This window comes from Rhizobium sp. C1, assembly GCF_021026335.1.
Classification (GTDB): Bacteria; Pseudomonadota; Alphaproteobacteria; order Rhizobiales; family Rhizobiaceae; genus Ensifer_A.
On the sequence record NZ_JAJNCY010000004.1, the window covers coordinates 1 to 57,671 of the forward strand.

Annotated in this window: 44 protein-coding genes and 1 pseudogene (1 of these 45 running past the window's edge); 20 read left to right on the forward strand and 25 right to left on the reverse strand. The window is 59.5% G+C overall.

Features of this window, described 5'->3' with window-relative positions:
- Positions 1–93: IS3 family transposase (locus LQK83_RS21755; protein WP_330166269.1), on the forward strand; the 93-nt coding region annotated here is incomplete at its 5' end.
- Between the two features lie 35 nt (positions 94–128).
- Here LQK83_RS21755 and LQK83_RS10280 read toward each other — a convergent pair.
- Positions 129–2,447: an FdhF/YdeP family oxidoreductase gene (locus LQK83_RS10280; protein ID WP_230837325.1), complete on the reverse strand. Its 2,319-nt coding sequence runs from the start codon at positions 2,445–2,447 to the stop codon at positions 129–131.
- Positions 2,448–2,758: 311 nt separating this feature from the next.
- Between LQK83_RS10280 and LQK83_RS10285 the strand changes: the two genes are divergently transcribed.
- Positions 2,759–3,673: a formate/nitrite transporter family protein gene (locus LQK83_RS10285; protein ID WP_230837326.1), complete on the forward strand. Its 915-nt coding sequence runs from the start codon at positions 2,759–2,761 to the stop codon at positions 3,671–3,673.
- A 335-nt stretch (positions 3,674–4,008) separates the two neighbouring features.
- On the opposite strand, the gene LQK83_RS10290 is transcribed toward LQK83_RS10285, so the two are convergent.
- A complete protein-coding gene (locus tag LQK83_RS10290; RefSeq protein WP_230837327.1) occupies positions 4,009–5,247 on the reverse strand; it encodes a type II toxin-antitoxin system HipA family toxin in 1,239 nt (412 codons plus the stop codon).
- Entirely contained in the window at positions 5,244–5,516 is a 273-nt protein-coding gene (locus LQK83_RS10295) for a helix-turn-helix transcriptional regulator (RefSeq protein ID WP_230837328.1), read from the reverse strand. Before LQK83_RS10295 ends, LQK83_RS10290 begins: the two co-directional genes overlap by 4 nt.
- A gap of 821 nt (positions 5,517–6,337) precedes the next feature.
- On the opposite strand from LQK83_RS10295, the gene LQK83_RS10300 reads away from it, so the two are divergent.
- On the forward strand, positions 6,338–7,690 hold the full coding sequence (locus tag LQK83_RS10300; protein WP_230837329.1) for a hypothetical protein: 1,353 nt from the start codon (positions 6,338–6,340) through the stop codon (positions 7,688–7,690).
- A gap of 184 nt (positions 7,691–7,874) precedes the next feature.
- On the opposite strand, the gene LQK83_RS10305 is transcribed toward LQK83_RS10300, so the two are convergent.
- The 5 genes and pseudogenes from LQK83_RS10305 to LQK83_RS21850 all read right to left on the reverse strand — a co-directional run.
- Positions 7,875–8,795 (reverse strand): hypothetical protein, encoded by a 921-nt coding sequence (locus LQK83_RS10305; protein ID WP_230837330.1) that lies wholly within the window; start codon positions 8,793–8,795, stop codon positions 7,875–7,877.
- 92 nt (positions 8,796–8,887) lie between these two features.
- Positions 8,888–10,918 (reverse strand): ORC-CDC6 family AAA ATPase, encoded by a 2,031-nt coding sequence (locus LQK83_RS10310; RefSeq protein WP_230837331.1) that lies wholly within the window; start codon positions 10,916–10,918, stop codon positions 8,888–8,890.
- Positions 10,918–11,928 carry a phosphoribosyltransferase-like protein gene (locus LQK83_RS10315; RefSeq protein WP_230837332.1) on the reverse strand — a complete coding sequence of 337 codons (1,011 nt, stop codon included), beginning with the start codon at positions 11,926–11,928 and terminating at the stop codon, positions 10,918–10,920. Before LQK83_RS10315 ends, LQK83_RS10310 begins: the two co-directional genes overlap by 1 nt.
- Entirely contained in the window at positions 11,925–13,112 is a 1,188-nt protein-coding gene (locus LQK83_RS10320; RefSeq protein ID WP_230837333.1) for a DNA cytosine methyltransferase, read from the reverse strand. The genes LQK83_RS10315 and LQK83_RS10320 overlap by 4 nt, the downstream gene beginning before the upstream one ends.
- A 352-nt stretch (positions 13,113–13,464) precedes the next feature.
- Positions 13,465–14,046: pseudogene (locus tag LQK83_RS21850) on the reverse strand (type I restriction endonuclease); the annotation flags it as partial.
- A gap of 139 nt (positions 14,047–14,185) precedes the next feature.
- On the opposite strand from LQK83_RS21850, the gene LQK83_RS10330 reads away from it, so the two are divergent.
- On the forward strand, positions 14,186–14,677 hold the full coding sequence (locus tag LQK83_RS10330) for a hypothetical protein (RefSeq protein ID WP_230837334.1): 492 nt from the start codon (positions 14,186–14,188) through the stop codon (positions 14,675–14,677).
- A 362-nt stretch (positions 14,678–15,039) separates the two neighbouring features.
- Here the strand turns inward: LQK83_RS10330 and LQK83_RS10335 are convergent, their stop codons facing one another.
- The 7 genes from LQK83_RS10335 to LQK83_RS10365 all read right to left on the reverse strand — a co-directional run bounded on the left by LQK83_RS10335 (position 15,040) and on the right by LQK83_RS10365 (position 23,549).
- Positions 15,040–15,363, reverse strand: a complete 324-nt coding sequence (locus LQK83_RS10335; protein WP_230837335.1) for a hypothetical protein — start codon at positions 15,361–15,363, stop codon at positions 15,040–15,042.
- A gap of 708 nt (positions 15,364–16,071) precedes the next feature.
- A complete protein-coding gene (locus LQK83_RS10340) occupies positions 16,072–16,830 on the reverse strand; it encodes a hypothetical protein (RefSeq protein ID WP_230837336.1) in 759 nt (252 codons plus the stop codon).
- Positions 16,827–18,929: an AAA family ATPase gene (locus LQK83_RS10345; RefSeq protein WP_230837337.1), complete on the reverse strand. Its 2,103-nt coding sequence runs from the start codon at positions 18,927–18,929 to the stop codon at positions 16,827–16,829. Before LQK83_RS10345 ends, LQK83_RS10340 begins: the two co-directional genes overlap by 4 nt.
- 528 nt (positions 18,930–19,457) lie before the next feature.
- Entirely contained in the window at positions 19,458–20,438 is a 981-nt protein-coding gene (locus LQK83_RS10350; protein WP_230837338.1) for a hypothetical protein, read from the reverse strand.
- 187 nt (positions 20,439–20,625) lie between these two features.
- On the reverse strand, positions 20,626–20,808 hold the full coding sequence (locus tag LQK83_RS10355; protein WP_230837339.1) for a hypothetical protein: 183 nt from the start codon (positions 20,806–20,808) through the stop codon (positions 20,626–20,628).
- Positions 20,809–21,072: 264 nt separating this feature from the next.
- Complete coding sequence (locus LQK83_RS10360; protein WP_230837340.1) at positions 21,073–22,197, reverse strand: hypothetical protein; 1,125 nt, start codon at positions 22,195–22,197, stop codon at positions 21,073–21,075.
- 521 nt (positions 22,198–22,718) lie between these two features.
- Positions 22,719–23,549 (reverse strand): DUF3883 domain-containing protein, encoded by an 831-nt coding sequence (locus LQK83_RS10365; RefSeq protein WP_230837341.1) that lies wholly within the window; start codon positions 23,547–23,549, stop codon positions 22,719–22,721.
- 425 nt (positions 23,550–23,974) lie between these two features.
- Here LQK83_RS10365 and LQK83_RS10370 point away from each other — a divergent pair, with 425 nt between their 5' ends.
- Positions 23,975–24,316, forward strand: coding sequence for a hypothetical protein (locus LQK83_RS10370; RefSeq protein ID WP_230837342.1), 342 nt, complete (start codon positions 23,975–23,977; stop codon positions 24,314–24,316).
- A gap of 379 nt (positions 24,317–24,695) precedes the next feature.
- Here LQK83_RS10370 and LQK83_RS10375 read toward each other — a convergent pair whose 3' ends face one another.
- Together LQK83_RS10375 and LQK83_RS10380 are read right to left on the reverse strand one after the other, a co-directional pair.
- Entirely contained in the window at positions 24,696–27,770 is a 3,075-nt protein-coding gene (locus LQK83_RS10375) for an AAA family ATPase (protein ID WP_230837343.1), read from the reverse strand.
- On the reverse strand, positions 27,767–28,909 hold the full coding sequence (locus LQK83_RS10380; protein ID WP_230837344.1) for an exonuclease SbcCD subunit D: 1,143 nt from the start codon (positions 28,907–28,909) through the stop codon (positions 27,767–27,769). Before LQK83_RS10380 ends, LQK83_RS10375 begins: the two co-directional genes overlap by 4 nt.
- Positions 28,910–29,152: 243 nt before the next feature.
- Here LQK83_RS10380 and LQK83_RS10385 point away from each other — a divergent pair, with 243 nt between their 5' ends.
- Positions 29,153–29,638 (forward strand): MarR family winged helix-turn-helix transcriptional regulator, encoded by a 486-nt coding sequence (locus LQK83_RS10385; protein ID WP_230837345.1) that lies wholly within the window; start codon positions 29,153–29,155, stop codon positions 29,636–29,638.
- Positions 29,635–31,041 (forward strand): chloride channel protein, encoded by a 1,407-nt coding sequence (locus LQK83_RS10390; RefSeq protein WP_230837346.1) that lies wholly within the window; start codon positions 29,635–29,637, stop codon positions 31,039–31,041. Before LQK83_RS10385 ends, LQK83_RS10390 begins: the two co-directional genes overlap by 4 nt.
- A 17-nt stretch (positions 31,042–31,058) precedes the next feature.
- Here LQK83_RS10390 and LQK83_RS10395 read toward each other — a convergent pair whose 3' ends face one another.
- The 3 genes from LQK83_RS10395 to LQK83_RS10405 form a co-directional block, all read right to left on the reverse strand.
- Positions 31,059–32,219, reverse strand: coding sequence for a UDP-galactopyranose/dTDP-fucopyranose mutase family protein (locus tag LQK83_RS10395; RefSeq protein WP_230837347.1), 1,161 nt, complete (start codon positions 32,217–32,219; stop codon positions 31,059–31,061).
- Positions 32,216–34,267: an O-linked N-acetylglucosamine transferase, SPINDLY family protein gene (locus LQK83_RS10400; RefSeq protein WP_230837348.1), complete on the reverse strand. Its 2,052-nt coding sequence runs from the start codon at positions 34,265–34,267 to the stop codon at positions 32,216–32,218. The genes LQK83_RS10395 and LQK83_RS10400 overlap by 4 nt, the downstream gene beginning before the upstream one ends.
- 257 nt (positions 34,268–34,524) lie before the next feature.
- Positions 34,525–34,917 carry a BA14K family protein gene (locus LQK83_RS10405; RefSeq protein ID WP_230837349.1) on the reverse strand — a complete coding sequence of 131 codons (393 nt, stop codon included), beginning with the start codon at positions 34,915–34,917 and terminating at the stop codon, positions 34,525–34,527.
- 232 nt (positions 34,918–35,149) lie between these two features.
- Here LQK83_RS10405 and LQK83_RS10410 point away from each other — a divergent pair, with 232 nt between their 5' ends.
- The 13 genes from LQK83_RS10410 (at position 35,150) to LQK83_RS10470 (ending at position 52,932) form a co-directional block, all read left to right on the forward strand.
- Entirely contained in the window at positions 35,150–36,772 is a 1,623-nt protein-coding gene (locus LQK83_RS10410; RefSeq protein ID WP_230837350.1) for an ABC-F family ATP-binding cassette domain-containing protein, read from the forward strand.
- A 79-nt stretch (positions 36,773–36,851) separates the two neighbouring features.
- Positions 36,852–37,106: a hypothetical protein gene (locus LQK83_RS10415; protein ID WP_230837351.1), complete on the forward strand. Its 255-nt coding sequence runs from the start codon at positions 36,852–36,854 to the stop codon at positions 37,104–37,106.
- Positions 37,103–37,531, forward strand: coding sequence for a hypothetical protein (locus LQK83_RS10420; RefSeq protein WP_230837352.1), 429 nt, complete (start codon positions 37,103–37,105; stop codon positions 37,529–37,531). The genes LQK83_RS10415 and LQK83_RS10420 overlap by 4 nt, the downstream gene beginning before the upstream one ends.
- A 234-nt stretch (positions 37,532–37,765) precedes the next feature.
- Positions 37,766–39,598: an ABC transporter ATP-binding protein gene (locus LQK83_RS10425; RefSeq protein WP_230837353.1), complete on the forward strand. Its 1,833-nt coding sequence runs from the start codon at positions 37,766–37,768 to the stop codon at positions 39,596–39,598.
- Between the two features lie 244 nt (positions 39,599–39,842).
- The gene (locus LQK83_RS10430) at positions 39,843–44,558 is read left to right on the forward strand and encodes a DUF3320 domain-containing protein (RefSeq protein ID WP_230837354.1); all 4,716 of its coding nucleotides are present in this window, start codon (positions 39,843–39,845) and stop codon (positions 44,556–44,558) included.
- 145 nt (positions 44,559–44,703) lie between these two features.
- Complete coding sequence (locus LQK83_RS10435; RefSeq protein WP_230837355.1) at positions 44,704–46,323, forward strand: ABC-F family ATP-binding cassette domain-containing protein; 1,620 nt, start codon at positions 44,704–44,706, stop codon at positions 46,321–46,323.
- Positions 46,324–46,468: 145 nt separating this feature from the next.
- The gene (gene rsfS / locus LQK83_RS10440; protein WP_230837635.1) at positions 46,469–46,882 is read left to right on the forward strand and encodes a ribosome silencing factor; all 414 of its coding nucleotides are present in this window, start codon (positions 46,469–46,471) and stop codon (positions 46,880–46,882) included.
- A 57-nt stretch (positions 46,883–46,939) separates the two neighbouring features.
- A complete protein-coding gene (rlmH, locus tag LQK83_RS10445; protein ID WP_230837356.1) occupies positions 46,940–47,422 on the forward strand; it encodes a 23S rRNA (pseudouridine(1915)-N(3))-methyltransferase RlmH in 483 nt (160 codons plus the stop codon).
- Positions 47,423–47,610: 188 nt separating this feature from the next.
- Positions 47,611–48,936 carry a murein hydrolase activator EnvC family protein gene (locus tag LQK83_RS10450; RefSeq protein ID WP_442966741.1) on the forward strand — a complete coding sequence of 442 codons (1,326 nt, stop codon included), beginning with the start codon at positions 47,611–47,613 and terminating at the stop codon, positions 48,934–48,936.
- Positions 48,926–50,248, forward strand: a complete 1,323-nt coding sequence (locus LQK83_RS10455) for a S41 family peptidase (RefSeq protein ID WP_230837358.1) — start codon at positions 48,926–48,928, stop codon at positions 50,246–50,248. Before LQK83_RS10450 ends, LQK83_RS10455 begins: the two co-directional genes overlap by 11 nt.
- A 69-nt stretch (positions 50,249–50,317) precedes the next feature.
- Positions 50,318–51,511 (forward strand): divergent polysaccharide deacetylase family protein, encoded by a 1,194-nt coding sequence (locus tag LQK83_RS10460; RefSeq protein WP_230837359.1) that lies wholly within the window; start codon positions 50,318–50,320, stop codon positions 51,509–51,511.
- Positions 51,512–51,520: 9 nt separating this feature from the next.
- The gene (locus LQK83_RS10465; RefSeq protein ID WP_230837360.1) at positions 51,521–52,039 is read left to right on the forward strand and encodes an RNA pyrophosphohydrolase; all 519 of its coding nucleotides are present in this window, start codon (positions 51,521–51,523) and stop codon (positions 52,037–52,039) included.
- A 68-nt stretch (positions 52,040–52,107) separates the two neighbouring features.
- Entirely contained in the window at positions 52,108–52,932 is an 825-nt protein-coding gene (locus LQK83_RS10470) for an alpha/beta fold hydrolase (RefSeq protein WP_230837361.1), read from the forward strand.
- Positions 52,933–52,948: 16 nt separating this feature from the next.
- Here the strand turns inward: LQK83_RS10470 and bfr are convergent, their stop codons facing one another.
- From bfr to LQK83_RS10495, 5 genes are all read right to left on the reverse strand, one after another.
- Positions 52,949–53,434, reverse strand: coding sequence for a bacterioferritin (gene bfr, locus LQK83_RS10475; protein ID WP_230837362.1), 486 nt, complete (start codon positions 53,432–53,434; stop codon positions 52,949–52,951).
- A 99-nt stretch (positions 53,435–53,533) separates the two neighbouring features.
- A complete protein-coding gene (locus LQK83_RS10480) occupies positions 53,534–53,839 on the reverse strand; it encodes a (2Fe-2S)-binding protein (RefSeq protein WP_230837363.1) in 306 nt (101 codons plus the stop codon).
- Positions 53,840–53,985: 146 nt separating this feature from the next.
- Complete coding sequence (gene pncB, locus LQK83_RS10485; protein WP_230837364.1) at positions 53,986–55,290, reverse strand: nicotinate phosphoribosyltransferase; 1,305 nt, start codon at positions 55,288–55,290, stop codon at positions 53,986–53,988.
- A gap of 19 nt (positions 55,291–55,309) precedes the next feature.
- Complete coding sequence (gene pncA, locus LQK83_RS10490) at positions 55,310–55,909, reverse strand: bifunctional nicotinamidase/pyrazinamidase (protein WP_230837365.1); 600 nt, start codon at positions 55,907–55,909, stop codon at positions 55,310–55,312.
- Positions 55,910–56,026: 117 nt separating this feature from the next.
- Positions 56,027–57,671, reverse strand: the 3' end of a protein-coding gene (locus LQK83_RS10495) for an error-prone DNA polymerase (RefSeq protein ID WP_230837366.1). Its footprint extends 1,751 nt past the window's final position; only the last 1,645 of its 3,396 coding nucleotides appear in the window; the start codon falls outside the window, past its right edge; the stop codon is at positions 56,027–56,029.

Here is a 57,671-nt window from a genome sequence, read left to right on the forward strand (position 1 = left end):
TACATCGAGCGCTTCTACAATCCGAAGCGACGCCATTCGACACTGGGCTATCTCAGCCCGATAGAATTTGAAAACAAGGTCGGATTAGCTTAACTCGGTGTCCGATAAACTGGCAGCAGGCCACGCCACTATCCCGTAACAATGCGCACAGGCGTGCCTTTATAAGCGGGCGTCTTGGAATGCTTTTCGTGATAGGAAAGCGGAACGAGCGGATTGAGTTCAGGATAGTATCCCGCAACGCAGCCTGCAGGGAGGTCGTAGGCGGTCACTTTCAGACCGGATACCATACGCTCTATGCCATCCTTGATATCGCAGGTCAGCGAAACGATCTGATCTTCCTCCAAGCCTAGCCGTCTCATTTCATCGCGGTTGATGAGTACCACGTCGCGGCTTCCCTCAAGACCGCGCAGGCGGTCGGAATAGCCGTAAATCGTCGTGTTGAACTGATCGTTGGAGCGGAGCGTGATCAGCGTCATGCGGGCGGGGTCTGGGCCCGTCACACCCGCGTCCTCGCCGAGGCTGGTAATCGTGGTGGGCGCGGTGAACTCCGCCTTCCCGCTCTTGGTTTCCCACTTTCGCTCTCGCGCCGTGTTGCCACGATAGAAACCACCGGGCTGATGAAGCCGCGCGTTGAAATCATGAAACTGGTCGGGATAGGTTTCGGCAATCAGATCGCGGATCCGGTCGTAATTTGCGGTCCAGTCATCCCATCGCAGTCTGGGGTTCTCTGGAAGCGTCGCCTTGGCAATTCCACAGACGATGGCAACTTCCGAAAGGAGTGCCTCACTTGGCGGCTCGGCATTGCCGATAGAGCCGTAGATGTGGCTGAGCGAATCCTCCATGGAGACCGCCTGGCGGCCGCTCGCCTGTTCGTCGATATCCGTTCTGCCGAGGCAGGGCAGCACGTAGGACACAGCGCCCGGCGTGAGGTGCGACCTGTTGAGCTTGGTGGCGATGCTCACGGTCAACCGCATCCGCGGCCAAGCTTCTTCCACCCTCGCCCTGTCAGGCAGCGCGCGAACCAGATTGCCGCCAAGCGAGACGAGGGCCTTGACCGATCCGTCGAGAATGCCTTCGCAGGTTTCGACGGCGTTGCGTCCGTCCTCTCGCGGAGCGGTGAAGTTGAACATGGCTTCAAGCTTGTCGAGTGGGATGCTTGCCGTCTTCTCGCCGATCCCGACGGTGCGCTGGCCCTGGACATTGGAATGTCCGCGGACCGGCGAAACACCGGCACCTGGTCGCCCGATATGCCCGCGAAGAAGCAGGAGGTTGACCAGCATGCCGAGGTTCAGCCAGCCGTTGACATGCTGAGTCAGCCCCATCCCGTAGATGCCGATCACCTTCGGGGAGGAAAGGTAGATGTCGGCGGCTTCTGCGATCATCTCCTGGTCGAGGCCGGAATGCGCCTCGATGTCGGACCATTGCATCGCCTGAACCGCGGCCTTCATGGCCTCGAAGCCAGTGGTTTCAGTCTCTATGAACTTCCTGTCGAGAACCGTTCCCGGCATCGCCTCTTCGGCGGCAAAAACGCACTTCATCATGCCGGCGAGGACCGCAATGTCGCCGCCCGGACGGACCTGATAGTAGCGGCTGGAGATCTTCGTCGCCTTTCCAACCGTCATTTGCACGATATTCTGCGGGTCCACGAACTCGATCAACCCGCGTTCACGCAATGGATTGAAGGTCACGATCCTGCAGCCCCGCTCGACGGCTGCCTTCAACTGGCTCAGGAAGCGCGGGCTGTTCGTGCCGGTGTTCTGGCCGAAGAAGAAGATCGCGTCGCACTGTTCGAAGTCTTCCAGCGTGCAGGTCCCGACCGGCGTGCCGATGAAGGTCTTCAGGTTCACGGATGTCGTCTCATGGCACATGTTGGACGACTGCGGCAGGTTGTTGTTGCCGTAAACGCGGGCGAGAAGCGCGTAGAGATAGGAAGCTTCAAGTCCCGCATGGCCCGATGCGTAGAAGACCGCTTCCTTGGGGTCAAGCGCCCTGAGTTCCGCTCCGATCTCGCGAAAGGCTTCGCTCCAATCTACCGAAACATAGCGGTCAGACGCTTTATCATAGCGCATGGGATGCGTCAGACGTCCCGCATGTTCGAGATCGTGATCCCGCCACGTTCTCAACTCCGCCACGGTGTGGTCGGAAAAAAACTCCGGTGTCACACGTTTCGGAGTGATCTCCCAGAGCGTGGCCTTCGCGCCGTTTTCGCAGAACTCGAAGGTTTTTGTTTTCGCCGGCTTGGCCCAGGCGCAGGAGGAGCACATCACTCCCTTGGGCTTGTTGAGTTTCGCCAGGACCTTGAGGGCCATGGGAGAGCTGTGTTCCGCGCCATAAATTTTGGCGACGCCCTCCAGCGAACCCCAGCCGCCGGTGGCGTGATCAAACTCGGGCGTATCCGGATCATGTTCGACCGGGCTGTGAGATGAGCCTTCGTTGAACTGGTTCATTGCCGCTTGCTCCTCATGCGCCGACCGCGCCGAAACCAAATCTCAAAATCTCTTTAGACAGCTAAAGCCCGATAAAATCGGTTTCGACTTCAAACAACGGCGTGCGGTTTCTGGAGTTCCATCTTGAGAAGGACCAGCCGCTAATTTCCTCGAAGGCGCATGAATGTACCCAGCGTCCAGGTCTTCCCGGCGGGCCGAGGGAACCGATCGGGCGCGTAACTGTTCCTGCAGGGACGAAACGCGCAATCTAGAGATCCGGTACTAAACGTCACCGGAACGCTCGCACTAGCACTCCTCGACAGGGAACAGACATGGCCGCGAAATCCAGACCCGAAGAAGAGGCTTACGACAAATCGCCTGCGGATCGTGATAACAAGCATTTGAGTCGGAAAGAAAAGCGGGAAGTTGATGATCGCCTCCAGCTGAGGCCCGTCGCTGTTTACGAGGTTGTGAAGAAAGAGGGCGAGTCGGAACTCGCCAGGCCGACGAGCAGCCTTCTATGGTCAGGATTGGCAGCGGGGCTGTCGATCGGATTTTCCGTCTTAACCCAGGCAACGCTGCGCCACTATCTACCCGATGCTGACTGGCGGCCTCTGGTGGAGTGCTGGGGTTACGCCGTTGGCTTCCTGATCGTCATTCTCGCGCGTCAGCAGCTCTTCACCGAGATCACGCTCACCGCCATGCTGCCCTTTCTGGCCAAACCCAGTGGCAAGGGCATTTGGGCCATTGCTAGGCTTTGGGCGCTCGTGTTCGCCGCGAATCTTGCCGGCACCTTGATTTTCGGAGCGGCAGTTGCGTTCGATATCCTTCATATGCCTGAAATTCGTGCTGCAGCGCTGGAGATCGCGCGTGAAGCCATGGAGCCTTCGCGCGGCATCATGTTCCTGCGCGCTATCGCGGCGGGGTGGTTGATCGCGACAGTCGTGTGGTTGTTGCCGTCAGCGCAAAGCGCCCGCTTTCCGGTCATTGCCTTGCTGACCTATCTGATCGCCCTGTTTCACCTCTCGCACATTGTCGCCGGTTCGGTGGAAGCCGGTGCGCTCATCTTTTCCGGTGAGCTTCAGCTCGGCCACGCCATCACACATTTCTATCTTCCCACCCTTTTGGGCAATGTGGTTGGCGGCAGCGCGCTTTTCGCGCTCATCAGCTATGCACAGATTGCCGAAGAGCTCGAAGTGGAGGCCGAAGAAAAATCCGAACCGAGGACGGTCAAGAATTCCGGCTGAACTCTAACGGAAGCCATCCTGCCTTTTCTACTATACTGTTGCCAGTTCTTGTGTGGAGAAATCAAGAAGGCCTCATGGGGCCCTGATTTGAACCGACCGCAATTCGAGTGACTCTGTTCAATCCGCCGGTTCACCATCAACGATCCATTATATTCCATGCCTTCCGACGGCTTCACCATCGCGGTTGAAGACCGCAAGAACCTTGCCTTGACGAAGGTCTGCTATTCAGCATGCAAGTGAACTCCCCTATGACTGAGAAGAAGGCGCGAAGCAGTCGTTGCTCGGTCTTAGCTGATTTCCTTTTCGTATGAACTCCCGGAAATTATTTCCGCCAATCACGCTGAAAGCTGCTGCCGAATTCGGCGGCACCGCTTTTCGATTTCATGCGTGATCCGTTCCAGGACCCTGCTTGGATCTCCCACAATTTCCGAGACGCCGGCCGCGATATCATCGCAAGCGCTTTCAACCCGTTCGGCAAGTTCCTTCACCCTCCTGACCGTCGATGCCCCACTGAGACCAATCTCCTCGGCAAATGCCTTCCAGTCGGCCGCATGGAGTTCAGCGGCAACAAACTTGCCCCCGATGCTTTGGGCGAGGCTCTGATCGACCTGGGGATATACAGCCGCACACATCAGATCGTAGAGCGGTGCGATCTTCGCAGACCCGCCAGCACCGATGAGGACGGAATAGTTCTTGGCGTGCGAATCCGAATTGCAGATCAGCACATTGAATATGACACCATCCAACAGTGCCGTGCGCTCCGCAGGCGATACGTAGCTTGCCACCGCATCGAACATCAGTTTCAGCGTCACGCCACGTCCGTCCGTGGAGCGCTCATATTTCTGGGACGGGAAGCGCGCGGTGAGCTGGCAGAGGTCTTCCTGATGGAGTCTGCGGATTTCTCCATCTCCATCCTTGAAGCGATCATATCGCTTGACGAGCAGATAGCGGCGGCGACCAGCCTGGCCGATTGTTGCCTCGGCCGCCTCCAACCCCCAGGCCCGCGCGAGCGCCAGACAGAAAGCCTCGTTTTCGACACTCCCGGTAAGGCGGTCCGTATCCGGCTTGAGGATATGCGTCGAGGGCGTGCCATCGACGGGAATGGAAATTTTCCCCGCCTCATCGACGAAGACGGGCAGCTTTTCTTGAACACCCGCCAGCGACATCGAAACGCCGCGCTCGCCAACCAGAAACGGTTTTGCCGGAAGCTGGTTCAGGATGCGCTCGATCGCGGCTTCGTCGGGAACGGGTTGCAGGTGAACGCCGGACTTGCGAGGCTCGCCGATCGACAGCGCACCCGCCGTGTCGCGCCCGATGTGACCGAGCAACCCGACGATGTCCTGCGGCGATACCTTGAGGCGTCGACCGATCACGGCCAGATGCGTTTCGGGAAGCAAATTGGCAAGCCAAGGGAGCAATCGGTCGGCATCTATCGTGCCCGAACGAAGGGGCATGGTCAGCGAGATCGGAAATGCCGAGCGGCGTGCCTCCCAGGACGGATCATAATCGAGCCGCCATTGATCCGTGAAGGTGAGTCGCGCAACGGGGAAATTTTCGTAGAAGATGGAGGTCATCGCCTGTCACCGAAGGTCGGCAGGAAATCGAGATCGTCCACCCCTTCCGGAAGCGATGGCGCAGCGGCTTTCACGTCGCCGATCTCGAGGCCCACCGTGCGGGCAACGATCAGCGCTTTTTCGAGCTGGCAACTTGGTTTGCCGGATTCGAGATCGACGATGAAGCGCTCGCCAGTACCCGAGCGACTTGCAAGCTCGGTCTGGGTCCAGCCGAGGCCCTTGCGCCTTTCCCTGACCAAAGCGCCGAAATCACGCGCCGTACGTATCATCTTAGCCTCCTACAGCAGAGCTTACCGTACAGGAAGGTTTTAATAGAAACAAGCCATACCTTACCGAGCGGGAAGTAAGACCACCATTCTGCATACATCATCCCGATCGGGAAATTTCTACCGTAAGCGACGCGAGGTAATTCTCTCATCGAGCAATGTTTCTATCGCCGAAGGTCGTGATCAAAATGTTCGCGATCGCGATATCCGTCTTCAGGCAGGTTACGACGCCGAGTAAGACGAGCATTCCAAATATGGTTACAAGGAGATCGCCGCAAAGTCGGCGCATAAAATTGCCAATCTGCCGCTCAATCCGGATATTGACTTCTCCATGTTCAAGGGGTTGGACTTCGACGCCGTGTGGAAGAAGCCGCGGACGGTGGTTCGAGCGAAAGGACCAAGAAGGTGCAAAATCCGCGAGGACACCGGAGTGAGACCGCGCGGTACTCGCGAAGCGGAAATAATTTCTGCTTTGAGGCCACATCCAGACTGTGAACCTTTGGCTTTCGAGCTTGCATCAGTCAACATTCGACTAACGACGCGTTAGTCACCGGCAGCATAGCCGACTCTTCTGGCTTCAATGCACTTCCTTGGTAGTCTCAAGATGTAGCAGCGCTCCTCTCAAAATGCAGGTCATGATGAGCCCAAAAACACAATCTCGATTGCCTCTTATGCGTGTAACAATTTAACGTGGTCGACGACTGTAAACGGTGGAGAATGCAATGGGCGAGGCTAAGAGGCGAGCAAGGGAACGGGCAGAGAATGAGAAGCTAATCAGTCCGATGAGTGCTGCTAGATTCCATCTACTTTCCATCGGAGTCAGAATGGCAGTCAGTCGGTTGTACTCAGGTGAAATTTCGTACTGGTCGGACCAGGAAGAGCGTATCCTGGGCTTAATAAGCCTCGACTACACTGATCAAGATTTCGCTTGGATGATCCTCGCCAGGGATCGCATTGGGCGTTTTCGATGCTGCAAACTTGATACCAGCATCAGTAGCGAGCCTCGAGCAACTGAAATCCTGCTCCGAGAGATGGCAAAGCTGGTCAGGGACGGCATCCCTGCAGATTTTGGCTGGCAAGGCGACGAACCTAATGCACCCTTCGATCTTTTGAGCGTTACACATGGAGAGAAGCTGCACCCCTATTTCGAGGCTCTCAGTGATGATGGCCATATGCCAGCTCGTGTCGCACTGAAAGAAATCGGACCTTGGCTCGCGCCCTCTGATCCGCATTTCGTAAGAGAATTCCAGACCACCGCGTTCGATCAAAGGATTTGGGAGCTCTACCTTTGGGCGGCCTTTAGGGAATTGGGTCTTGACGTCACTCAGCCAGAAGCGCCGGACTTTTCATGCCGCGCGCCGGGGATTGCTTTCACCGTGGAGGCTACTGCTGTCTCTCCCTCCACTTCCGGCCCCTTGGCGGTTCACCCAGAGCCTAAGACGCCAGAACAACAGGCCGAATTCTTGAAGCACTACATGCCGATGAAATTTGGCTCTAGCCTGACTAGCAAGCTGAACAAAAAGAATGCCGCTGGAGAGCCATACTGGGATCGCCCGGAGACCAGGGGGAAACCCTTCATCATCGCCATCGCGGACTTTCACAAACCCGGTGATCTCCAGAATTTCGGCTCTATGACATACAGCCATTCAGCTTTGTGGCCTTACCTGTACGGCAGGCGTGTGGTGTTCGAGACCACGGAAGGAGGCGGCGGATATTGGCGAATGGTGAGGGGTGACGAGCACATCTATGCTGGCAAGTCGATCCCGACGGGATTTTTCGACCTTCCAGGCGCAGAGAACGTTTCCGCGGTACTCTTCTCGAACGCTGGGACATTGCCGAAGTTCAACAGGATGGGACTTCGGGCCGGCTTTGTGCCCAAGAATCACATGTATTATCGCCAAGGCTATCGTTATGACCCGTCGCCAGATGCCTACGTCGGCATCCCATTCCAAGAAGATGTTTTGTCGCCAAAGTATGAAGAGTACTGGTCCGATGAGCTGCAGCTCTTCCACAATCCACACGCGCGTAATCCGATCTCTCCAGAGGCGTTTGGTGGCATTACTCAGTACTTCTTCAAAGACGGTGACCTTCATTCCATAATGCCGGAGAACGCGGTAATCGCGTCCTTTACAGCGGTGATTAGACTCGTTGGCAACGAGGACGGTAAGGTCGCTTGAGGCGAGGATCACCGTTAGGTGTCGAAAGTTACGGTAACAGCAACTGTTAGATGCCAAAGCAGCCGGACGCGTTTGTTGGACGAGATCGACCCTTTCGTAGGCTTTCTTGAATCTCAACCTCACCGATATTAATGAGGTATATAATTTGCAATATCAACCTGCGATAGAGGGATGGTTAGTAAAATTAATATAGATTCGCGCCGCCGATGCGAACGGCATAGGCATTTATGAGCGGAGTGCCGGCCTGCATTTTAATTCCAGATGAGTAGTCAGGATTATAAACTGTGGGCTGAGTGTAACTTACATTGCAGTGCTCCCCGCTGGGATGCTGCTTGCTGGCATACAGAGCCATAGCCAACGATATTGGCTTCGGGCCAAAAGGGGCCAACATCGCAAATCGATCTCCGAAGTCAGTCAAACTCCCTATCGCGTCGAATACTTCCGGGACGTTGATGCCGTCCACACGCTTGATGTTAACCGCGCTAATGTCGATGTTGGGAAAGAGATTCCGAGCAAATTTCCAGTTCTTGGCAACCCGCTCTGGGGAAGAGGGAAAGGGAAATAGCAATGCGACTTGTGCAGAAGCGAACTCGCCTGACAGAACCAGATCAGGGAGACCAAGAGGTTCATATCCCAATGCTATAATCAAATTCCGATCGCTCGGTACCCTGCGTGGTCCGGCAAAGCCTGGCAATGCAGCCCAGCGCTGCGGGTTTTCAGCAAGAGGCTCCTCTGAATACTTCTCTGGCTCCGCGTACGTGACGATGATGTTGTCGAATGTAGAGCTGAGAAGCCTCTTAATGATAAAGAAAAAAAGGCGCTTAGGCATTGAGCTAATATCGACTAATACGTTACGCTGACCGACAGTCTCTAAGTAAGCTTCTATAGCAATCGAGTACGAGCTGAAGGGCTCTATAAGTTTTCTGCGGCAGATGGATGCAGAGGGCAATCCTGACCGCAAGAAAATGCTTTCATTTGTGTCGGTCCTTCGTTCCACCTCTTGGTAGAACCGCGATGGTTCATCCTCGATCCTGAACACCAGCGAATTAGCGATGGTTCCGAGCGTTCTGAGAGTGGTGTACGTTGCATGGCTTCTCTCCTCCATTGAAGCGCAGCCAATGAAGGACCAAGACTGAGCTGTGAAATTTCGGGTCAGAAGTTGCAGAGAGCCCCAAGGTCTGAACTGGCCGTTTCTAATCACTCGTCGTCCCCAAAAAGAAAGGACAGCTGCGACTTTGACCGCAACTGTTCTTGGCGCGTAAGATCCGAAGTCGTACGCATTCCATTAGCAGCATCCATCCATCGTCGGACGTCTTTGGACTTTGCGTAGAACGGCTCTTTAGTATGGGGGGTGGGAAGCTGAAAGTAGGGGGTCAGGATGGGGGTCAGATACCACTTGCGGCTTTGACCGCGGCTATCACTCTTAGGAGTATGTTTGTAAGATTCGAGTACCCCGTAAGCCACACAGAGGTCCAGAAAGCGAGCGACGTCGGGCGTCTTCTCCAGCTCCGCCTCGCCGAGAGAAAAGCCGTTAGCGCCGGGATAGGACATCTTCCTGTCCTCGCGTAGGGCGCTGCGAAGTGAGCTTCCAAGAACGTTGACGAACCTGTGCCGATCGTCACCGCCGTGGGGGTCAGCTTTGATCTTTCTAAACCAATAGGCGCTTGCCTCCTGTATTCCCATATCTTGGACAAGCGGATCGATCCCGTCGGATAGCTTCTCAATGTCGGCCTCATCAGTGCGCAACAACTCCGACCATATGAACTGGCAGAGGGTGAGGAAGACCAAAATGTTACGACCTGAAAGGGAGACGACATCGTCTGCACCAGCCCAGATCATGCGTTGCTTTTTCGACGCTGAAATTTGCAGCAGTGCTTGTTGGACTCTTTCTTTCCACCACCATTGCCGGGACGCGGCCTCCCAAGGTCTACCGTCGAGTTCTCCTAACTCAACATCACGTCGAGAAAGTTGCTGAAGTAGCCACGCTTCTCCCAGTTTGGCCGACAGAGGGTCAACCCGAGCGAGATCGGTCAGAAAGGAAGCTGCTCCAGTGGGCTCAGTAATTCCTCGGAAGGTCAGGCTGTCATCGCCCTTTATGTAGTGTCTCGCCTTCCATCGAGGTGGCACCTTAGGACCAAAGACACGTTTCAAAACCTCTGACTTGGAAGCGCCTTGCAGTAACTCCGACTCATCAAGTCGACGACGGAAGACGTCGCTACAGAACTTGGGAAACAGGCTGCGCCGCGCCTCCTTCCCGCGCAACAGGTCGCCGATATCTACAATCTTGAAATTGCGAAGCTCCTCTGCTGCAGCGTTTGTCCCAAACATTTTGAAGTCTGGATAAAAAGAGTATGGACGCGCTCCAACTCGGTAGGAAACACGGTTGTCCCGGGTCCCGAGCATTTTCATTACAACACTTCGAAAGCTCGCCAACGAAGACAATTGATGTTTCGACTCAAGCCCAATTAGGTCTTCGAACTGGTCGATCCTCACGAAGACAGGAACATCAGCACCTAAAATCTTGAACTGCTTCAGGGTCTCGGCGCACACACCAATAGGCTCTCCAGCGCTAGATTTCGTGCGCGATATCTCGTCGGAGAGCTCGCTGTTGAAGTTAAGGAAGCTTCGGTACTCCGCGATGCGGTGGTCGATGACTTTCCGTAAGGCGGGGTAAGTTCGGACGCCCTCCATTGCTCCAAACCAGCAAGGCTTTGCTGCAAGAGCCCGTGCGAAGTCATCAAGCCTCGAAGGAACAAGGCTGAGGGCGAGGTCACTGATGAGAGAGGACACTTGTGAGGCCCAAATGGTCTCTAGTCCAGAGAGAAGATCATCCACAATCCAGTAGTTAAGAAAGTCGCCGAATAATAGCGAAACTACTACATCGTCTTCGGCTCCATAGTGTTGTCCTACGAGTGGTCTTTGACCGAAGTCCATCGCGCTACTTTTCTGGAGGTTGATTCCAGCAGCGACATATCTTGAGCAATGCGGAGGTAGTGGCCACTGTCGGCTTGATCTAGCATAAGCTATCTGAACCTCTGGCTTCAGTAAATTTAGAAGCGCAGTCTTGCCCGCACCTTGTAGGCCAGTAAGCATTACATTGCCAGGCTGGAAGAGCGCATGAGTCTCTGACTCTTCAACCAACACTGGGGAGAAGATGCTGACGAAGCGATCAGCCGAGATGTTCTCGGTAACATAAAGCTCCACAAATGGATTGCGTTGACGTGCCATCAAATTGGTTCCCGCGAATTGCGATAGAATAAGGGTGACCAACCCAGGTCCGATTGCCTATGCAGCGCTGGTACGGAGTTATCTGGACAGTTGTCGTATTTTACAAATATTGCTCCAGTGTCGCGATAACCGAACGCGGACGTCTGCTGAAGCCAAGAGCCAGGCGTGCCCTTCACTTTACCATGAATTGCCTTCAGTGTCTGCCGGATCGCATCATACTCGGGACGTTCGTCGGCCACATATTCGGGCGAGATAAAGTGCTCCTGCGGTATTTCCAGAACAGGACTGTAGGTTAGGCATGGATAAATTCTTTGAAGATCAATCGCCATAGCCTTCCCTTTGGGGCAAATGATCAGTGGACAAAATAGAACTTTTAATTCTGGAATGTAATTATTAATTTCGCAGCACAAACGGATTGCATTTTCAACCTGAGATCCGCTTCCGACAAAATCTTCAAGTAATACTATTCTGTCCTTATTGCCTTTATCCATGACAGAGAAAATAAAATCAGAAATTGACCAATTTTCTAGGTGCTGTTCCCATGTGTATCTGACATTTCCGCCGTGAACGTTATTCCATCTCAGGAAATTTCCCAGTCCAAAGCTGTCGGTTAGCTCTGTAAAGGCAATTTGGTTGTAGCTCTGCTCCAGCCGAGATCGAGCCCCTGGATCAAAAATCGAGATGTCGGACGTACTTAATAGCCAGTGAGCGGTGTTTTTACTATACGCAGTAAGAGAGGCGGCCTTCATCTCGTCACGGCCGACAAAGATGAGATAGCGAAGCATTAAGAAGAGATTCTGTTGATCTGCTTCAGACGAAGCGGACGCAAGCCATCGCGCAAGTCGTAAGCCAAATTGGCCATGTTCACCAACATCGGTGACTTCATAGTCAGAAAAAAGCGCGACTTCTAAGAAGTCGACATTGGCCGTGAGATCGGCAAAGCCGCGCTCCCCCATGTTGTCTGATTGGCACCACGACGAAAGCAGCTGCCTCAATTCGGTTCGTGTCATGCCAGCCCCCATTGATCTCTTATCGCGCTGGCGATTGCTCTACCGAACATCGGCGGCACGGCGTTCCCGATCATTCGAAATACTGCTGTTTCGCTGCCTACGAAGCTAAACTTATCTGGGAAGGTCTGAATTCTCGCGGCCTCCCGGGCGGAAAAGCCTCTGTGTTTGTCGGGATGAAGAAAGTAGCGAGGCTGTCCGAAACGTGTATCAACAGTGGGAGAAGGGTTCTCCCAAGACAGGCGGCGATATTTGCCGTTGAAGGTGTTTCGAAGATCGATGAACTCACCTAAATGCTTCAAGTAACCCTTCTCTTCCAGATTGTGAATTAGATTGGGCGCACCGGGCCCCGCAGCGGCCGTTAGCTCGGTAAGAGGCACAGGGTCAGCGTCGCCGTTCTTGCGTCTGCGTTGCTGTCGACGGAGTCGGACTATCAGGTTGAGAAAGGTCGCCTCCTCGGGTGACACCTCGCCAAAGACTTCTGGAATGTCCCAAGTATGAACGGCAGCGTCGCCTTTCCGCACATTTGAAAGCTTTTGCCCGGATTTGATGCGAGTAGCAATTCGATAGCCATCAGAGTCTTCTCGTAGAAAACTCTCCCGATGGTCTGGAACCTCATCAACGCCATGAAGAGCGTCTCGCAAGTTTCTAGGTGCACAACTTTGGAGCTCAAATCTGAAGGGCTCATCTAAAGAAGCGACTATCACGATCCTAATGCGCTTCTGGGGGATGCCGTATTCTGAGGCGCTCAAGAGTTTCCATGACACGTGGTACCCCGACCCAGCCAGAGTCTGGGTCACGTTCTCGAAGTGCTGCGAGTTGTGTTTGCTAAGCAGCCCGCGAACGTTCTCAATGACTACTATGCGTGGTTTTGCGCGGCTGGCTAGCTGAGCAACATTTATTAAGTGATTGTTTCTTTTGTCTGAAGGGTTGTTATTACCTGCAGTCGAGAAGCCCTGGCAGGGGGGGCCAGCGATCAGAATATCGTTGCAGCGAATTAGTTCGATGGTCTCACTGGGGGGAACCGACAGATCAACACAATGAGCTTCTCCGCCGAAATTTTGCTTATGAGTAGCGACGGCATACTTATCGTGATCGAACGCGGCCGCGCACCTGAAGCCGGCATCTCGGAAACCGAGGTCAAGCCCACCACACCCGCTATAAAGACTTACAAAACTCGCGGGCATTCAATAGACTCTCACACCATATAGTTTCAACAAGAAACTTTTAGCAGCTACCTCAATTCAGATCAAATGCCTCCCTCATCCACTATCCCGTCGCCACCTCATCAGTGTATCGGTTTAACGGGCCAACCGAGTGTCACTTCGCTTTTTCCGGGTATTGGGGGCTCAAGTCCATATTTGCGGTTCCGAAAGGCGCACAGCAAGACTTCCGAGTCTCTATCCAATCTAGCGTACTATTTTACAATAGAACATAAGTTGTTGATTCGCGATGAGAAATGACCTGGGGCCATCGCCAAGCTTACGTCAGTCTGAGCAATGACTAGCAGTGGGCTGGCCAAAAGGTAAATCCTGCCGATTTGGCGATGGCTTCGATGGCAGCGTTGATGGCATTGAACTGATAGTAGCGTGGGGCGTTTCCGTTACCGTCATCATAATAAACCTGGAGCACGTGAGCTTCCGCAGGCTCGTCTCACCATCGCCCGTAAAGCCGCCAAAGCTCGTCCGGAGACGGAAACTGGTCGAGACTCGGGCTCTCTTCCTTCACGTCTCGCAGTACTGTGCGATCATGAAATACGAATCCGTCTCCGTTCGAGCAGAATACGAAGGGAATGGCGAGCGCGTCGGCATAGTCGAATCCCTGTTGCAGGCCGTCGCCTACCGGATGGGAGTTGTCCTTTGCCTCAATCAGCGCGATGGGGATATTGGGCTTGTAGCAGAGAACGACGTCCGCCTTCTTGGCAGTGCCGCGGGCCACCAACTTGCCGCGCACAGTGATGCGCCCCTTGGTGAAGAAAACCTCCTCACGGACCTGCAGCATCATATCCCAGCCGGCCTCTTTCACGGCCGGCAAGATGAATTTCGTGCAGATATCACGTTCCGTCAAAGACGCGCTTGTCCACCCCGATGATGCCCGCCCAAATTGTTTTTCATTGTTCACAATGAATAGTGTTGGCCGCACTATTGCAACCCTGAGAACAACCTGTGGGAGCCGAAAACAAACGATAGGGTTGGTCGCCCTGCTGCGATAGATCTGCTCACGATCGAAACTCAAATCGCACTCGCCAACAGGATCCTTTATGAGCGCTCGTCTGTCGACGGCTATCAGAATTGCCAAGGCCGCCAAGGCGATTTTGAGAAAGACCCGAAGCTTCCCGGATGAGCAAATGCAAGACGCTGATGATGTCGGCCGCTTTGAACTTGACGGCGTTGAACCAATGCTTCTGGCTCTATCGATGGAGTTGGCCCTCAAGGCGTGGTTTGTTTTCGACTTCGATGACCCGAAAACTCCAAGGACGCACGACCTCGTAAAGTTGTTCGACAGGCTCTCGGTTGAGAGCCAAATGAAGCTGGACGCAGAGTTCAAGAGATCGATCGCGCTACGTCATCCCAGCATATCCTATGTGGATTACGGCATTCGCGATCTGCTTTATCAACACAAAGATGCGTTTGTTGATTGGCGTTACCTCCACGAACCAAAGTCTACTCGCTTCGAACAATCTGCCTTCGAAGCAACGCTCGAAATGGTCCTAGAAGAGTTCGAGAAGAGATATTGCAGCGAGCGCGTTTAACCAATGTGGGGGCGGCGGCTAGCTCAAGGAGTAAGATCCGAATAAAACACTTCCGGTAGTTTGGTGTCGGCCCCACCCACACGGAGGTCGCCTGTCGGTGGCAGGTCACAGCTGCGCGATTCACCTGCAAACGACGTGATATCGAGTAACGGGGAGAGCACGACAGTTTTTGATTGGACGGCGTTTGCGATTGGCGTGGCGGCACCGTTACATTCACGGTCGGGGTTCCGAATGTAAGATTTGAAAAGCGGACGGCTAAGAATACTCGACCGACATCAGATTGAAGGTAAAGAGAAAGCCCCGATTTTCAGCCGGGGCTTGCAAATACAGGAAGCGACTATTTGCTTTTTGGAAAACTGCCGTCACTTTGGCGGATGGCCCATGTAGAATTTAGGTCGGAACGGGTATAACCCCGTGGCGTACTTCCTCGCAAGCTCATGAAAGACGTCCTCGGCTTCTTTCAAATTGAAGCCCTGTTTCTCTAGGACGTCGGTCATCTTATCCCGAAGCTGATCAAGTTTCCGTCCGCCATCCTGTTGCCTCTGAGCTTTGACAATAGCTTGCCAGAGCAGAACGCGGGCGAAGTCATCACGCCCAGGTTTCTTGTTCGCCTTGGCATCCGCCCTCACCGTAGCCTGCCGCTCCCTCTGTTCCTCGAGTCTCTGTCTTTTGGATTTACGTGCCATTCTCATCTCCTTTGCCTTGGCTCGATACCCAATACTCATTCCGCGGGCGGCAAGAGACAAACGCCATTTTTCGAGGAATCGCGATCTCAGACTTCCGCAACGCGCCTGCGAATCCAGGAATCGCGACAACGCCTTCCTGAATCGCATTTTGATAAATTGAGATGATGCGTTCCGACTTGGAATGACGTCTCAGTGACCTGAGACGAAGCTTTCCGAAGGCCTCAGGATGCGGACCGAGATCCAGATGAAGCGGCCCCAGTCACTCAAGGTTCGCGAGTTCGGTCACATGTGCAAGCTTTGCGCTTCCGTGTCGCCAAGGGTGAAATGATGATCCCCGAAGTAGCCCAAGCCCCTTCGACCGAGGAAATCACCATCCAAGGTTATAGAGATACGTGGCCCCGCGTCTGCCATCCGGCAGATCAGCTGCCGACCCTCGCCGACAGGATGGTCGATGTGGCAGCAATCTTGCGCCGATAGCCGAGCTCTCGTTTCCCAGCTCCCCTAGCGCACGCCGTTTGTACCTGAATCGCAAATCCAGAGTTTGGAAATGCGGCGCCATGGTTGTGAATCGGGCACCGCTTGTTCAGAATCGCGGAAGCGTAACTTGAGTTCAATTGACTTGAAGCATCTCAATTTACGATGAGTTACCGAGGACGGCATCCAAGTTAAACTTCACCCCCTAAAATCACTTGCGCCCTTGCACAGGCGTCAGGATGGTCCTTCCTCGCCAGCGCCTGCACAAGCCGCCAAGGCTGTCCGGATCGCCTCGCCCTCGAGAGCCTGCGCCCTGATAAGCCGATGCCCCAGATCTGAAATCAGCTCGCGATACGGTTCAAGAAGCTCTAAAGCGTGCCGCTCGGCATTTTCCAGCCGTTTCTGGACCCGCTCGGCCAGCGTGCTGTTGTACAGCAAAGTCTCGCCTGGATTGGTCGGCATCCGAAAGACGAGTGGCACATCACCTCCGAGGCCCAGGGCAGTTTCAAGCTCAAGCGCGAGCAGCGTTGCTTGCCCCAGATCGCTATGCGAGCCGCCCCCCGAACCCACCAGCGTCTCCCCGAAGACGACAGTTTCTGCAGCACGGCCGCCGAGAACGCAGGTAAGATTGCCGCCAATGCCCTCGGCAAACTGCAGTCTGTCTCGGTTAAGCAGAGTCTTCGTCGTGCCGCCAGAGGCGTGAAGACGGACGGAGACGACTTCACCAAGCCCGGTCATCTCTAGGGCGAGCGCATGCCCAATTTCGTGGACGGCGATGCGATAGCGGACTTCATCCGAGAATGCTCCGTCGTCTCGCCTGAGGGTCTCTTCCAGGACATCCCAGGTCAAGGGCAGCGACTTTCGCCGACACCGTGCGCGCTCCTCGCGCACGAGCCGCTCGATATCTGCTCCGGTCTTACCCGCAGCAAGCAGCGCCAGCGGTCGCAGACTTTCCGAAGCGCTTGCCATATTCATTCTCATAGGATCGCTCATACACGGCCTCCATCAAGGTTGATCTTCCGATTAGCCTCTGATGCGGCGGGTGCATCATGGCCATGATCCTTCGGCCGCTGACGGGCAGCGACGTCGTGATGCCCAACATTGTGCGCCACGGCGACGGGGTTTGGCCGCGAGCCAATGACGGTCGTCAGATCCGAGCCCAAATGAAACTCAAGGATTCCCGCCAGCGCCGTTACGTCCGGCATTGGAATATCGACACGGGTTTCGAGACGCCCCGAGCGCAACAGCGCCGAATCAATCCGCTCAGGAAAGTTTGTTGCAGCGACGACGATCACGCCTTCAGTTTTGGCAACGCCGTCAAGCAGCTCCAGCATCCGATTGATAAGTGAATTCCAATACTCGTCGTGCCGACCGCCGCCATTGGAGCGCCTACCGATGTTGTCGATTTCGTCAATGAATAGTATGCTGGGAGCATTATTGCGGGCGATTTCGAACGCTTCCGACATCGCTTTGAGGACGTCGCCGAGGTACCCCGGCTCGAGCATCGTCGAGAGTGAGGTAGCCAGCAGTGGCACTTGAATGGTGTTGCAGAGTGCCCGGGCAAAAGTCGTTTTCCCGGTACCCGGTGGTCCGCTGAGCAAGAGCTTTGTTGACATCTCAGACCAGGCAAGACCGCCTTGCTTCCAGAGTTCGAGATCAGCTTTGAGATCGAGTGCCCAGTCTCTGGCCCGTCCGTAACCTGCGAGTGTCTCAACGGAGAGGTATTTCGTCGTCGACGGTTTGGTGTTCTTGTCCGGCGGCGGGGCCTCTGGCTGCGTCAAATCAAACGCACCGTGCTTCCTGTCCCGGGAGAGATTTCCCTGCTTCTCGCGGCTCCCTTGCCTGATCTTTCTCGACCGCCATTCGTTTTCACCATCAGCGTCATCATCATCGGCATCGTTGGCGGCGCTCAGCTCGATCAGGATTGAAAGGATCTTCTCAACGGAGCGGCCAGGCCGTAGCGCGAGAGCCAGGTCGTCCAGGCCGAGTTGGCCCGGCTGGAAGGCACGCTCCTCCATAGCCTTGAGCGAGGCCTTCGGTGGAATATTGAGGCAGATGTGAAGCAGGTCAGCGAGCAAGCCGCGATCAAGCCTCCCGGTATCGAGGATAACGTCCGCTCCAGCCAGGAGCCTTGACGGAAAATCCGACGCCGTAGTCTCGTCCACAACGACAATGGGAAGCTCTTTGCGAAGAAACGCCTTGGCCACGGCCTCGCGCAGCGCCTTGGATGAAAGGTCCTGCACGCGCTTGCCCGAGATCGACGCCGCACGATGAGGATCGGAGGCATTGTCGCGATAGCTGCCGCTAATCGATTTGTCACCAAAAGCATCGACAAGACTTAAGGCGAAAGGCATGACCGCGCCCCTTTCCAGCATCGTTCCAAATCTGCGCTCGAACTCGGCAACCGAAGAGCGGATGACGACGACGGGAGCGGGACGGACCAGCAAGGAAAGCAACGGGTCAATATGATTGAAGGCCTCGCCGGCCGCGCTGGCGAGCAACAAAGCGACGGCCACATCTGCGACATGATGCGGGGTCCGGTGGGCGCGGATCAGTCGAAGCACATAATCACGGTCAACGGCGTGATGACCAGCGCTTCCATTTTCGGTGGACGCTGCCGACTTGGGTTCCTTCGCTGGTCCGGTGTCCCGCGTCAAAACAGGTGACGAACCCTTCTGAGCCACAAGCGCCTTGAGAGAGCGACCGCGTCTAGATTTGTCATTGAGCGCAGACGGGCGCTGGCTCCGAACGGGGCGGCCGGAGATCGTGTGGCCGACGACAGGTCGTTCGTTATCGTCGTCAAATTCGAAATCTGGGCTCGGCTCAGGCAAAGAGGAATCCCTCCGACTGAGAAACCGCTCGATGACCCGACGATCCACCACGGGATCTCCAGACAGCGCCAGTGTCAATGGTTGCCGGATATTCCAGCAGATCGGACCGTTGGGGGCCAGTTCATCGGACCCGAAGTGGCGTTCCAGGAGCCCGATGGCTTCGGCGGCTTCATAAGCGTTACGGATCGCCTGCCGCTCCAGGCGACGGACCAGATAGCGGGCGACACGATCCGCAAGCGGGATTGACGATGGATTTGTCATGGTCACACCCTCCCTGCTGCGGCTTCGCGGTCTGCCTGCGCGAGAGCTTCAGCAATCGATTCAGGCAGCCTGCATTCGATCCAGTCTCGGACGACCTGGGCTGCGGGATCGCCACCTTCGCAGAGCTGAATAAGCTGCAATCGGGTTGCTCGTGGCAACGCTCCCAAACTACGGCCACGCCTCGTCGCGAAACGTATCGCCGTTGCGATGACCTCAGCGGCGTCGGGAATGTCCGCCGCGTCGGCTTGTCCCCGATTGGACATGATAGACACGATCCGGCGCGTCCGCTCGGCTGCTGCCAACGCATCTGTATCGACGATCGGCGCGGGACCGCTGACGGTGTTTCGAGACCCGACCGTTCGCGCGGCGGGCTCTGTTTTTGGATCCGGAACCAAACTTGACATGAGGCATGCCTTTCCCGTTCGCCGCGAGCACAGCTCCAGCGGCACTTCTGTTTCAAATTGATGAGATTGAGGCCGTGGGCGAGCCCAGATCTTCGCGACGCTCGCCCTGGCCTATATTCAGCGACTAAACCGCCGCCGCCAGTTCGGGCGCGCGTGCAAGTCCGACCCGGAACGGTGGCGGCGAGCCGTAATCGTGGCGCGGGCTCAGCCCATTTGCTGGTGTCAGTGCTGCCATGGCGTCGACGGTCGTCCGAACCTCGCCATCGCTTTGACCATCATCGCCGTTCCTGTTCGAGGAAGACACGGCGCTACCGCCGTTCAACACATCGCGGGCTCCTGACGCTGGACGCGGTTCAGGACCAGCAACCTGTCGGACGGCGACTTTCCAGTTCCGCTCCACCGCCGCCGCGAACTGAGCGCGCATCCGTTCGATCACCTGCCCGGCTCCGTCCATTTCAAGCAAATGATCGAGGTGACTGAGAGGCCAGACGCCATGTTCGAGGTCGGTCTTCTGGCCGTCCGCGTTGAGGATGACGGCGCGCACTTCATCGACCACAATTCTGCGGTGCTCTTTGTAAAGCAGGTCCGGAACGACCAGGGCTGACGCCAGCATGCGGCCCTTCAGATCGGCGATCCGCGTCGATTCATAGGAAGCGAGCGTGCGCTTGACGTCGACGACATAAGCCAGCCTCTTCGATTGATGGACGAGCACCATGTCCGGGGTGTAACCCTTGCGACCACCTGTATCGGCGTCGAGGGTCAGACGGCGGAAGTGTTTCTCGTCGTTCATTGCGACAAGCTGGAGAGCGGCGGGAGTGACGGGGAGCCGAATGTTTTCCGTGAGCGCCAGCAGATCAGGACTTGTACTTGCAAGAAGCGCAATGCCCGCTTCCAGCAAATTTCCTTCCTGGATCGGCACCGCGCGCATCAACGATGCAGCCTCTTCCAGTCCTTTCGCAAAAGCGATCATCATTTGAGGAGCCGTGAAGGCTGCCGTTGCGGCCTGCTCGGCGAGCGCCAGAAGGCGCGGCTGGAGAGCCTGCAGATCCACGGCGATAGTGTAGTGGCGAGCGCGTTCGGCGCTCAAATGTTCATGAGACATCATTCTTCTCCGGGAAAGACGTCGAACGCGTCGCCCCTGCAGCTGGAGCCGATCAGGACTCGTCCGCTTCAAATCTGAAACGAGCCTCGTCTTCCTGACAGACTTCAGCGGACGCAGGTCTGCACGTCCCGAAAGCGGAAATAATTTCCGATTCCGGTGTCAGACGACAGCGTTCGAGGTCGTTTGAGTTTTAGCGCGTGGCGGGGTCGATCGGATCGCCGGCGCTGACCGCGTCACACACGCACAGGCCCGCAGCGCCATCGCGATGGCACGTGCAAGTCGCCGTCTCGCGCCGCTTCGGCTTCAGGGCACTGACCGGAAAAGATGACAAATTTTCTTCCGTCGCGCGGAAGATAGAGATAAGGCTCTTCATAGCCCAGTTTCCTTCGAACACAAGGTTGCGGGTCAGGCCCTCGTCGGTGGTGCAAACACAGGCGGGGGCCGCTAAGTGACTGCAGATGTTTGATATCTGCCGACACTCCAAACCTACCGCGTTACCTCGTCTGCAGCAAGGAGCCCTGGAACGCACCAGGAACAGATCCCGCGGACATGGTTAACGGGCGACGCGGTTGGCCGAGCCGGAACAAAAGAAAACCCCGCCGAAGCGGGGTTCACGAGCATCGGAGATCGACGGCTATCACGCCAGCTCCGGAACATCTGCCAAAGCTAAAGCGTCAAACAACGCTCTTGCCTGGTCCGTCTCGAATCCGAGGTCGATGTCCATCGACGGTAAACTAGCAATTTGAGTGCGCCCAGCATCATCGACGGAGGAACCGCCCGGTTCCTCCTGAGATTCAGTCTCTTCGACACTTTCATCCTCGATCAGGTCGAATCCAGGAAGCGGCTCTCCATCCAGGATGAAACGCAGGACGGGTAGCATTTCATTCTGAAGCCAACCGACCAGTTCTGCCCGATCGGGCCAAGCATCGGGCGCGCCTGCCTTGTACAGAAGCACCTGCACTTTATGCCAAGCCGTTCCCCTCTCAAATTCCCCGTGCCTCCATCTATCGAAAGATTGAAAACCAGGGACGACGGGGACGGCGATGCTGCAAAGAAGATCGTGCGCATGCCTGCAATCCATCGCGACCTTGTCTGACAGGTGCTTCTTGATTACTGCCCTTCCCACTTCCAATGGCTTCAACGCTGACTCCACTTCATCACGGATAGAGGCAATCATTGCATGGAAGAGCGAGATTTCCTTGAGTTCTTTGGCTGCGGCTGCCTTTCTCAAACCAGCGAGCCCAGGGGCATTCAGGAGAATTGGCTTCAGGTCCTTTTTGGTCAGTCCATTCTCGGCATCAATGATCGCTTGCACCTGCCTTCCGGTCGGCTTCTCACCGCTTTCAAATGCCTTCAGCGCAGTTTCAATAGACGTCTGATTTCCCCGTGCCATCACGAACATCGTCGTTGGAGCAACGGTTGCGGAGATCAAGCGTTCTTTGTAGTCCCCCAACTGTTCGTGAATAGAGATATATAGGTTGGCGGCCTTGACGGTGTAGCCTGCGGCAGGCTTCAGCCATCTCCCGAAACTTTTCGGCGGCAAGATGGATTTTGCGCGATGGAACTCGTGGCCGATGTCAAAGGCGTGGGCCGTGGATCTCTTGTTCAAGGCCTGCAGCTTTCCGGTGACGTCGGCCAGCAGCCCACCCTGGTCTTCATTGAGGCCCAATTGATCAATCCAAGCGGTGTCGCTTTTTGACACAGGGGCGGCGGCACCTTTTGCCTTTGCCGTTGCACGATCATTACGAATGTCTTCTGTCATATGTTTCTCCGTTTTGACGATTTCCGTATCAGCTCAATGGCTGATATAAAAATTGTCACCGCGGAATTTTTTCTTGTCAAATAGGTCAATGTTGACAATGGCTTAAAATGGTCCGAAAACACCCGTTTTCGAGTACGTTTTGACGCTGTTACCACGCCCGAAGTGCGACATTACGTCGCACCAAAGAGCGATGGCCAGATGACCGCCAGCTGACGTCCTTTCCGACTTCCAAAAGCAAGAAAGCGACCTAAAAGAGTGTCGTAAATGAGATATTATTATCCAGCAAATAAAATAACAACTATTAGAATAGGATTTGCGTATATTGAACAATTTTAGAGAGCTTTTTGAGTTCCGCCACGATCCCAGCGCGCGGGAAGGGCACGTCAATAAAAGTAAGTGAATTCTAACGAAATACGCGCGACTTCATGAAGAAAAGTTGGAAATCACTGAATTGCTACCCCCGGCGCAATAAGTGTGCGTCCCGAACTCCCGCGCGCCGGACCGCTCCGCTTCCTGACGATTTATCCGAAGCTTGCCTGGAAACTCGTCGCCGTCAGCTCGACATGAGCCTCGAGAGGCGGACGCATTTCAAACGCCTTCGGCGCACGCACGAAGTCGTAGAGCCGGAACAGATACCACTCGTCCCGGCGAGCCTTCGCCACCTCTAGCTCGTTTCTGGATATGTGAAACGGCGTCCTTTCCCAGCCGTTGGTCGTCTTGACCTCGATCAGGCGCTCCCGGCCGTCCGGCGTAAAGCTTGCAATATCGTACCCAGCCCCGTCACCGTCCTCCTTGGATACCCAACGGACACGGCTTGCAAGGTCCGCGCGGCCGTTTTGGCGAAGCGACTTGTATTCGTGGTGCAGGACAAGTTCTTCGCCCGCATGACCAAGGGCGCGATTGCGCTCGTCGCGTCCGGCGACATCAAAGCGCCTCGCCACCGATTGCAATTGTTCTAGCTCGTCCGGGGGCGGCGTGTTGCGCAGCGTCGGAGCGATCCCGACGAACAGAGAAGGCGGCTCTGCCAACTCAGACTGCCTGACAGGTTGGATGCTCGTTTCCCATTCAGGGTGCCTTGCGAGCCATCGGGAAACGGCCTCAGCCAGGGACATCTGAAAATTGAAGAGAGGTTTGTAACCTTCAATGAAAGGTAGCCCGAAACCTTGAACCACAGCCGATATATTTCGCAGCTTGAACTCCACAGATGCATGATTGCGTCCTGTCTGATCCTGGAGCAAGCGGTTCGTCGCAGCCTTATTGTAGCGCCTTGCTAAAAGCTCTTCCTGGAGCATCGAAAAATAGCCCGCCACAACGGCGTCATTCTCGAGATCTGACCAAGCGTTTGCACTCATCGTCACAACCTACTTCGAGCAAATCGAACTGTCTTTCGGAAAATGCAATGCCTTATCCAAGGGTGTCCCCGGACATAAGGCTAAACTCGAAAGTGGCAGACGCCAAAGCGGAATTTATTTCCGCACAGTCACGGAATGGACACCTCCAGCGACCCCGAATTTTGCCGACCGATTGGTGTTCTGCGAGCACCACATCAGGCAGCCGAGGAGACACCAAAACAAGGCCCTTGAGATCTTGTATCGTGCTCTGTATCGTTGGCGGTATCGAAATCGCGCAGATTTCTCAGTGCCTTGTGGCAAGTTATTGGAATCTTTGTATCTGGAGGAGAGTCCCACCCTCTCCGCCATGATCCTTCAAAAAAGCTCGGAAATGCTCAATCGCCTTAGTTTTAAGGATTTGTAGACCGCATCTTTGGTACACAAAGGTGGTCCACATCGTCATCAAAATGACTCGCCCATCCAAGCGTCCCAAAACCGGTGTTTATGAATTTCGCAAACGCGAGGAAAAGGTCAACCTTGGCACCCGCGATCCTGCAGAGGCAAAAGTTGCCCACGCAAGGGTCTGGGCTGAAGTAGAGGCGCGATGGTCTCAGCTTTCAAAAGGTAGCATTTCGCTGACATTCAAGCAGGCCGTAGGAATGGTAGGCGAGACATATCGCGAATTCGTCAATGCAAATGGAGACTGGCCAGCCAAGGCAAGTCCGCATATGCGGATGTTTGCCAAGGAAAAAATCGGACATTCCGAAATCTCTTTTGTCGGCGGATAAAGACGCGTCTGCGGTACTTGTTCAGAAACTGATATCGCGCGCGAGGACAGAAATCGCAAATCCTGCTGAAATGGACGCGTATTTCAGAAATCGCGGTATTCTGCTCGATCGCGAAAGCTGTCAGCGTTTGCGTAAAGAAACTTCGCGAGCGATGGCTGAGGCCCGTCATCAAGTCGGCAAATACACGGTCGGTGACCATGGCACGGAGGAAAATGCGAAGCGCTTCCCCCCGCTCGCCCCCACCCCAAAGGCGATGGGCAGCGGCCCAGATCATCTGCAAAATAAAACACTCGGCGCTGATCAGCGCTTCAAACACGGCCCACTCCTGCGCCGTAGCAGCCTCAGCCGTCGCCAGTTCGGCAGCTTCTTCAGAAATGCTCTAACTCACGCCCCGGGTTTCCACGCTGCTTCCGGTCAGATGTTTGCGGACATAGAAGCCGTTGGGGATCGCTTCCTGCACCAGCGGGACGTGGGATATGAGACCGACGGCGCGGTTCTGGCTGACGAGGGCACCGAGGACCTGCAGAACGATATCGAGCGTTCCGGAGCCGTTTTCGGTGTCGAGGCTGCCAAATCCTTCGTCGATGAAAATCGTGTCGAGGCGCACCTTTCCGGAAGCGCTTTCGACGACGTCGGCCAGGCCCAGCGCCAGCGCCAGCGCGGCAATGAAGGTTTCTCCGCCCGAGAGCGTCGCCGTCGGGCGCGCCTTGCCGGTATGACTGTCGAAGGCCTGGATGCCAAGGCCGCGGCGGCCGCGTCCTCCACCTTCGACATCGCGCTCCAGCCGGTAGCGGTGCGAGGTCATGGGACCGAGGCGGATATTGGCGGCGGCAAGAACCTGATCGAACATCGCGCCGATCGCAAAGGTCTCCAGATCGAGCTTCTGCGGATTGTCGCCATTGACCAGCGCCGCCAGATTTCGCAGCGGGCCCGATGCGGCTTCCGCCGCGTCGAGTTTTTGCAGCGCATAGACCAGTTCGTCGCGCAGCCGGATGTGCTGATTGAGAAGATGTTCCGCGCCGGTGCGGCTTTCCACCGCCGCCCTCATCCGCTGCTCGGCCTCGTGTCTCCCGATCTCGAGCGTCGCGACGTCAGGGCGCTCCAGACCGGCAACGAGGGCGGCCGCCTTGACTGCGGCATCCTCGGCCGCCGCAATCTTGCGACGATAGGCCTCGACCCGGCTGCGATCGGCTTCAATCGTGTCGAAAAAGCCCTTCAGTTGGCGATAGTTTTCCTCCGACAGCCCCGCTTCGGCAAGGCGCGTTTCAAACATCACCGCAGACCGGCGTTGCCGCTCGGTGGCGGATTCAAGCGCAGTCGTGGCCGCCTCCAGATCCTTTTCGGCTCTCAGGGCCGTCTCGCGGGCAGCGATCGCTGCCTTTTCCGCCACCTCGCCCGCATTCACGCGCGCCGTCAGTTCGCGCTTTGCGCGGGTCTGCCGCTCGGCAAGGCGCTCCCTGTTGCGCAAATCTTCAGGCACATCAGAAAGCATCTCGTCCAGCGTGGCATGCAACGCCGCAACATCTCGTGAGCGATCGCTCCATACGTCGCGAAGGCGAAGGAAGTCGGCATCACAGGCCTGGGCTTCCATGCTCAGACGTTCGATCTCACCGTCAAGAGCGGCAATGTCGACCTCCGGTCCCAGCGCGCTCAGCGCCGCCTCCGCACCGCCTGCCTGCGCCTTCAGGTCGCCGGCCGCCGCCTCTGGCTTTGCGAGGCCCGTCAGCCGCTCCTGACGATCCGAAAGCACGCTTCTGGCGGCCGCCAGCGCCTGTTCCGCGGCGCGTGTTTCCGCGCTGGCTCTCTGCCAGGCCGCTCTGCTGTCGCGAAACGCCTGATCGAGACCGGCATGTTCGACCGTACCGCTGGCCGGCATCGGATGATCGGTCGCCCCGCAGACCGGGCAGGGCTCGCCCGGCACCAGCCGCGACGCCAGATGAAACGCCTGAACCTCGGCAAGCGCCTGCTCCGCCGCTTCGAACGTCTGCTGCTGCCGCTGTTCGAAACGCAAGGCCGCCTGCTGTGCCGCAACCTTTTCCTCCACCAGCCGGGTTGCGGCCGCGATGTCGCGTTCGGCCCGTTCAAACGTCTCCGCGACGCTCAGCGCGGCGCGAAGAATTGCCAGGCGCGATTCGATTTCGCGCTTTTGCGCATCGTTCTGGCGGGCCAGCATCAGCTTGCCCGCCAGCATCTCGCGGCGCTTGCGCTGGTCGTCGATCCGGGCTTGCACGGCACGGCAGGCGTCTTGCGCATCCTGCTCCGCCACCTTGGCCTCTGTGAGCGACCGGGCGACGCCATCCGCACGGTCGAGAGCCAATGCGAAGCGGCCCAGTATTTCAAGGTTATGCCGCAAGGCGTCGAGTTCGCCGGATCGGGCGCGTTCCGCGTCAAACGCGTCTGCGGCAGCCTTTTCCCGTGCCTTGGCATGATCGAGAGCGGCCACTGCGGCTTCACGCTTCGAACGGGCGTTGCGCATTTCCGCGGTGCTTTCGGTGGCCACTTGTTCGGCATCGCGCAGAAACCGCGCGCGCTCTGCCTGTGCGGTGCGGGCCGCCAGCGCATCCATCTCCGCCTTGCCTTCCAGCAGGCTGGCAAGAAACGCCTGCGCATCCTCGCGATCGACAAATTGCCGCTCAAGCGTTCGTGCCTGCTCGAGCCGGGTCTGCGCCGCCGCCCATTGCAGCCGAAGTCCGTCTTCAATCTCGCGCAGCGACAGGCAGTTGCTCTCGGCCTCGGCGATGCCCGCGGCCAGCGCATCCGTGCTTTCGAAGCCTTCTGAGGCCAACCGCTTGGCGCAAAGCTCGCGCTCGGCGATGACGTGGCTTTCCGCCTCGGCCGAATCCGCCTTCAGCCTGGCGGCCAGGTTGCGGTAGAGCGAGACGTCGAAGAGATCGCGCAGGATTTCCAGCCGCTCCTTCGTCTTGGCCGCCAGAAACTTCTCGAACCGCCCCTGCGGGAGGAGAACGATCTGCCGGAACTGGCTGGCGCCGTAACCCAGAAGCTCACACACGGCCGCATCAACGAGACCGACCTTCTTTTCAGCGATGATCTTGCCGCGCTGCTCGTCGGTGATCGCCTCGAGAGACAGACCCGTCGCGTCGAACAGAAAGGCCTCGTGTGCGCTCCGGGTCTCGCCGTCGCCACGCTGCTTCGGTCGTCGCTGTTCAGGGCGACGGAAGGCCACGAAGCGCTTTCCGCCGATGTCGAAGACCAGTTCCACCTCGGTCAGCAGGGCTGCATCCGCGTGATCCGAGCGCAGCGAAGCCGGCTCCTGATCGTCCTTGGCCGCCTCTCCGAAGAGCGCGAAGGTCATGGCGCTGAAAATCGTCGACTTGCCGGACCCGGTCTGCCCGTAAATGCCAAAGAGGCCAGCATCCACGGCCTCGCGAAAATCGAGAACGACCCGCTCCGGATAGGGCCCGAAGGCCTGCATGGTCAGCCGCAGAGGTCTCATGCCGTTTCCTCCGCCTGACGCAGATCATCCAATCCACGCGTCACGATATCCCGCTCACGATCGGACAGAGCTTCCTCCCGCACGAAGGCGAGAAAATCGCTCATGACCTCCAGAGGATCAGCGACCTTCGCGCGCCCTCCTCCCAGCGCCTTCATCTCCGGCGCGCGCTGATCCCGCTCGTATCTAAGCTCGCAGGCATTGGGAAAAACGGCCCGCAACCGTTTCATGCCGTCGATGACCGGCGCATCGTCTGTCAGAACGACCTTGACGAAATCCTCCGAGGGTTCAGCAAGAAGCAGCTCTGCGTGCTTTCCCTTCACGGTTCGAACGCCACGCAAGGGCCTGAACGGCAGTTCTTCGATCGTCACATCGCCGGCACTGTCGATCTCCACAAGGCTCATCGATTTCGCGGCGCCGGCTTCATCGAAGCCCAGAGCAAGCGGCGAGCCGGAATAGCGGATATGCGCAACGCCCACCGCCTGCGGCCGGTGCAAATGGCCCAGCGCGACATAATGCGCGCCGGCAAAGATCTCCGGCGAGACGGTCTCCACACCGCCCACGCGCACCAGCGGCCGCTCGCTTTCGCTGACCGCGCCGCCGGCGACGAAGGCATGCGCCACCACGATCCAGCGCGCACCCTCCGGCACATTGTGCCGCGCGGCCGCCACCTGCGCCTTCAGCACATCCTCCGGCGTCAGCATTGCTTCGTCGGCAAAACATTCCCGCGCGGCATATTCGTAGCTGAACGGCAGGGCGGAAAAGGCCACGCGTCCATAGGCGTCCTCCAGAACAAGCGCCCTCTCATCGGCGCTGACAGCGCCCCGGATCAGCGCGCGTCTGGCATCCGGCATGATCGACATGGCGGAGATGCGGTCGGCAGAATCGTGATTGCCGGCAATCATGACAACGGCGGCATCCGTCTCCTGTGCCACCCGCGTCAGAAAGCTGTTGAACTGCCGAACGGCGCTCGCCGGCGGCGCGGCGCGATCATAAATGTCGCCGGCGATGATCAGCACATCGGCGCGATGATCTTTCACGGCATGAACGATCTGCCCCATAACCTCTGCCTGATCGGCGTCCAGAGAAATTCCATTGAATTGACGCCCGAGATGCAGGTCAGCCGTATGCAGGATTCTCATGAAATGTCGTCCGCCTGATGATGAGATACGCCGGGACACTCGGTTGAGCAAAAATCGCGCCGCCGATCAACGCCAAAGAAGGGCATGAACAGGAAGTTTAGCAGATCGCGAAACAGGGTCCAGCAGCGCGAGCCGGAACCCTTTCGGCCCTGTCAGACACACGACCGTACGCAAGCGACGAAGAATCCATGGACAAGAAGAAGGCAGAATTGTATTGGCTCCAATTATATGGGAACCAATACAATGTTGCAAACATCTGAGAACACCGAAGCCAAGACGATACTCGATGGCCTGCGGCGGATCGTGCAGGCGCTGCGGAAAGCCTCTTCCGAGGCGGGTAGCCAGCAGGCACTGACTGCGGCACAGATCTTTTTGCTCCGCACGCTGCAGGCCCATGACGGCGCCTCCGTCAATGACCTCGCAAGCCTGACCCACACGCACCAGAGCAGTGTCTCGGAAGTTGTCGCGCGGCTGGAGGCGAAGGGATTGATCGACCGCCGGCCGGCACCCGCGGATCGCCGCCGCGTCGAACTTCGCCTCACCGAAGCCGGTCAGGCGCTTGTCGCCCGGCAGGGCCGCACACCGCAGGAGGACATGCTGCAGGCAATCCAGACGCTGCCGGCAGAGACGCGTGCGGCGCTGGCCCACGGGCTGAGCGCCCTTGCCGCCGCCGTCTCCTCCTCGGGCGATCCGCCACCCCTCTTCTTCGAAGGAAAGGACGTTGAATGAGCGCGCACGAGATCGAAAAGGCGTCCACAACACCCGGCCTGCCGCTGACGGCCGGGCTCGGCCCCCTCATCGAGAAGGCAGAGATGGAGCGCCATCCCCGAGCGCTCGACGGTCGCAGCCTGCTGATCTGCCTTTACTGCATGGCCATCGCAGCCGTCGTCGCCGTCATAGCGCGGTTGCTGGTTCTGCTCATCGGGCTGATCACCAACCTCGCTTTCTACGGCCGCCTCGCCACGGATCTGGCCTCGCCGGCCGGCAACACGCTGGGGCTCTGGGTGATCGCAATTCCTGTTGCCGGTTCGCTCGTCATCGGCGTGATGGCGCGCTATGGCGCGAAGGCCATCCGCGGCCACGGCATTCCGGAGGCGATGGAACAGGTTCTGACCAATGACAGCCGCATTCCGCTGCGCATGACCTTCCTGAAACCGCTTTCCGCCGCCATTTCCATCGGCACGGGCGGCCCCTTCGGCGCGGAAGGCCCGATCATCGCCACCGGCGGTGCGCTCGGCTCCGTCTTTGGGCAGAAGGTCCCTATCTCGGCGGACGAACGCAAGGTGCTGCTTGCCGCCGGCGCAGCCGCCGGCATGACGGCCATTTTCGCCACACCCTTCGCGGCCGTCATGCTCGCCATCGAACTGCTCGTCTTCGAATTCCGTCCCCGTTCCTTCGTGCCGCTGATGCTCGCCGCCATCACGGCCTATCTCGTGCGCCCCTGGCTCTTCGGCGGCGAAGCCGTATTTCATGTCCCGCAATTTCTCCCCGCAACCCCGGCCGAACTCCTCTCCTACGCCGTCGAGGGGCTTTTGATGGGACTGATCTCGATCGTCATCGTCAAGTCCGTCTATGTCATCGAGGATCTGTTCGAAAAGCTGCCGCTGCACTGGATGTGGTGGCCGGCCATCGGCGGCCTCGCCGTCGGCATCATCGGCTATTTCGCCCCGGCCACGATGGGCGTCGGCTATGACAATATCGACCGCATTCTGAGCGGCAATTTCGTCGGCGTGACGATCGCAGCCTTCTGCGTCCTGAAATTCGCCTCCTGGTCGCTGGCGCTCGGCAGCGGCACATCCGGAGGCACGCTTGCGCCACTGCTGACCATCGGGGGCGCGTTGGGGGTGCTGATCGGCGAAGGACTGTCATCGCTGCGCATGGTTCTCGATCTCAGGATGGCGGCGCTGGTCGGCATGGCCGCCTGCTTCGCCGGTTCCTCGCGCGCGCTGTTCGCCTCGATCGTCTTCGCCCTGGAGGTCAGCCAGCAGTTTAACGCGCTGATGCCCCTTCTGGCCGCCTGCGCCACAGCCTTTCTCGTCTCGGCCGCAACCATGCGCACGACCATCATGACGGAGAAACTCGCCCGCCGGGGCACACACGTGCCATCGGATTACGTGGCGCATCGCCCCTGACGGCGACGCGCACAAAATCACGCAGCTGCCACGGCAAAGGCGGGCATGGCCTCGCCTTTCGCGACCGCCGCCATGAACTGCCGCGCCGTGTCCAGCGCCTCGCGGATGGTGACGTCCATGTCGAGATAGCGATAGGTGCCCAGCCGTCCGGAAAAGGTGACGCCCCGCTCCGCCCTCGCCTTCCCGGCATAATGCGCCAAAAGCGCCTTTTCCTGAACGAGACGGATCGGATAATAGGGCGTATCGCCAGGTTCGCAGGCGCGCGCATATTCGCGATAGCAGATTGAGCCTTCGTGTTGCTCCCAGGGGGCGAAATGCTTGTGCTCGGTGATGCGTGTGTAGGGCACGGACGCCTCACCATAATTCATCACAGCACAGCCCTGATAATCGCCCTTGAAGGTGAAGCGCTCGAAATCGAGCGTCCGATAACCGAGCCTGCCATCCTCATAGTCAAAGTAGCCATCGAGTGGACCGCTATAGAAAACATGGGCATAGCCGCGCGTCTGGACGCGATGAAAAGCCGTCCGCAGATGCAACGTGATTCCCGGATGGTCGAGAATGCGTTCCACCATTGCGGTATAGCCGTTCTCCGGCATGCCCTGAAAGCGGTGGAAGAAATAGTTGTCGTCGTAGTTGAAGCGCACGGGCAGGCGCTTGAGGATCGACGCCGGCAGTTCGGACGGTGCACAGCCCCATTGCTTACGGGTATAGCCCTCGAAAAACGCCTCATAGAGCGCCCGCCCGACAAAGCGCAGCGCCTGCTCCTCGAAGCTCTGCGGATCGGTGATCGACGTATCAGCCTGCGACTCGATAAAGGCCCGCGCCTCCGCGGGCCGCATCGCCTTACCAAAAAACTGGTTGATCGTGTGGAGATTGACGGGCAGCGCATAGACTTGCCCCCCGACCGTCGTCTTCACCCGGTTCTTGTAGGGCAGGAACGTCTCGTAGCGGTTGACGTAATTCCACACGTCCTCATCGTCAGTGTGGAAGATATGCGGCCCATAGACGTGCACCATCACGCCCGTCTCGCCGTCACGCTCGGTGTAGCAATTGCCGGCAATGTGGTGGCGGCTGTCGAAGACATCGACCTCGAAACCCGCCTCTGCCAGCTCGCGGGCAATGACCGCGCCGGTCAGTCCCGCGCCGACAGCGGCGATGCGGCGGGGCGAACCCGTCATCGACGCGCCGCCTCCGCCGTCCAGAGCCGGCTGTCGAAGGGAATGGGCGCGAAATCGTGCTGGGCGGCAAGCTTTTCCAGATATTGCGCCCGATAGGCTGCATCGTCCTGATAGACGAGATTGGCCTGCACCAGCTCGGCGCCGACCTCGTAGTAGACATCGAGGTTGCGCAGATCCGGGACGGGTGTCTCGCCCCGCTCGGCCTCCTCCTGCATCTCCCAATAGATATCCTCCAGACGGCGCGCGAGGCCCGGCATGTCACGCAGCACGCTCGTCTCGCGCCGCGCCGCCAGCTGGTCGCGCACCGCCTGAAGCGCCTTGCGCTCGCGACCATAGGCAATGGCGCGCGCCACATAATCCTGCGGCCCGCTGCAGATCAGCTCCGGCAGACCTACCGCATGGACGATGGAATGGCAGAAGCGCGCGGCAAAGGTCTTGCCCGGATAGGTCAGCACCGGCAGCCCGACGGTCAGCGCATCCGCCGCCGTCGAATGCGCGCCATAGGGGAACGTATCAAGGAAGAGATCGGCGACACCGACCCGGGCCAGATGCTGCGCATTGCCGGCCTTGGGCGCAAAGATCAGCCGCTCGGCCTCGACGCCCGCCACCTTTGCAAGATCCCGCAGACGCTGATCGACATTGTCGCCACCGGTCAGCAGCCAGAGCACGCTGTTCGGCACGGCGGCAAGAATCTGCATCCACTGGCCGAAGGTCGCCTGCGTGATCTTCTGCATGCCGTTGAAACAGGCATAGACAAACGCCTTTTCCGGCAGGCCGGCCTCCTTGCGTGACGGCTTTTCGGCGATGAAGCGCTTGCGGTCGACGGGTTGCGTGCAAGGAATGTATTTGATCGCTTCGGAATAATAGACCCGGTTCTCTTCCGGCACGACCAGCTCGTCGGTGATCATATATTGATGGAAAGGGCTGCCCATCGAGCCCGGATAGCCGCAGAAATTGACGATGACGGGCGCCGGCCGATAGGCGAAGATGCGGGTTCGCGCATGCTTCGTATAGCCGTTGACGTCGATCAGGATGTCGATGTCGTCCGCCGCAATCTGCCGCGCCGCCGCCTCGTCCGTCATCGGCCCGATCTCGCGCCAGCAATCGATCGCCGCCTTCATGCGGTTCTGCGTCGGATCGTTCGCAACAGGATCGCCGCAGTAATAGGCGTAGACTTCGACCCGACTCTTGTCGTGCAGTTCCAGCACCTCGCGCAGCGCAAAGCCGACGGCGTGGTCGCGCAGATCCGACGAGACATAGCCGATGCGCAGCCGTGTCCCCGTGCCCGATTTGCGGGCAACACTCTTGCGCGGATGCCCGCTCGTATCCGGCCGGCCGACCAGCGACTTGTTGTAGCGATAGGCCTTGGCGAGCTGAAAGATCGGATCGTCGGCATAACTTCCGAGCGCAAGCGGCGACAGCGCATCGATCAACTGCCTGAGCGAAACATGTTCCGAAGGCGTCAGGATCGGCCATTTGCAGAGCCGCTGGCGGATCGCGCTCCAGTGCTGGCCGGTTTCGAGCTTGTCCGGCCTAAGCTCGATGGCCTGCCAGAGATAGGGCTCGGCATCCTCGAGCAGACCGGCATTTTCCATCACCCGGCCGATATGCTGCAACACCATCACCCGGTGGCCCACCTTGTCGGGCGTGCTTTCCGCCGTCAGGTCGATGAAGCTGCGCCATTGCTGGATCGCCAGAACGCCTAGACCCGCATCTTCATAGGCGCGTCCCAGATTGATCTGCGCCTGCCCGAATTTCGGCTCGACCATCAAGGCGGCGCGCAGCGCATGGATGGAGCCGGTGAGATCGCCTGCCTGGCGCAGCGTCACGGCATAGTTGAAATAGACGAGATGCGTGAGCGGATGCGCTTCGTTATAGGCAAGCCACGCCTTGTAGACTTCGACAGCCTCGGCGCGCGCGCCGGCCGCCGAGCGCGCCTCCGCATAACCGAACAGATCGGTCACCGAGAGACGCTGCATCCGCGCCAGCTCGATCATCTGCACGAAGGCCGCTGCTGCGCCGGATGTCTGGGTTTGGCCGAGATTCATGAATGCCCTCAAGTCCGTTCATCGCACTGCGCCATTTGTCTGGCTTGGAGGATCATGAATAGCCTTGGCGCTCCGCCTGAAGCAACCGCATGCGGGGAACCTGCTGACGGCTATCACCCGATATTTTGTCACAGTGCCGCCGGCACATCCACAACGCAAGCGACGCGTCTTCATTCAGACGAGACCCGCGTCGGTCAAAAATAATCACCCGGAGACCGCGCGGTCTCCGGGTGAAAGAGGTCATCAGGTTGACGGGATCAGCGGATCTTGCAGAAACGCTCGTTGCCGTAACCGTCGATATAGGTGCCTGTCTGCGGATCGAAGCTGTCGTAACGGTCTTCGCAGAGCTGGTACCAGTCGCGCGTCCAGGGCTGGATGCGGTTCTGGCGGACCGGGCGATAGCCGTAATCCCCACCACTGTAATAGACCGGGCGCTGGCGATACTGCGGAACCTCTTCATAGGTCTGCACTTCGCGAGGCCCATCATTCGAGCCGGAAACGATCGCGCCGGCAATGACGCCTGCAGCAAGGCCGGCAACGCCGGCAGCGAGCATATCGTCGCCATGGCGGTCGCCCGCGGCGGCCGGAACTGCCTGTGCAGCCACAAGGAGGGCGCTCGAGACTGCAACAACCTTCAGAAACGTACGCATTTGTTTTTCCTTTCAGACCGGCCGAATTGATTTGCCGTGTTGACAGCGAATCTATGTCCGCCAGCCTGAACCGTGGCTGAACGGGCCATTCAGGAAGGCGTTCATCTGACATTTTCTCGTCGCGTGACATGCGGCCCGCGCCGTGTCATAGGGGCGGCAACTTGTTTTCAGCGCAGTTCCGCAGGAATCCGCATCGGATTTTTAAGGAACCGCCCCACCCGGACCGCCCCTCATGATTCGCATCGAAAATGTCAGCAAGTCGAACAGCAACCGCATTCTCTATATCGAGGCCTCCGCGGCCCTGAACCGCGGCGAGAAGATCGGTCTGGTCGGCCCGAACGGTGCGGGCAAGACAACCCTCTTCCGCATGATCACCGGCGAGGAACAGCCGGACGAAGGCCAGATCTCGACGGAAAAAGGCGTAACCATCGGCTATTTCGACCAGGATGTCGGCGAAATGTCCGGCCGCTCGGCGGTCGAGGAGGTCATGGCGGGTGCCGGGCCGGTGAGCGAGATCGCCGCCGAACTCCATGCGCTGGAAGCCGCCATGGTCGATCCGGATCGGCTCGATGAAATGGACCAGATTATCGAACGCTATGGCGAGGTTCAGGGCCGCTACGAGGAACTCGACGGCTACGGCCTCGAAAGCCGCGCCCGTGAAGTGCTGGCCGGCCTTTCGTTCAATCAGGAAATGATGGATGGCGACGTCGGCAAGCTCTCGGGCGGCTGGAAGATGCGCGTGGCACTCGCTCGCATTCTTCTGATGCGTCCCGATGTCATGCTGCTCGACGAACCGTCGAACCACCTTGATCTGGAAAGCCTGATCTGGCTGGAAAACTTCCTGAGAGGCTATGACGGCGCGCTGCTCATGACCTCGCACGACCGCGAATTCATGAACCGCATCGTCAACAAGATCATCGAGATCGATGCCGGCTCGCTGACCTCCTATTCCGGCGACTATGAATTCTACGAAGGCCAGCGCGCGCAGAACGAAAAGCAGCAGCAGGCGCAGTTCGAGCGCCAGCAGGCCATGCTCGCCAAGGAGCTGAAATTCATCGAGCGTTTCAAGGCCCGCGCCTCGCACGCCGCTCAGGTCCAGAGCCGAGTGAAGAAACTCGACAAGATCGAGCGCGTCGAGCCACCGCGCCGCCGCCAGACGGTCGCCTTCGACTTCCTGCCCGCCCCCCGCTCCGGCGATGACGTCGTCAACATCAAGGGCGTGCACAAGCAATATGGCTCGAAGATCATCTATGACGGCTTCGATTTCATGATCAAGCGCCGCGAGCGCTGGTGCATCATGGGCGTCAACGGCGCCGGCAAATCGACGCTCTTGAAACTCATCGCCGCAGATACCAAGCCGGATTCAGGCACGGTGACGATCGGCGCCAGCGTCAAGCTCGGCTATTTCGCCCAGCATGCCATGGACGTGCTGACCGGCGACCTCACCATCCTGCAATGGCTGGAAGAGCGCTTCCCCAAGGCGGGCCAGGCACCCTTACGCGCCCTCTCCGGCTGCTTCGGCTTCACCGGCGACGATGTCGAGAAGAAATGCCGTGTGCTTTCCGGCGGCGAAAAGGCCCGCCTCGTCATGGCCGCCATGCTCTTCGACCCGCCGAATTTCCTTGTCCTCGACGAGCCGACCAACCACCTCGACCTCGACACCAAGGAAATGCTGATCAAGGCGCTCCAGAGTTACGAAGGCACCATGCTCTTCGTCTCCCACGACCGCCACTTCCTGGCGGCGCTCTCCAACCGCGTGCTGGAACTGACGCCGGATGGCGTACATCGCTACGACGGCGGCTATACCGAATATGTCGAGCGCACGGGGCAGGAAGCGCCGGGGCTGCGGAGCTGACGAACCCAAGCCCGGAGGCCTGCCTTCTTGACATAAACGCGTAAAATACACATTTTACACAGAAGAAGGAGATCGCGTCATGGCAGATGCATTGCGAGTCCCGGCGACCAAATTTTCGCGCAGTTTCGCGCATTATCAGGATGAAGCACATTCCGCCGGCATCATTGAAGTAACGTCGCATGATCGCGTGATCGGCGGCTACCTCAGCGCCAAGGAACTCGAAAACTATCGACGTCTCAAGAGAAACGAGCGGGAAGTCGTCACGTTCAACGAATTCGACGACGACATGCTCGCGGACCTCAAGGCGGCCAAATGGGGCACCGTCTCCGAGTGAACCTGCCGGAACCCCTGCCCGGTCTCGTCATCCGCTACAACTATCTGTGGCGCAAGGATGAGCTGGAAGGATTTTCAGAAGGCGACAAGGACCGTCCTTGCGCCATCATATTGGCTTCCAGTAAAACCGGCAAAGTCACGGTGATACCGATCACGCATTCGCCACCTGAGCCAGGCGAAGAGCATCTTTCGATCGAAATTCCCGTCGAGATTTGCAGGCAGTGCGGTCTGGACGAGGACGGCAATTATGTTCGGCTGGGCGAAGCCAACAGGTTTATCTGGCCGGGCTCTCATATGCGCCCCTTACCCTCCGATCCTTCGAGAATGCACTATGGGATGCTTCCGAAGGAGTTCTTTGACAGCGTCCTGTCTCAGGTGATCGCCTTGGTCGAAAAGAGCAGGGTCAGCCTGACAAAGAGAGAGTAAATCTGACAACCAACCCATCAAAATTCCTGAAGCCCACATGACAAGTTCGGGGTTGTTCGACTCAGCGAACTGGCGCTCAATGGCAACGATCCGATAGTCGCCGCTGACCTTCATTGCACCACATTCGGGGTGCACCAGAAGCGCGATTTCAAAAGTTGCATGCCCTTACTTTTTCTGCATGACCGCGCCGTGCAAGCGATGCGCCGTCGGCGAAATGCTCCAGGACCCGCCCCCATGCTGCGCTATTTCGAAAATCTCATCATCCCCACCGCCCGCGAAACCCCCGGCAACCCGCCTGAAGGCATCCTGAGCTTCTACTGGTTCTTCATCCGTCAGGCGAAGGGCCTCTTCGTCATGCTGCTGGTGGCGAGCTTTCTGGTCGCCGTCACCGATGCGGCGATCCCGATCTTCATGGGACGGTTGGTCAAGGCGCTGACGACGAGCGCGCCGGAACTGGTGGTGGGCAACAGCCAGCATCTGGTGCTGAGCCTTGTTATCCTCGTTCTGGCGGTCAAGCCGCTGGTCATGGCCTTTCAGGCGCTGGTGCTGAACCAGGCGATCGCGCCGGGCATGACCAACCTTGTCCGCTGGCAGAGCCATTGGCACGTCATCCGCCAGAACCTCTCCTTCTTCCAGAACGATTTCGCCGGCCGCATCGGCTCGCGCGTGCTGGAAGTCGGCTTTGCGCTCAGAAACTCCGCCGTCTCTGTCATCTCCGTCGTCTGGTATCTGGCGGCCCTCGGTCTCGTCGGCGCGCTGTTTCTCGCGACCGCCAGCCTCTGGCTGGTCATACCGGTTCTCGGCTGGACGATCGCCTATATCGGCTTCCTCGCCTTCATCGTGCCGAAGATCCGCCGCGGCTCGCGCAACATCGCCTATGCGCGCTCCGACATGGTCGGCCGCATCGTCGACAGCTACACGAACATCATGACCGTCAAGCTCTTCGCCCGCGCCGAGGACGAGGATGCCTTCGTGCGCGAATCGGTCGATGTGCATACCGGACGCATGACGACCCAGCACCGCTGGCTCTCGCTCTTCGGCATCGGCCTGTCGCTGCTCTCCGGCCTGCTGATCGCCGGCACGGCGTCCATGGCCATCTGGCTCTGGTCGCAGGGCAAGGTCGGCATCGATATCGTCGCCATCGTGCTGCCGATGACGCTGCAGATCTCCAGCATTTCGTCGCGCGTCGCGCTGGAAATCTCGACCATCTTCGAACAGCTCGGCACCGTGCATGAAAGCATGGAGACGATCGCCCAGCCGATCGGCCTCACGGACAAGCCGAATGCCAAGCCGCTCACCGTCAAGCAGGGCGGCATCCGCTTCGACAACATCTCCTTCCACTATGGCCGCAAGGGCGGGATCATCGAGAACCTGACGCTCGACATCAAGCCAGGCGAGCGCATAGGCCTTGTCGGCCGCTCGGGCGCCGGCAAGTCGACCCTCGTCAACCTGCTGCTCCGCTTCTACGATCTCGAATCCGGCCGCATCCTCATCGACGGCCAGAACATCGCCGATGCGACGCAGGAAAGCATCCGCCGGCATGTCTCGGTGGTCACGCAGGACACATCGCTGCTCCACCGCTCGATCCACGAAAACATCGCCTATGGCCGCAGCGATGCGACCCGCGCGCAGGTCATCGCGGCCGCCGAGCAGGCCCATGCGGTGGAATTCATCGAGCACCTGACCGACTGGAACGGCTTGCAGGGCTTCGACGCCCATGTCGGCGAACGCGGCGTCAAGCTCTCCGGCGGCCAGCGCCAGCGTATCGCAATCGCCCGCGTGATCCTGAAAAACGCGCCGATTCTGATCCTCGATGAGGCGACGAGCGCGCTCGACTCCGAAGTCGAATCCGCCATCCAGTCTAGCCTCGAAAACCTCATGCAGGATCGCACCGTCATCGCCATCGCCCACCGCCTGTCGACCATTGCGGCCATGGATCGACTCGTGGTGCTGGATCGCGGGCAGATCGTCGAACAGGGCACGCATCACGAATTGCTGGCGCTCGGCGGGCACTATGCCCGGCTCTGGGACCGGCAGTCCGGCGGCTTCCTTGATCCGGAAGGTTGAGGCAATAGCGATAGGCTGTTGTATGAGGCCGCTCCTCCGGGGCGGCCTTTTGATTTACGGCCGTGTCCGATCGCGCCGCTCCGACGACGGCTCAACCAGCACGGCTCCCCAACAGCGGCTCCGCATGCATCTCTGCAATTTCCCCTTGCGCGCCCGCTGAAATCACAGATAGAAATTCGCCGAGCGGATCACTTCGATGATCTCATTAATTGCATTAGATAAAGACGAATGATCCGGCACAAGCATGGCCTCAACTGACAGCAATCCCCTCCTTCCCGTTCTCGCCTCCGCACGCAGGAAGCTTCTGGAAACGGGCACACGCAACCGCCTGGTTCACGTCAATCGCGAGAACAAGCGTTCCAACAGTCTCAACATCGTCAACGAGCAGACGGAAGAGGTCTATCGCCTCCTGCGCATGGACGGCCGGCGCATGCACTTCAAGGCGATGGGCAAGGACCGGCCGAACAAGGAGGATGACGACGGTCCGAAACTGGTCGAATACGTCGCCGAAACCGACATATCCGAAGACCGCATGCGCGACGATGTGCTTGAAACGCCGCTGGGTCCCGAAGCGCTGGCGCGCCGGATTCTTCGCATGGCCACGGACGCCAAGACCGCCGAGGAGGAGCAAGGCCTCAACATTCTCTTTGTCGCGATGGGTTTCCTGAGGTGGAAGGAAGATCCCAAGTCTGAGGTGGTGCGCGAGGCGCCGCTGATCCTGCTGCCGGTGGAATTCATCCGCAACGAGCGCAAATCCACCTATGACCTGAAGGCGCGCGACGAAGACATCACCACCAACCTGCCTTTGAAGGAACGCCTCAGACAGGATTTCGGCATCGTCCTGCCGGAGATCGATGAGGAAGAGGAGTGGTCCCCGGCCGTCTATCTTGATGCGGTCGCCGAGGCGGTGTCCGGGCAGGCCGGCTGGTCGCTCGACCGCGACGGGATCCAGCTCGGCTTCTTCTCCTTCGCCAAGCTCCTGATGCATCACGATCTCGACCTCGAGAACTGGCCGGAAGGCACATTCGATGATCACCCTCTTCTCCAGGGGCTGCTGCTGCGCGGGTTTGAATATCAGGAACCGATTTTTCCCGATGGCGCCAGGCTCGACGAGCATCTGGCGCCAGCAGACATCATCCAGGTCGTGGATGCCGACGCCTCGCAAACCAAGGTCATCGAGGAGGTTCGGCGCGGTCTCGACATGGTGGTGCAGGGGCCGCCCGGCACCGGCAAGTCGCAGACCATCACCAATATCCTGGCTGCGGCCGCACATGACGGCAAGACCGTGCTGTTCGTCGCGGAGAAGATGGCGGCGCTTTCCGTCGTGCATGCACGACTTCTCAAAGCCGGGCTGCGCGACATGTGCCTTGAACTTCATTCGCGCACAGCCAACAAGAAGGCCGTCGCCCAGGAACTGGGGCGCACCTTGAGCATGAGCGGACGGCCGACACCGCCCATTGCCGATCCCGTTCGCCTGAAGGACGTGCGCGATAACCTGAACCGGATCGCAGCCGAGCTGCACGCGCCGGTCAATCAGGCGGGCGACACCGCCTTCGAGGCATTATCCGCGATCATCGGCTTCCTCAACGCCGGCTCTCGGCCGCCTTCCATTCCCTTGCAGGGGCTTGAGAAGGCGGGGCGGGCAGACCGAGACCTTGCTGCGCAGGCAATCCGGACGCTCTTGCAAGCCCTGGAAGAAGCGGGGCCGCCGGAGCGCCATCCTTTCAAGGCCGTTCGTGAACTCAATCTGCAGCCAACCGACAGGGAGAGGCTGAAAATCGAACTCGCCGCCGCCGGGGAGGCAATCGAAGGTCTGCTGACCGAAGCAGCCCGCATCGCCGACATCGTGTCGGCGCCGGCACCGCGCACACTGGCGGAAATCGGGAAGCTCGCCGACGGGCTCGCGGCATTTGCCGGCGCACCACAAAACATGCCGCGCGACATCGCGCCCCTCTTTGCGGTGGCGCACGAACCCCGGCTGGTCGAGGCTTTGGACGCCGGAACCGCATGGCAGGACGCACACAATGCGGCGCGATCGATCTTCTCGGAGGCGGCATGGTCGATGAATACGGCGCCCATGCGGGCTGCCATCGTCGCCGGAAAGGCATCGTTCCTGAAGCGCTGGTTCGGCCCCTACAAGCGCATCTGCGTGGAGCTGGCAAGCGTCCTCGCAGTGCCTCTGCCCAAAGACCCCGGTGCGCGGCTTGCCCTAATCGATCAGCTGATGGGCGTGCAGGCTCTGCGAAAGGCGCTGGCCGCCGAGGAAGCCTGGCTTCAGTCCGCGCTGCAGGGCCATTGGCGCGGCGAGAAGACTCCCTTCGGTGAACTGATCACCCTATGCCGTTGGCTTGGGTCCGTGCGTGTTGCGGGCGGTTTCTCCAATGCAAGCCAGGTGACCGCCGCGCTTGAAAAACTCGGCAAACCGGCCGAAGCAGGCCAGACGCTTTTACAGCGTGCACAAAAGGTCCGCGTCGCCCTGGACGCGCTGGTGGACAGGCTGAAGCTCGATCTGGAGGTTCTGGCAGGCGAACAGGCGCTCGGCGAGATCAGACTGCCCGGCCTCGCCTCCAACCTCGCCAGCATGGCCGACAGGATGCCGACCTACCCGAGCTGGGTGGCGTTGCGGGCCGCCATTCGCGGAGCCAAATCGACCGGCGCCGGGGCTATCGCGGAGCACCTGCTGCGGGGCCAACTGCGTCCCGACGAGGCCGTCAACGAATTTCTTTATGCCTGCGCCGAAGCGCGATGGGCCGCCGCACGGCAGAGTTACCCCAATCTCGACCGGCTCCGCGATCTGGATCGCCACAGGCTGGCGGCGGAATTTGGCCAGCTGGAGCGCGATCGGATCAAGGAGACCCAAGGGCTGGTGCGCCTGCGGCACGGGGAGCGCATTCCGCGCGGAACGGCGGGCGAGATGGGCGTCATTCGCGGCGAGATCGGGCGACGGAAAGGCCACAAGCCGATCCGCTGGCTCATGAAGAATGCGGGATCCATGGTTCAGCGTATCAAGCCGATCATGCTGATGAGCCCCATATCCGTCGCGCAATACCTGCCGGCAGGGTCCGTGCAGTTCGATCTTCTGGTCATCGACGAGGCCTCGCAGATTCGCCCGGAAGACGCGCTTGGCTGCATCGCGCGCGCCAGGCAGGTCGTCGTTGTGGGCGACCAGCAGCAATTGCCGCCGACCTCCTTCTTCGACCGGATGGTTGATGATGACGACAATGATGAAGACGATGACGAAGGCGCTGCCGCATCCGCGTCCGACATGGAAAGCATCCTCACCCTCTTTGAGGCGCGCGGCGTCAACAAGCGGATGCTGTCATGGCACTATCGCTCGCGCGATCCCTCGCTGATCCGCGTCTCGAATGCCGAGTTCTATGACGATGGGCTCGTGCTGCCGCCCTCGCCGCTGCAGCTTGACGATGGTTACGGTCTCAAACTTCGTCGGGTCGCCGGCGTCTATGCGCCCAAAAACAGCGGCCTGGGGCGCGCCGGAACCAACAGGATCGAGGCCGAGGAAATCGCGCGCGCCGTCGCGGCGCATGCGCGCCGGCATCCCGATTTGTCGCTGGGCGTCGTTGCGTTCTCGAAAGCTCAATCGGACATGATCACCGAAGTGCTGGAAAATGCGCGCCGGACCGACAGCGTTCTCGACCGCTTTCTGCAGACGGGGGCATCGGAAGAATTCTTCGTCAAGAACATCGAGAACGTGCAGGGCGACGAACGCGACGTCATCATGATCTCTGTCGGCTATGGCCCGCAGGTTGCAGGTGGACGGCTCACCAGCATGGGCTTCGGCCCGATCAATGGCGAAGGCGGCGGCCGGCGCCTGAACGTGCTCTTCAGCCGTGCCCGCACACGATGCGAAGTCTTCACCTCATTCGACCCGGCGGATATTGATCCGGGCCGCGCCTCCCGCGACGGCCTGAGAATCCTCAAGCGCTTCCTCGACTTTGCCAAGACCGGGATCATGGACGAGAAATCCGCGACCGGGCTCGGCGCCGACAGCCCCTTCGAGGAGGATGTGGCAAAAGTCATCCGCTCTTTCGGCTTCGAGGCAGATCCGCAGGTCGGCACCAAGGGCTTCCGGCTCGACATCGGCGTGCGTCATCCAGACCGGCCGGCCCACTATATTCTCGCGGTCGAATGCGACGGCGCGGCCTACCATTCCGCGCTGTGGGCGCGCGAGCGCGACCGGCTGCGTCAGGAGGTTCTGGAGTCGCTCGGCTGGCGCTTCCACCGCATCTGGAGCACCGACTGGTTTCACCGGCGCGACCGGGAGATTGCACGGCTGCGCGACACATTGAACGATGCGCAGACGCAGTCACTCCAGGGCGTCACGGTCCGTAGCACCCGTGAGACGGCGTTTGCAGCCGGCGAAGATGAGGAACAGGTTGCGGGCGAGACCGGCGACTGGACGCTGGACCATCTGTCAATCAAGGCGGAGCCCTACAGGAAGGCGGAAATCCGCTTGAATTCTTCCGTGGATCCGCATGCAGCGCCTGTTCCGACGCTGGCGTCATTGGTCCGCCAGATCGTCGATATCGAAGGGCCGATCCATCTCGAGGAGGTCGGCAGACGAATCTCTGCGGCCTTCGGCAAGTCGAAGGCAGGAAGCAGGATCCAGACCGCGACGGATCAGGCTGTCGCCTTCGCGATCAGAACGAATTCGGACATCATGCTGATGGACCGTTTCGTTCTGACAAGGCAGCAGAGCGAGGATCCACCGGTGCGCGACCGCTCGGCCACCGAAGGCGCACCTTTGAAAGCCGAGTATCTCCCGCATATGGAACTCGAAGCCGCCGCGAGATTGATCTTGCGCGAAAGCGGCGCCATCTCGCGCGACGATCATATCCGGGCGATCGCCAAGCTCCTCGGTTATCAGCGCGTCGGGCCTGACCTCTCGGCGGCGATTGGAGCTGCCGTTGACGGGCTGACTGAAAATCTGCCGGCCGGCTGATCGGTTAGAGGGCGCCCGCCGCCCTCTTGCTCGCTCCGCCATCGCGACCTATCTTAAGCCCACCGCATAAAAGGAGCCGAACCGATGAACACGATGCCGAAGACCCCGCTTTCGCCCGTCTTTGCATCCATGTCCGAGGTTCGCCATGTCCGTCCGCTCCGTCTCCCCGACCATCACGCTTAACCGCCTTTGCGCCGCCGCGCCTGACGGTCACAGCCTTTTTACAAATCTCGATCTGAGCTTCGGGCTTGAGCGCACCGGACTTGTCGGCCGCAACGGCACCGGCAAGACGACTCTGCTCGATCTGATGGCGGGCATCCGTGAACCGGTCGCCGGATCGATCCATCGAAGCGGCACGATCGGCTATCTGCGCCAATGGCCGGAGATCGGCGAGAACGCCACCGTCGCCGAAGCGATCGGCCTCGCAAACCAACTCGACCTCTTCCGCCGCGGCCTGTCCGGCGAGGCGACGCTCGACGAGCTTGAAACCATCGACTGGACCATCGAGGCGGAGATGGAGGCAGCACTGGTCCGCCTCGGCCTTGCCGGTCTCGACCCCGATCGCCCGTTCAAGGCACTCAGCGGTGGCGAGCAAACCCGCGCGCGGCTTGCAGGTCTGCTGACACGGAAGCTGGATTTCCTGCTGATGGACGAGCCCACCAACCATCTCGACCGTGCCGGCCGCGACTTTATCGCCGAGATCGTCGCGAGCTTCAAAGGCGGCCTGCTCATTGTCAGCCACGACCGCGAACTGCTGGAGCGCATGGACCGTATCGTCGAAATCACCACGCTCGGCGTAATGGTCTGGGGCGGCAATTACAGCTTCTACCGGGCGGAAAAAACCCGTGCCACAGAGCGTGCCGAGGGCGAACTCGCCTCTGCCCGCCAGCACGCCGACCGCACTGCCCGCGACATCGACGCCGCCCGTCAGCGCAAGGAAAAACGCGATGCGGCCGGCAAAAAGGGCCGCGCCAGCGCCGGACAGCCGAAAATCCTGCTCGATGCTGCCAAGGAGCGCGCTGAAAGCTCCGCCGGTGGTCTTGGCCGCCTGGCATTGCGCCAGCAGGCCGAGGCGGAAGATCGCCTGACCTCGGCCAAGGACGCCGTCGAACGCACCCGCAAGCTCGATTTCCATGTCAGCGGCACGGAGCTTCCCGCCGGCAAGATCGTGCTGTCCATCGAAGAGCTGACCGGCGGACCGCCGCAAAATCCTCGGGTCATCGAAGCCTTTTCCCTTACTCTCACCGGCGCGGAACGCGTCGCGCTCGAAGGGCCGAACGGCGCGGGCAAGACCACGCTGCTCCGCCTGATCGCCGGTCAACTCGCCCCCACGGCGGGCCAAATCCGCTGCCCGGTCCGGTTCGCCTATCTCGACCAGGCGGCGGCGATCCTCGATTTCGGGGCCAGCCTGATCGACAATTTTCACCGCCTCAATCCCGGCGCGACCGACAACACGGCCTATGCGGCACTCGCCCGCTTCCATTTCCGCAACGAGGCAGCGCGGCTGACGCCGGCCATGCTTTCTGGCGGGGAGAGGCTGCGCGCCGCGCTCGCCTGCGCCATCGGCGGCGAGGACCCGGCCCAGCTTCTGCTTCTGGATGAACCGGTCAACCATCTCGACATCGAATCGGTCGAGGCGGTGGAAGATGCGTTGAACGCCTATCGCGGCGCCTTCATCGCCGTCAGCCATGACGCAGAATTTCTCCGCAGAATCGGCGCGACGCGGCGGATTTCCCTTGAAAAACCCGGCTGCGCCCTTAATTGAGAGCCCAAGGAACAAAAGCGGCACATGGAAGTTCTGTATCCGCAGAACTGACTTCTTGAAAGCTTCGCAATTTGGTGCGTATCATCCTCTTGCGATTGTGAATCGCAATGTGACGTGCTGTGTTTTTGGATAGAAAGGCAAACCTCTGACAACAGTACATATCAAGGGAACTGCCCCCCGCAGCCTCCCACGGAGCAAGGACACTGGCGTCGAAGCCGCCGCCCGCGCTCTTCAACTGGTGCTTGGCAGTCTCGAAGACTCCAAGGCCGAAGATATCGTCACCATCGACATTGCCGGGAAATCGGCGCTGGGAGACTACATGGTAGTCGTCTCCGGGCGATCGAACCGCCATGTCAGCGCCATCGCCGATCACCTCATCACCGATCTCAAGGACGAAGGCCTCGGATTTCCGCGGGTCGAAGGTCTCGAGACGGGCGATTGGGTCCTGATCGACACGGGCGACATTATCGTGCATGTGTTCCGTCCGGAAATCCGGGAGTTCTACAACATCGAAAAGATGTGGCAGGCTCCGGATATGGAAGACGGCAGGCTGCACTAAAAGCGGCGCGGATCGCGCCCCTTCGCAGCGCTGCACAGGGCGATGTGAGGTGGGTGCATGCGGGTTGGACTTTTCGCTGTGGGACGGCTCAAGGCCGGACCGGAGAAGGATCTTGCGGCGCGTTATCTCGACCGTTTCGCAAAGGCCGGTCCTGCCATCGGCCTTGAATTCTCCCGCGTTTTCGAAGTCCAGGAAAGCCGCCTGCCGCAGCCGGAAGGTCGCAAACGCGAAGAAGCCGCGATGCTTGAAAAGGCATTGCCGGACGGCTCTGTCCTTATTCTGCTCGACGAGCGCGGCAAGGCGCTGGGCTCGGAGGATTTCGCCAGCCTCATCGGCCGCTATCGCGACGACGGCAAGCGCGACCTGATGATCGCGATCGGCGGCGCGGACGGGCTCGATCCGGACCTCGTCTCCCGCGCGGACTCCCAAATCTGTTTCGGCAAGATGACCTGGCCGCACCAGCTGGTGCGCATCATGGCCGCCGAACAGCTCTACCGCGCCGTCACCATCCTGTCCGGCCACCCCTATCACCGGGCGTGACCGACTTCCGTCACAATCGACCTGCACAAGCTTGCCGAAGGGTTGGCTCTTTATGTTCTGCGGCGGATAAACGGGCCGGGAGCGACACAGGTCTCATGACAGCAAGACGGGCGACACGAGGAGCAGCAAAGGCGCGCCGCGCCGCGTCTCCGCTTGTTCTTCTGCCGGTCCTTGCTCTCGTTCTGGTCATGGCCCCGGTCGACATCCAGACGTCAGGCGCACAGGATGCGGCCACCGCGCCGAAGCAGGATCATCCGCCGGGCGATGCCGCAGCCGGCCAGCCCCCTGCACCCGCCGACCCGACCGCTGATCTCGCCGCCCGCCGCGAGGCGACGCGCCAGGAACTGGAAGCGCTTTCCAAAACGATCACCCTCTCCGATGAGCGTGTCGAGACGCTGAAGAAGGGGATCTCCGACCTCAAGCAGAACACGGCCGGGATCCGCGATGCGCTGGTCGTGTCCGCCACCCGCCGCAAGGAGCTGGAGACGAGGATCGCCGAGGGCGAGAAATCGCTGTCGAAGCTCAGGACCGAAGAAACGATCGCCAAGGCCTCGCTGCACGATCGACGCGGTCTGCTGGCCGAAGTGCTGGCCGCGCTGCAGCGCATGGGCCGCAACCCGCCGCCGGCGCTTCTTGTCACACCGGAAGATGCGCTATCCTCGGTCCGCAGCGCCATTCTGCTGGGCGCGGTCGTGCCCGGCATCCGCCACGAGACAGACAAGCTGGTCGCGGATCTCGCCAAACTCGCCGAAACGCGCAAGAAGATCGATGACGAAAGGGCTTCGCTTGCGACGCTGATGACCTCGAATCTCGAGGAACAGCGGCGCATGAACCTGCTGATCGCCGAAAACGAGAAAAGCGCCGCCGCATCGGAACAGCAGCTGGCGCAGGAGCGGGCAAAGTCGGAAGACCTGGCGAAGAAGGCGGCGACCCTTCAGGATCTGATCGGCTCGCTGGAAGACCAGATCGGCTCGGTGCGCGATGCGGCCGCCAAGGCGCAGGCCAATGCGGGCGCCACACCCGGCCAGATGCCGCCCGATAAAAACCGTATTGCGCCCGCATATGCCTTTGCCAAGTTGACCGGCAAACTGGTGCTTCCGGCAGCGGGCGACGTGGTGCGCAATTTCGGCGATCCGGACGGAACCGGACACGTCGCCTTGGGCCTCACGCTGGCAACCGCGCCGGGCGCTGTCGTCACCGCGCCGGCGGATGGCTGGGTGGTTTATGCCGGGCCTTTCCGCAGCTACGGCCAGATGGTCATCCTCAATCCCGGCGACGGATATCACGTCGTGATGTCGGGCATGGGGCGTGTTTCCGTCCGACCGGGCCAGTTCGTGGTGGCGGGCGAGCCTTTGGCGGTCATGGGTGAAAAAAGAGTGGCCAGTGCGGCTGCATTGGCGCTGGTCACGGACAGGCCAAGCATTTACATTGAATTCAGACAGAACGGCAAACCGGTTGATTCCCGTCCCTGGTGGACCGCTCCTCAGATTGGAAAGGCTCGCAATGATACGTAAGGCTTCACTTCTTGTCGCGGGTGCGCTGGCTGGCGCGACGGCGATGAGTGTCATCTATTCGGCAGGCGTTCCCGCCTCTGCCGCCGGCAACTCGACCTATAAGGAATTGTCGGTATTCGGCGATGTGTTCGAACGGGTTCGCGCCCAGTATGTGACGCCGCCGGATGACAAGAAGCTGATCGAAGCCGCCATCAATGGCATGCTCTCGTCGCTCGATCCGCATTCGAGCTTCATGAATGCCGAGCAGGCAGCCGACATGCGCACCCAGACCAAGGGTGAATTCGGCGGTCTCGGCATCGAAGTCACGATGGACAAGGATCTCGTCAAGGTCGTCACGCCGATCGAAGACACGCCCGCCGCCAAGGCCGGCATCCTCTCCGGCGACTATATTTCCAAGATCGATGGCACCGAGGTTCGCGGCTTGACGCTCAACCAGGCGGTCGAAAAGATGCGCGGCAAGGTCGGTGAGCCGATCAAGCTCGAAGTGATCCGCCAGGGCGCTGACAAGCCGCTCGAATTCACCGTCAAGCGCGACATCATCGCCGTTCAGGCGGTCAAGTATCGTGTCGAAGGCGATGTCGGCTATCTGCGCATCATTTCCTTCACCGAAAAGACCTTCGACGACCTGAAGAAGGCCATCGACAAGATCCAGGCCCAGGTGCCGGACGACAAGCTGAAGGGCTATGTGCTCGACCTTCGTCTCAACCCGGGTGGTCTGCTCGATCAGGCGATCGACGTCTCCGACGCCTTCCTCAACAAGGGCGAAATCGTCTCCACCCGTGGCCGCGATCCGAGCGAAACCCGCCGCTTCGACGCCACCGAAGGCGATCTCTCGCACGGCAAGCCGATCATCGTCCTGATCAACGGCGGCACGGCCTCCGCTTCGGAAATTGTCTCCGGCGCTCTGCAGGATCTCAAGCGTGCGACCATTCTCGGCACACGCTCCTTCGGCAAGGGCTCTGTCCAGACGATCATCCAGCTCGGCGACAACGGCGCGCTGCGCCTGACCACCGCGCTTTACTACACGCCGTCGGGCCGCTCGATCCAGGGCACTGGCATCACGCCGGACATCAAGGTTGAAGAACCGGTTCCGGATGATCTCAAGGGCAAGGTCGAGGTCGAGGGCGAATCGAGCCTCTCCGGCCATATCAAGGGCCAGAGCGAGACCACTGAAGGCTCCGGCTCCATCGCCTATGTGCCGCCGGATCCGAAGGACGACGTCCAGCTTCATTACGCGCTCGACCTGCTGCGCGGCGTGAAGACCGACCCGTCCTTCCCGCCGGACCCGACCAAGGTCACGATGGCCAAGTAATGCAGACTTGCCCGGATCGGCGGTTCATTCCGCCATTCGGGCAAAGTTTCCAGCCAGGCAAGATTTTCCGTGAATAGCGACCTTCATGCGCCGCTCGGACAGAATCGCAAGGGGACGCCGAAAGGCGGCATCCCCTTCTCTCGTATTCTGACGGGGGTGAGCTGGCTGGCCGGCCTTGTCGTGATTGGCGGCATCTCGGCCTGGCCGTGGATCTATGGCGAACAGCTTCCCGCCGCCCGCATGCCCGCGCCGCCGAAGGAAGCGGCCGCCAAGCCCGCAAACCCCGGCGGCAATCCCGGAGCCAATGTCAGCGCGCTGTCCAAGGGCAGCGGGCAGGACGGCGCCAATGTGGTGAAGCAGACCATGGAAGATGGGTCCGTGGTCACCACCTATTCGCCCAAGCCACGCGACGGCTCCGGCCCTGTCGTGATCACCAATGGCAAGACGCAGGAACGCCGCCTCGCCGGCCTGCCCAATCTCGACCTGATCGAAGACACGCCGGAAGGCCGGCTTCCCAAGATCGGCCCGAACGGGCTTCGCCCCTTCGATTACTATGCGCGGCCGTGGTCAGGCGCCCGCGGAACGCGCATCGCCATCGTCGTGTCGGGCCTCGGGATCAGCCAGACCGGTACGATGCGCGCCGTGCGCGATTTGCCCGAGGAAGTGACGCTGGCCTTCGCCGCCAACGGCAACAGCCTGTCGCGCTGGGTGCCGGAGGCCCGCCGCAACGGCCACGAGGTATTGCTGCAGGTTCCGATGGAGCCATTCGATTATCCGGATAACAATCCCGGCCCCGGCACGCTGGTCACGTCCAAGGGCACGAAGACCAATCTCGCCAACCTGCATCAGGACATGGCGCGGATGGACAGCTATACCGGCGTGATGAACTATCTCGGCGGGAAGTTTCTCGCCGATCCGGATGCTCTGGAGCCGATCATGCGCGACATCGCCGGGCGCGGCCTGATGTTCCTGGACGACGGGTCAACCGCGCAATCGCTGAGCGGCCAGCTGGCCGGCGCGCTGGCGATGCCGCACGCCTTTGCGAGCCTCACGCTCGACACCGATGTCAATCAGACCGCCATCCTCAAGAAGCTGGATGACCTGGAGCGCATGGCCGCGCGTAACGGCTCCGCAATCGGGGTCGCGGCGGGCTTCGACGAAAGCATCTCGGCCATCAAGAAATGGGTGGACGATGCACAAGGCCGCGGGATAGAAATCGTCGGGGTATCCGCACTCGCGGATGATGCCCCTGCAAAGAACTGAGCAAGCTCTATGAAAGACCAGAAAATCCTCCGGGCGGAAGACCTGCCCTATCGCCCCTGCGTGGGCGTGATGGTGCTCAACCGCGAGGGCCTCGTCTGGGCCGGGCGCCGGATTCCGGAAGAGAATTCCGAATATGACGGCTCGCCGCAGCTCTGGCAGATGCCGCAGGGCGGGATCGACAAGGGGGAAGAGCCGCTGGAAGCCGCCTGGCGCGAGCTTTACGAGGAAACCGGCATCAAGACGGCAAGTCTGCTGGCCGAAGCGCCGGAATGGATCAACTACGACCTGCCCTCGCAGCTGATCGGCATCGGCCTCAAGGGCAAATATCGGGGCCAGACCCAGCGCTGGTTCGCCTTTCGCTTCGAAGGTTCGGAAGACGAGATCGCCATCAATCCGCCGCCCGGCGGCCACACCGCGGAATTCGACGCATGGGAATGGAAGCACATGGAAGAGCTGCCCGGGCTCATCGTTCCCTTCAAGCGAGACGTCTACCTGAAGGTCGTCGCGGCCTTTCGTCATCTGGTCTGACCCGCGGCGCAATTGACTTCCCTGCCGGATTAATTGTTATATAAGATAACAATTTTGGAGAGGGCGTCATGGAAGATCGCACCATTCGCATCGATGGCTTCAACATCCGGTACCGCGACGAGGGCGCTGGACCGGTCCTGCTCTGCCTGCACGGCATCGGCGGCTCGCTGGAACTTTGGGAAAAGCAGCTGGAGGGCCTGTCTGATCGCTTTCGCGTGATAGCCGTTGACCTTCCCGGTCACGGCCTTTCCGATCTCGGCCGGCAGCCTTATGACGTGCCAGACTTCGTTGCGTTTTGCTGGCGCTTCCTCGACGCGCTCGGCGTCGGCACGGTCTCCATTGCCGGCAATTCGATGGGCGGCGCGATCGCGGTTCTGATGGCAGGCAAGCGCCCGGATCGAACGCAGAGGATCATTCTTGCAGGAGCCGCTTCTCTCGGCCGCCGCTCTCCGCTGCCATTCCGCCTCATGACCCTGCCCTTGATCGGGGAGATCCTGAATAAGCCGAGCAAGGCGGCGGCGGACCAGCAGGTGAAGATCATTTTCTTCGATCAGGCTTGCGTGACCGACCATGTTCGCGGCTTCGTGACCCGCAATGTAGCCAAGCCCGATGGCGCGAAGGCATTTCTGGCCACTCTGCGCCTGATGACGGATCTCGGCGGCCAGCGTCAGGCCATGGTCGATCGCGCACACGCCACGCTTTCGTCGCTGCGCTCACCCGTCCTGTTCATACAGGGACGCGAAGATGCCGTGGTGATTGCGGATCATTCGGTTCAGGCACAGAAGCTGACGCCGAATTCGCGGCTCATCATGCTGGACCGTTGCGGCCACACGCCACAATGGGAAAAGCCGTCGCAGTTCAACGCCGCGACGGCCGAATTCATGTCACAGTGATCTCTCGCGAGACGCGTTATTCCGCTTCATCGGCGGAAGCGGCGTTGAGCAGACCATAACGCTCTTCGCCGATCTTCTCGAGAAGCTCGAGCTGCGTTTCGAGGAAGTCAATATGACCTTCCTCATCGCTCAAAAGTCCTTCGAAGAGCTGCATTGTGACGTAGTCGCCAATGTCGTGACAGATTTCGCGTGACTTCTTGTACGAGGTGCGGGCGTCATATTCGCCGGCGAGATCAGCCTTGAGCACTTCCTTGACATTCTGACCGATACGCAGCGGCGCGACCGTCTGCAGGTTCGGATGGCCTTCGAGGAAGATGATACGCGCGATGATCTTGTCCGCATGCTGCATCTCTTCGATCGATTCGGCCCGTTCCTTCTTGGCGAGCTTCAGATAGCCCCAATCCTCCAGAAGGCGATAATGCAGCCAGTACTGGTTGACAGCACCCAGTTCGAGGAACAGCGCCTCGTTCAGCCGTTCGATGACTTTCTTGTCGCCCTTCATAAGCATCTCCTTAAGATGTAAATATAATCCCGCCCCGATCTCAATGAATCGGAATGCGCGATGATTATCAAGTTATTTGAGGAAATCTTGCGGCAAAATTCACGCGACACGCGGATTGCGGCGTTCACGCAGCGCGGTCTTCTGCTCTTCTTCGAAACGGCGAAGCCGTTCCATGAAATCAACGACCTTCTCATCCGCGAAATTGCGCTTGCGGTGAAACTCTTGCGTTGTGGAAACGATGATGTCGACGACATTGGGGAAACAGCCGCAACAGCGCCCCCGCTTCTGCATGGCGTGATAGACCTTGCCCGGAACGATGAGCTGCCAGCAGTCCTCTTCGAGAAACGCGTTGATGACATCGCGGATCTCGGCGTCGGTGATGAAATTGCAGCTACAGACCAGCATGGCGACCGTTCTCTAAACCTATCTTCTTGGCTCCACTTTAATCAAAACCGGAGACTGGTTGTCAAGATAGATGAAGGGCTGAATCTGCGACCTTTTGTAAACGCTGCGTTCGAATTGATGAACGCAGCGGCAGTGGGACTTGCTGCCTAGACCTTCAGCTCGAGTTCGGCAAAATCTTCGGTGCCGAAGAAGCGTTTGTAACGCTCAACCTCCTCCGGCTCGCCTGTCGCCTTGCGCGGATTGTCGGACAGCTTGACGGCCGGACGCCCATTGGCATGTGAAACCTTGCAGACCACCGAAATCGGCAGCAGGCCGGGCGTATCGCGCGGTGCGCAATCGGCGAAGTCATTGGTGAGATTGGTACCCCAGCCGAAGCTCATGCGCACGCGGCCTTCGAAATGGCGGTAGGTCTTGATGATCGTCTCGACATCGAGACCGTCGGAAAAGACCAGCAGCTTGCCGCGCGGATCGCGCCCCTTCTTTTCCCACCATTCGATAATCTTCTCGCCGCCTTCGATTGGCGGGGCGCTGTCCGGGCGGAAGCCGGTCCAGTCCGCCACCCAGTCCGGCGCGTTGCGCAGGAACGAGGCCGTGCCGAAGGCATCCGGCAACACGATCAGCAGGTTGCCGCCATAGAGCTGACGCCAGTCTTCAAGCACCTGATAGGGCGCATAGGCCAGCTGGGCGTCCGTCTTGGCCAGCGCCGCGGCGACCATCGGCAACTCATGCGCATTGGTGCCGAGCGCTTCGAGATCCGTATCCATGGCGAGCAGCACGTTGGACGTACCGGAAAACCCTTCGCCGATTCCTTCCTTCAGGGCTTCGACGCACCAGCGCTGCCAGAGAAACGAATGCCGCCGCCGTGTGCCGAAATCGGAGATGCGCAGCGCCGGATATTGCTTCAGCGCCTCGACCTTCGTCCACATCCGCGCCTTGGCACGGGCATAGAGCACATCCAGTTCGAAACGACCGAAACCCTTCAGCGCCGCGCGCGAACGCAACTCATTGATGATGGCAAGGGCGGGAATTTCCCACATCGTCGTCTCGCGCCACGGCCCCGAAAACGTTAGCTCATACTGACCATCACGCTTTTCAAGCTGGTATTCCGGCAGGCGGAAGTCGGTCAGCCATTGCAGGAAATCCGGCGAGAAAATCTGCTTGCGGCCATAGAACGTGTTGCCGGCCAGCCAGATCATCTCCTTCTTGGAGAAGCGCAACGAGCGGGCATGATCCAGCTGCTCGCGCAGCTCGCCTTCATCGATGACATCGGCAAGCCGGACGGTCTTCGTCCGGTTGATCAGCGAGAACTCGACCTTCACGTCGTCATATTGCTGCCAGATCATCTGCTGCATCAGAAGCTTGTAGAAATCCGTGTCGAGCAGACTGCGGATGATCGGATCGAGCTTCCAGGCGTGGTTGTAGACGCGGCGCGCCAGATCGGTCTTGGTCATGATGCCCTCCCGGCAGCAATCAGGCGATGGTAACGCCAGCCTCACGCATACGGCCAATCATGGCGGCGACGGAACCGCCGAGATCGATGCCACGCGAAGCTTCAAGCCGGACATCCGCCTTGAAGCCGAGCGAGACCGCATCGAGCGCGGAATAGGCAACGCAATAATCCGTCGCCAGCCCGCACAGCGTCACCGTATCGATGCCGCGTTCCTTCAGATAACCGCCAAGCCCTGTCGGCGTCTTGTGGTCGTTTTCGAAGAAGGCCGAATAGCTGTCGATGTCCGACCGGAAACCCTTGCGGATCACGAGCTCCGCCTTCGTCCAGACCAGAGCGGGGTGAAACGCCGCACCCTCGGTTCCCTGAACGCAATGATCCGGCCAGAGGGTCTGGCGGCCATAGGGCATGTCGATATCCGTGAAAGGGTGCTCGCCCGGATGCGATGTGGCAAAGCTGGAATGTCCGGCGGGATGCCAGTCCTGCGTCAGCACAACATGGTCGAATTCGCCGATCAACCGGTTGACCGCCGGCAGGATTGCATCGCCCTCCGCCACGGCGAGTTTGCCGCCGGGGCAGAAATCGTTCTGCACATCGATAACGATCAGCGCCTTGCCGCTCATGCCGCTCTCCATTGGCATATCGAGCGCCCGATCCTGACGAAACGTCAACAGCGCTCTAACATTTTGAATTTGCGTATCGAAGGGAAATCACAGTTCGCCTTTCGCCACAAGGCGCGTTCAATGAAAATTCCGCCCCTTGGGCATCACCTCAGCCGCCGGGACATGACGCGGCACCAGAGCGGTCGGCAAGGGCGGCCCCGATCCCGGCTCGAAACCGGATGCCGAATCCGGCGCAACACCGCGTCGCCACTGATCCTCGCTGCGACGTTCGCGCTGATCGACGCCCGGCCTGCGCACCTCGTCCGCGCGGGCCAGGCTCTCGAGATCTGCCCCCTGCGCTTCAAGAAGCCCGAGCAGGGGCGAGATGTCCTCGATATGCTCGGCCACAAGATGCGTCACATCTTCGGCACTCTGTAATCGCCCGCGCACCTTCACCAGCCGCGCCCCCATGACCACCGGACGGAACCGCTCGAACACCTTCGGCCAGACGATAACATTCAGTACGCCGGTCTCGTCCTCCATCGTCATGAAGATCACCCCCTTGGCCGTGCCCGGCCGCTGGCGCACCAGCACGAGACCAGCCGCCGTCAAACGGCGGCCATTCGGCGACGTCTTGATCCGCTCCGATGTCCCGACGCCCATGGCGGAAAGCCTGTCGCGCAGGAAGGAAAGCGGATGCGCCTTCAGAGACAATGTCAGGGTGCGATAGTCCTGCACCACATGTTCGCTGTCGCGCATCGTCGGCAGAAGGACCTGCGGCTCGGCCTGGATGCCGTCAATAGATTCGGCTCTTGCCTTCGCAGCCTCGAAAAGGGGCATGGCCTCGGCCGCCGATTTTGCGTCCAGCGCACGGGCTTCCCAGAGCGCTTGCCGCCGGTCGAGCCCCATGGAACGGAAGCAATCGGCATCCGCCAGCCGTTCGATCGTGCTGCGCGTCAGACCCGAGCGCAGCCAGAGCGCCCGGATCGACGGATAGCCGTCGCCGCGATGGGCGACGAGCTTTTTCATGTCGTCTTCGCCCAGACCTTTGACCTGATGAAAGCCGAGCCGCACTGCCCGCCTCGTCTCGATGACCCCGACCATGGATCGATGCGCCGGCGCGATGCGTCGCGGATCGAACACGGCCTCTTCCAGCGTTGAATTCCACTCGGAAAGGTTCACATCCACCGGCCGCACCTCGACACCATGTTCGCGCGCATCGCGGACCAACTGGGCCGGCGCGTAAAAACCCATGGGCTGTGAGTTCAAAAGCGCGGCGCAGAACACATCCGGATATTTCGCCTTCAGCCAGCAGGAAGCATAGACGAGCAGCGCGAAGGAGGCCGCGTGGCTTTCCGGAAAGCCATAATCCCCAAACCCTTCGATCTGCTGGAAGCAGCGTAGCGCGAACTCGGCCTCGTAACCGTTCGCCACCATCCCGGAGACCATCTTGTGGCGGAATTCATGGATCGTGCCAAGCCGGCGAAAGGTTGCCATGGCGCGCCGCAACTTGTCGGCCTCGGCCGGCGTGAAGCCGGCGGCGACAATGGCGATCTTCATCGCCTGCTCCTGGAAAAGCGGGACGCCGAGCGTCCGCCCCAGAACCGCGCGTAGCTCCTCCTTTGGATACGTAACCTTTTCGAGCCTCTGTCGTCGTTTCAGATAGGGATGCACCATGCCGCCCTGGATCGGTCCCGGCCGCACGATCGCCACCTCGATCACGAGGTCGTAAAACTCCTTCGGCTTGAGTCGCGGCAGCATGGACATCTGCGCGCGGCTTTCA

Bases quoted from the DNA above. Each gene is read 5' to 3' on its own strand.
- LQK83_RS10380 (WP_230837344.1), bottom strand. From the start codon at position 28,909: ATGAGAATCCTGCATACGGCTGACCTGCATCTCGGGCGTCAATTCAAT.
- LQK83_RS10355 (WP_230837339.1), bottom strand. From the start codon at position 20,808: ATGAAGAGCCTTATCTCTATCTTCCGCGCGACGGAAGAAAATTTGTCA.
- LQK83_RS10365 (WP_230837341.1), bottom strand. From the start codon at position 23,549: ATGAGTGCAAACGCTTGGTCAGATCTCGAGAATGACGCCGTTGTGGCG.
- LQK83_RS10410 (WP_230837350.1), top strand. From the start codon at position 35,150: ATGATTCGCATCGAAAATGTCAGCAAGTCGAACAGCAACCGCATTCTC.
- LQK83_RS10400 (WP_230837348.1), bottom strand. From the start codon at position 34,267: ATGAATCTCGGCCAAACCCAGACATCCGGCGCAGCAGCGGCCTTCGTG.
- LQK83_RS10335 (WP_230837335.1), bottom strand. From the start codon at position 15,363: ATGGCACGTAAATCCAAAAGACAGAGACTCGAGGAACAGAGGGAGCGG.
- LQK83_RS10415 (WP_230837351.1), top strand. From the start codon at position 36,852: ATGGCAGATGCATTGCGAGTCCCGGCGACCAAATTTTCGCGCAGTTTC.
- LQK83_RS10375 (WP_230837343.1), bottom strand. From the start codon at position 27,770: ATGAGACCTCTGCGGCTGACCATGCAGGCCTTCGGGCCCTATCCGGAG.
- LQK83_RS10330 (WP_230837334.1), top strand. From the start codon at position 14,186: ATGAGCGCTCGTCTGTCGACGGCTATCAGAATTGCCAAGGCCGCCAAG.
- LQK83_RS10425 (WP_230837353.1), top strand. From the start codon at position 37,766: ATGCTGCGCTATTTCGAAAATCTCATCATCCCCACCGCCCGCGAAACC.
- LQK83_RS10465 (WP_230837360.1), top strand. From the start codon at position 51,521: ATGAAAGACCAGAAAATCCTCCGGGCGGAAGACCTGCCCTATCGCCCC.
- LQK83_RS10405 (WP_230837349.1), bottom strand. From the start codon at position 34,917: ATGCGTACGTTTCTGAAGGTTGTTGCAGTCTCGAGCGCCCTCCTTGTG.
- LQK83_RS10340 (WP_230837336.1), bottom strand. From the start codon at position 16,830: ATGAGCGATCCTATGAGAATGAATATGGCAAGCGCTTCGGAAAGTCTG.
- LQK83_RS10350 (WP_230837338.1), bottom strand. From the start codon at position 20,438: ATGATGTCTCATGAACATTTGAGCGCCGAACGCGCTCGCCACTACACT.
- LQK83_RS10435 (WP_230837355.1), top strand. From the start codon at position 44,704: ATGTCCGTCCGCTCCGTCTCCCCGACCATCACGCTTAACCGCCTTTGC.
- LQK83_RS10290 (WP_230837327.1), bottom strand. From the start codon at position 5,247: ATGACCTCCATCTTCTACGAAAATTTCCCCGTTGCGCGACTCACCTTC.
- LQK83_RS10385 (WP_230837345.1), top strand. From the start codon at position 29,153: ATGTTGCAAACATCTGAGAACACCGAAGCCAAGACGATACTCGATGGC.
- LQK83_RS10395 (WP_230837347.1), bottom strand. From the start codon at position 32,219: ATGACGGGTTCGCCCCGCCGCATCGCCGCTGTCGGCGCGGGACTGACC.
- LQK83_RS10295 (WP_230837328.1), bottom strand. From the start codon at position 5,516: ATGATACGTACGGCGCGTGATTTCGGCGCTTTGGTCAGGGAAAGGCGC.
- LQK83_RS10455 (WP_230837358.1), top strand. From the start codon at position 48,926: ATGATACGTAAGGCTTCACTTCTTGTCGCGGGTGCGCTGGCTGGCGCG.
- LQK83_RS10285 (WP_230837326.1), top strand. From the start codon at position 2,759: ATGGCCGCGAAATCCAGACCCGAAGAAGAGGCTTACGACAAATCGCCT.
- LQK83_RS10450 (WP_442966741.1), top strand. From the start codon at position 47,611: ATGGCCCCGGTCGACATCCAGACGTCAGGCGCACAGGATGCGGCCACC.
- bfr (WP_230837362.1), bottom strand. From the start codon at position 53,434: ATGAAGGGCGACAAGAAAGTCATCGAACGGCTGAACGAGGCGCTGTTC.
- LQK83_RS10430 (WP_230837354.1), top strand. From the start codon at position 39,843: ATGGCCTCAACTGACAGCAATCCCCTCCTTCCCGTTCTCGCCTCCGCA.
- LQK83_RS10345 (WP_230837337.1), bottom strand. From the start codon at position 18,929: ATGACAAATCCATCGTCAATCCCGCTTGCGGATCGTGTCGCCCGCTAT.
- LQK83_RS10470 (WP_230837361.1), top strand. From the start codon at position 52,108: ATGGAAGATCGCACCATTCGCATCGATGGCTTCAACATCCGGTACCGC.
- LQK83_RS10320 (WP_230837333.1), bottom strand. From the start codon at position 13,112: ATGCCCGCGAGTTTTGTAAGTCTTTATAGCGGGTGTGGTGGGCTTGAC.
- LQK83_RS10315 (WP_230837332.1), bottom strand. From the start codon at position 11,928: ATGACACGAACCGAATTGAGGCAGCTGCTTTCGTCGTGGTGCCAATCA.
- LQK83_RS10360 (WP_230837340.1), bottom strand. From the start codon at position 22,197: ATGACAGAAGACATTCGTAATGATCGTGCAACGGCAAAGGCAAAAGGT.
- LQK83_RS10280 (WP_230837325.1), bottom strand. From the start codon at position 2,447: ATGAACCAGTTCAACGAAGGCTCATCTCACAGCCCGGTCGAACATGAT.
- LQK83_RS10300 (WP_230837329.1), top strand. From the start codon at position 6,338: ATGGCAGTCAGTCGGTTGTACTCAGGTGAAATTTCGTACTGGTCGGAC.
- LQK83_RS10390 (WP_230837346.1), top strand. From the start codon at position 29,635: ATGAGCGCGCACGAGATCGAAAAGGCGTCCACAACACCCGGCCTGCCG.
- pncA (WP_230837365.1), bottom strand. From the start codon at position 55,909: ATGAGCGGCAAGGCGCTGATCGTTATCGATGTGCAGAACGATTTCTGC.
- LQK83_RS10310 (WP_230837331.1), bottom strand. From the start codon at position 10,918: ATGGCACGTCAACGCAATCCATTTGTGGAGCTTTATGTTACCGAGAAC.
- rlmH (WP_230837356.1), top strand. From the start codon at position 46,940: ATGCGGGTTGGACTTTTCGCTGTGGGACGGCTCAAGGCCGGACCGGAG.
- pncB (WP_230837364.1), bottom strand. From the start codon at position 55,290: ATGACCAAGACCGATCTGGCGCGCCGCGTCTACAACCACGCCTGGAAG.
- LQK83_RS10480 (WP_230837363.1), bottom strand. From the start codon at position 53,839: ATGCTGGTCTGTAGCTGCAATTTCATCACCGACGCCGAGATCCGCGAT.
- LQK83_RS10305 (WP_230837330.1), bottom strand. From the start codon at position 8,795: ATGGAGGAGAGAAGCCATGCAACGTACACCACTCTCAGAACGCTCGGA.